The sequence below is a fragment of the Paenibacillus terreus genome (assembly GCF_042138595.1).
Lineage (GTDB): Bacteria > Bacillota > Bacilli > Paenibacillales > Paenibacillaceae > Paenibacillus > Paenibacillus terreus.
In genome coordinates, this window is the sequence record NZ_JBHIRX010000010.1 from 1 (window position 1) to 56,320 (window position 56,320).

Here is a 56,320-nt window from a genome sequence, read left to right on the forward strand (position 1 = left end):
AAGGCTTGTGCGAAGCGCAAGCACTGTCTACGAAGTAGGCAGAGACAAGCTCGTGACTTGAGTCATGAGTTGTTGACCATAAGGTGTTCTATTGAGAAAATAAGTCTGCCCAAGTCCTCACTGAATGTTATGGAGCACAAAAAAAGCTATGCCCACAAATCTTAATGAGGGGCATAGCTTTTTTCAGGCTTTCTTGTTCCTTATATTCAACTTATATCCAACTTCATCATGGTTTAGTTTATCCCATTCTCCGCTTCCCATTGCGCTACTTCTTCCCGCACTCGCGGCGCCACCTCGGTTCCGAGCAGCTCAATCGCGCGCATTACGTCCTCATGGGGCATGGTGCCAAGCGGGACATGCAGCATGAAGCGGGTAATGCCCACGTTCTTGCGCAGATCAATGATCTTGCGGGCCACCGTGTCCGGGTCTCCTACATACAGCGCTCCTTCGGGGCTGCGTGCGGCATCATAAGTAGCTCTGGTATATGGGCCCCAGCCCCGTTCCTTTCCAAGCTGGCTCATGACCGCCTGGGTGGGCGGGAAAAATTTCTCCACAGCCGTCTCCAGATCATCCGCAATGAATCCGTGCGAGTGCGATGCCACCGACAGCAGGGAAGCATCATGTCCGGCATGGGCAGCCGCTTTTTTATACAGCTCCACGAGCGGCGCAAACTGAACCGGTCTGCCGCCGATGATCGCCAGCACGAGCGGCAGGCCGAGCAGGCCTGCGCGGATAACGGATTCCGTATTGCCCCCGCTGCCAATCCACACCGGCAACGGATTCTGTACCGGGCGCGGATACACACCGAGATTGTTGATGGCCGGGCGGTGCCCGCCTTTCCAGGTGACTTTCTCGGACTCCCGCAATTTCAGAAGCAGCTCCAGCTTCTCGTCGAACAGCTCGTCATAATCGTTCAGATCATAGCCAAAAAGCGGGAACGATTCGATAAATGAGCCGCGGCCCGCCATAATCTCCGCCCGTCCGTTGGAGATGCCGTCCAGTGTGGCGAAATCCTGAAACACCCGCACCGGATCGGCGGAGGACAGCACTGTAACCGCGCTGGTCAATCTTATGCGTGTCGTCTGCGACGCAGCCGCAGCCAGCACCACGGCGGGGGAGGATGCTGCATAATCCTGACGGTGATGCTCACCCACCCCATATACATCCAGTCCTACTTTATCTGCAAGGACTATTTCCTCAACCACCTCACGAATACGCTGCGCATGGCTTATCAACTCACCGGTTACAACATCCGGCGTTGTTTCTACAAATGTACTGATTCCTATTTCCATTGCATGATCCCTCCTGGCCCATATCCTGTTGTATCACAAAAGGTTGGCCTGTAGATGACATTAAATCGAATATCTTTATATTGAACTATTTTTGCAATCATTTCAAGTCCTACGAAAAATAAAAAAGGGACTTCAGATTGTTTTCTGAATCCCTCGTTTTTACTATGTTGGAGAGCAGCAGTCGACGTTAAGACAAGCTGACCCATTGATCCTTGCGGTACTGCTTGGCGAGATAAACGATTTGGCCGGTATGGTATGCGTTATGGTACAAGCTTTTCTCAATGGCCTCGATGACGGTTACGGACTGTCCCTTGATCTTGATTTCCGTCAATAGCTGCTCTTCCCGGAGCGCGGCGAGTTGTCCCAGGAACAGGCTCCAGGCATATTCCCAGCGATCCAGCAGGGCTGCGCGGTCAAGCTCTTCATGAATGAACTCCGCATCGCGGTTTCGGTCCGGCTTCTCTCCGTCGGTGGTAAACATATCGGTCCATCGGGAAATCATATTCCCGCTCATGTGCTTGACGATCACGGTGATGCTGTTGGAGCCGGGTTCAGGCGTCCAAGAAAGGGCGGCATCCTCGAGCTGCCCGATGGCAGCTTCGGCGGTGCGTTTCATGTCTTCCAGGCGGACTTTTACCGTGCTTTGGTATGCTGTGAACAGTGTTGATGTCATAAGTTGTGCCTCCTTTGGGATATCGGTCTGAAACACAAAAAATCTCATCTATGCCTCCTCTGCATCGGTTTCAAGACCGTGCTGTACTTTCAGCATAATGAGATTCAGTGTATAAATCCAATATATATATTAAGCAGTAACATCAATATTTTTGATGATTGATGATCCGACCTGGGATAGCGGAGGAGCAATCATGGCCATAAAGTTAGCCGCTGGTGCCAAAGGCTCTTCGCCAATCCGGGTGTACAGCCGGATTGGGTCCTTGACGCGTACCCCGGGAACGCGCACCTCCGCAAGCTCGCCGGATTTGAGCTCCCGGGCTACCGCAAGCGAGGGCACAAAAGAAACGCCATATCCCGATTTGACGGCTTCAATGGTTTCATGCATCCCTTCAATGCAGATCCCCGTTCGCGGCTTAGGCACTTCGTAGGCGTCACAGAGGGAGAGGAGCTTTCTGCGGCTATAGCTGCCTTCTTCCCGGAGAATAAAGGTAGTTTTCATCAGCTCCTGGAGCGTAGTGGCGGCGCCCGCCAAGGGGTGGTCCCGGTGGGCGATGAAGATCAGCTCATCCTCCAGCAGCGTGACGTATTCCAAGCCGGAATCCTTCGGGCCTTCGCCGCAGATGAGCGCAATGTCTACCGAGTGATCCAGCAGCCGCTCCATCGCGGTGCGGGAACTGCCTCGAGTCAACTGAACATGCACCTTCGGATACTGCTCCTTGAAGCGGACGATCCAGGCGGGAATCACCGTCCGGCCGGGAAGATCCGTGGCGCAGATCCGGAGACTGCCTTCCAGCCCGATTTTGAGTGCGTTCATTTCCTGCTCCATCTCGTATTCCAGCGAAAACAGCTGCCGTGCCCGGGCGGCCAGCCGCTCGCCAGCTGGCGTCAATTGGATGGAGCGCCCCTTGGAGGCAACCAGCTTCATCCCGAGCTCCTGCTCCAGATTCCGCAGCTGGGCGGTAGCTGCGGGCTGGCTGAGCTGCAGATTGCCGGCGGCCCGGGTCACACTCCCCTTACTGGCCACCTCCGCGAAAACACGCAATGCGTGCAGATTCATTTTTCTCCCACCTTTATCGTTGGATTGTATTCAAATCGTCTTATATTTGTAGTTGTATACCTGCCTGTGACCTAATCATCAATTTTATGAATGCATCGAGATATTGCATCCATCAGATCGATGAGTTGTTTTTATTGTACTTTGCTGGATGCTGGCCGTAAAGGTCGCAGGAGAAGAGGCTTATGCATATGCATTAATGAATTTATGAAAAAAAGGGCCTCCGACATGGGAGGCCCCTGAAAAAGTTAGCTAGTTACTCCTTTTGTTACGCTTATAATTATGCACGCTGTTATCAGGATTCTTAACTGTTCAATTTTTCGAATCCCTGCTGCATAGTAGAGATGACATCATCACACCATTGATCAAACTCCGGATCTTCCCTCTGGAGTTCGGGATGAGCCAGGATGTACTGAACTGTCCGCTTGATCCCCTGATCGAGACGGGTCGTTGCTGCAAAGCCGGGAACGAGCCTTTTCAGCTTAGAATTATCGAAGACAACGGAGTTCGCCTTGTCTCCCAGCAAAGAGCCCCTGAGATCCTGCTTGCTGCAGGCAGCCAGGAATACGGATGGAACATGCACTGCGTTCAGCTTGACACCAAGCGCATCGGCTATGATTTCATAGATCTGATTCCAGGTCACCGTCTCATCCGAAGTGATATGAACGGATTCTCCAATCGCATGAATATTACCCATCAGCCCAATAAAACCTTTGGCAAAATCGCTGTTGTGCGTCATGGTCCAGAGCGAGGTTCCATCACCGTGAATAATAACGGGTTTATTCTCCAGCATGCGTTTGGCCACCTGCCATGAGCCATTGCTTCCATGAACTCCAAGCGGGATGGAACGCTCGTCATAGGTATGGCTGGGTCTTACAATCGTTACCGGGAAGCCGTTGTCTCGGTACTGCTTCATCAAATAATCTTCGCAGGCAATCTTGTTTCTGGAATACTCCCAGTACGGATTGGACAAAGGTGTTCCCTCCGTAATTCGGTAATCAGACAAAGGGGTCTGATAAGCGGAAGCCGAGCTGATGAACATAAACTGCTTCGTTTTCCCTTGGAACAGACGATAATCACGCTCGACATGAGCGGGCTCAAAGGCGATAAAATCAGCTACAACATCAAATTCCTGTCCTTCAATCAGTTGAGCCACATAGTACTCATCATTGATATCCGCCTGAAGAATATGCGCTCCTTCCAGCAGAAACTCATTACGATTGCCCCTGTTCAGCAAATAAAGCTCACAGCCCTGCTCCAGCAGCTTCCTGGTGATCGCCGAGCTGATCGTTCCCGTCCCTCCGATAAACAACGCTTTCATAAACTGCACCTCCCGGAATCGAATGAAATGAGTCAGATGAAAACTTATAACGTTATGCAGCTTTACCCTCCTTACGATATCATGCGTGCCCAGCAATAACAATTTCTAAAAACTTTAGATCAACCTACCATATAAAATAGCCTCTCTTCTATATATCCCTGTTTAGAAAGTTGTGAATTGCATTAAGTGATCATCTTTAATTTCTGCGCCGATATCTTCTATAATCAGAGCTCTTACAAATGCTGGGTACTTCGCCGCAAACTGATAGGCATTAACTCCTCCAAGTGAGTGTCCCAATATCACTACCGGATTGCCACCCAACTCTTCTTCAATTAAAATATGAAGATCCTGAAGGTATTTATTCCGACTATAATCCTTCTGATGAACATGCCCGCTCCATCCGACTTTTTGCTAAATCGATTATCGATCAGCATAAAGGGAAAACCTACGCCAAAAGCGTGGTTGGAGAATCCACCACCTTCTATGTCCAGCTTTCTTATACGTGAAAAAAAATCCATCCCGCATCATGGGGATGGATTTCTTCATCCTGTGGCCGATGGATCATACTCGCTCAGCCTGCCCTCGTAAACCAGCCGCAGCCGCTCGCTTTGCCGGAAATCATCCGGCGTCACGAGCGCAGGCAGCTTGTTCCAGATATGGATGCCGGACCGCTGCAAAATTTCTGCGACAAACTGTGAGCAAAAATAGGAATTGCTGAACTCGACCGGCTCCTTCAGGGCGACACCGATCACGCCCAGCAAGTTGTACATATATTTCTGACGGCTGCGGATAAAGATATGCAGGACCCGTCTCATTTTCTCGACTTCGCGCTCGGTGACCCGCAGTTCATAGATAATACAGGTTGTGTTCGGGTACTTGCTGAACGTGCCTGTATTGATATCCTCCTTCACGAACCCCCCGTTGAGGGGATTGCTGGGATGCTTTCTGCCGAAGCTGTACAGCTCCGAGAGCTCGCGGTCGAAGGAAATCGAAGCATGGTTATAAGGCGCCTTCGTATAGGTTTGAATGACCCTCGTGAATAGCGTTCCGGTATTCGTAAGCAGTATAAAAACCGATCTCTCCGCTTCCATTTTACAAAATTTCCCCTTACCAACTTTGAACTGTTCCTTCATAATAACATAAGATTCTGTAAATTAATCTCATTTTGCGACAAGTTGGTGATTCGCCTTTGAAAGGTTCGTATTATACGTTAGCCCTTATATTTGCTGCCCTGCTCGCTATCCAGTTGATTTATTATATTGTGAGCAAATTGCAGTCTGACAAAGATTACAGTGCCATCGGCTACCGGATCAAAACCTGGTGGGGCATGTTCTTCATCTTCTGCCTGGCTACCCTGTTCAACTCGGTGGTGTCGCTGCTTTCGCTCATGCTGCTTACCTTCTTCGCGCTGAAGGAGTATTTCTCCATGATCAAGACGAGAAAGGCCGACCGGCGGCTGTTCCTGTGGGCCTACCTATCGATACCCGTGCAGTTTTACTGGATTTATATCGGCTGGTACGGCATGTTTATCGTTTTTATTCCAATCTATGTGTTTTTGTTCCTTCCGCTCCCCCGCCTGATTAACAAGGGCACAGTCGGATTTCTGCGCAGTGTCAGCTCGACCCAGTGGGGGCTCATGCTGATGGTGTTCGGACTCAGCCATCTGGCCTATTTCCAATTCGCGACGCCGGAGTACGGCGCAGGGCTTGTTCTTTATCTGGTTGTGCTCACACAGCTGAACGATGTGGCGCACTACCTGGCCTCGATCTACTTCGGCAAGCGCAAGGTGGTGCCGACGGCCAACCCGCATTTAACCTGGGAAGGCTTTGCGAGCGCATTTGTCATGACAACTGCGGCTTCTTATTTGATCTATCCTTATCTGACGCCGCTTGACTCCACCTTTGCACTCATTTTCGGCATGCTGATCAGCCTGAGCGGATTCTTCGGCAGCCTGACGGTGTCCGTGCTGAAGCGGGACCTGTTAATCGCGGATGATGATAAGTTTGATGCGCTGAAGCAAAGCTACTTAAGCAGGGTCGACAGCTTGACCTACACCTCGCCGATCTTTTTTCATGCTCTCCGCTATTTCGTTGATTTTATGTGATACAAATGACCAAGGAAAAAAGGTGCTCTCCGGTTTTATCACCAGGGAACACCTTTCTTTAATTCCTTTTACACTTCGTCCGGTATTTTGACCAGCACCTGATACTCGGTATCCGGCTTCAAATCTTTAAGAATGCCGTCGGCAACGGGAGCTCCGTCGGCATACACCTCTATGGCGTTAAGCCCCGGTTCCTTCTTCATGACGATATGAAGATTGGCGCCTCTGAAATCCCGTTTGACCGTAACTTCCTTCCACCCGGCAGGAAGCTGCGGCTTGATCTGCAGCCCCTCCGCACAACCCTGCAGCCCGAACAGGCCGTCGATCAGACAGCGGTACACCCAAGGAACCGTCCCCGTGTTAAAGAGATGGCTGGAACGGCCCGCAGTGCGCGGGAACTGGCGGTAAGCTCCGCGATAATAGTTCGGGATAAATACGGGCAGCTGACCGCGCTGCACAATATCCTCCAGGTCCGGTCCGGGAATCATTTTGCGCAGCAGCCGGTAGGCATCCTCCTTCTCTCCGACGGCATAAAGAGCATAAATGTAGAAGGCCGCAGCATGATTGTAAACCGCGCCGTTCTCGGCAGAACCCGGATGCTTCTGCGTGACCCTGCCTACATCCTCCCGCATCGAGGTGAAGGACGGGGCCAGCTTTTCCACACCATATGGCGTCTCCAGCTGCTCCGCGACCGCCCGCATCAGCTTGCTCTGCTTCTCCTGGTCGGCAGCGCCGCTCAGCATGGACCATCCCTGCGGATTGATGAAAATTCGTCCCTCGCGGTCTGTGCTGATCCCGAATTTGACGTTGTCATCGGTGATGCCGCGCGCGTACCATTCGCCGTCCCACAGATACTGGTTGACAACCTCATTGGTCTTCTTCGCTTCCTCCCGAAACTCCCGGGCCTTATCCGAATGGCCGCTGCTCTCGCAGATCCCTGCCCATACGTTGAACGCATAGGCCGTCGCGATCGTCAGCCAGCCGGAAACCCCTTTGCCCTTGTAACCGACCATATTCATCGGGTCGCACCAGTCGCCCTGGTTAATATAATTCAATCCCCGTTCATCACGGTCGTTCATCAGCCAGTACATGGCCTTGTGGATATGTTCGAATACGGATTCCGTTTCCGTGCTGTCGGCATAAGGAAGCTTTTCCTCCAATATGGAGTAATCGTTCGTCTCATCCAGATAGGTGCTTAAGCAAATGGGCAGCCAGACGCAATGGTCCGTATGCGGAACCTGATTAATGTACTTCAGCTCCGCATCCTCATGCAAAATGATGCCATCCGGCATGGCACCGCTTGCATTTTGCTGCCTTAATGCGATCAGGAAGGCCTCTCTTGCCGTCTGCGGCTTGATGTAGCTCATCCCCATATGGTCCTGCAGGAAATTGCGCGTCTGCGGATCGGTTGTGAGGCGGTTCGTTTGCCCGTGATAATACATCTGCCGCGGCAGCCAGTGATTGACGAAGTTGTCCAGATCCGGGTCCGGCGTTGTAATCTCGATGCGGCCTCTGCCTTCCCGTATGTAGCGGTCATATTCCCGTTCAGCCGCCGTGAAGCCGTCTTCGCCGTCCGCATTGGTATTCAGCAGGTAGCTGCTGCGGATTTGGGCAACCTGTTCTTCATCCTTGGCCGGTCCAAAAATGAATCTGTAAGCTTCCTCATCACCTGGCGCCAGCTCGAACCGATACTGCAGGACAGCTGCGGGCGTTTCGTATCTTGCATCCCCTTTGGACAGAAGCTCCTGATCCCGGACCGCTGTTGGCATGGCAATGCCGCCCTCTCCTTCAAAGGCCTCCTGGTTCACTTCCCAGGCCGCAGGCTTCCGCTCCGCGATGAGGAAGGTTTTGTCGCTGAATTCCTTGATTTTATAATAATCCTGATATTTCTGGTATGGGGTGATCGAAGTACATACAATGGCTTGCAAATCCTCGTGATATTGTCCGGATTGATTCATCCATGACATATAACCGACGGTGAAATATGGGTAAATGCTTAACTTCCTTGGCGCTCCCGACAGGTTCTTCACCTTCACACGCCACAGCTCCATAGCGTCTTCCCGCGGCAGACTCAAGCTCATCTCGACATGAATCCCCTTACATTCCACCCTCCATACAATTCTGCTCTTCCCGATTGCAAAAGTGTACTGATCCGCCGGTACGCGCACAGGCTCATACGGAGCGGAGAACACTTCGCCGCTTTCCTCGTCCTTTATGTACAGAAAACGTCCGGGATGATGCGCATAATACGGCTGCTCCGGCTGCATGAACGTCTTCGCCTCCAGATTGGGCGCGTGAGAGTACTTGGCAGGCTCCGGCTGCATAAATTGGGCCACGGCATATCCGCGGCAGTTCATATGAATCATCATCTTCTCATTCCAGAGGAACCCTGAAGCCTTGGGGAGGGCGGTGGGACTCGCCAGCTCGTAATACTCTTGATCTTCCGATGCTCTAATCATTTTTTCATACCTCACTTCCATTGGTTTCAACAACGATTCAGCAGATTGGAGGCGATATGTGTCGGCAGGTTCTATCAATCTACCACGGGTTTCCTGTTCATTATATTACACTGGCCCGGACAAAAGATAATCCCGAGAAAAATAGATGCACTGGGGGATATGCCCACTGCTGTTTGTTTTTCTTATTCTGTCATGTTGTTGTTCTCTGGCTGCAGCTTTCGGATCAGAACGATTTGCCCAATATGATATGAATTATGGATTGCAGCATTACTAATTACTTCCCACCAGGCTGCAGACACCGGGAACCCAAGCGCCGGTGCCTCAAGGCTTTCTTTACTCAGCAGATCCTGCCATCGCAGCAGCGCTTGAAGAAGACGCTCTCTCAAATTACTGAATGCAGTATGCTCCGGTAAGATAAAGCTATCGTTGTTGTCTTTTACCGCTATTTCTGCATCCGCACGGCCTTGCTCAAATCTGGTCAGCCATATCTCATTCCAATACAGCAGGTGCTGCGTGATTTCGGCTATGCTGTGACATTGCGGAGCAGGCTTCCAAAAAGCTTCTTCCTCGGTAATCCCTTCAACCGCCTGTTTAAAAGGCAGATGCCAGCTCGGGTCATCCGCATTAGCCAACAACTGATTTGCAAGAACATCCTTCGCGTGCACCATCCGTACCCGCCTCCTTCTATTCATGTTTCAAGGCATCAAATTCTGATTATACCTGCTGTTTGAAATTAAGTGACCCTGGAATTTGAATAATGAACTGCCAATGGATATGATAGCTTTATCATTGTTTGGGGGAGGCTTCGTAACGTGGCAGTCTTAATCAACGAGCAAATTAGAGCTTCCGAGGTGATGCTCACCGGAGTTAACGGGGAAAATCTCGGTGTCGTCTCCAGAGAAGAGGCGCTTGCCATGGCCCGCTCTCAAGGGCTGGACCTGGTCTGCACCTCGCTCATGAGCAGCCCGCCGCCCTGCAATCTGGTCGCCAAGGGCAAAGGAAAGGCGCTCGCTCAGAAGAAAGCAGGAAAAACAGACAGCGGCACACCTGCAGGGAAGAACGCAAAGGGAAAGAGCACCATGGAGAAGGTCAAGGAGCTGCGGTTCACCGCCCATATAGAGGAGCATGACTATGACACCAAGCTGCGGCAGGCGGACAAGCATCTGCGTTCCGGCAAGCCGGTGCAGCTGGTCGTCAAAGCGACGGGCGCCAAAGAAGCCGCTGCCGCCAAGGCAGTGCTGGAGCGGCTGCTGGCTGATCTGAAAGAGGCAGGAGTGAAGGAAACGGGCATCCAGACAAGCGGCAAGGGCTCACAGGTGAAGGTCAATCCGCGTTGAACGGCAAAAGCCGCAGCATGGCATTCATACCCATGCTGCGGCTTTTATGTTATACCCGCTCCCCCGGCTCCGCTTGCACGGAGCCGCCATGATCATGACTACTCATCCTTTTCGATGCTGGATGAAATTTTGCGGGACAGCTTCACCAGCAGCTTCTTTTCCTGCTCCGTGAGATCAGCGGTCGTCACGCTCTCCATCTTGCTCCATATCTCCATCACGTTGCTCTCCAGATCGCGGCCAGCCTGGGTAAGGGATACAATCGTGACACGGCCGTCCTCGGCCGAGCGGCTGCGGGACACCAGACCGGCTTCCTCCAGCCGCCGTACCGATTTGGCTACCGTGGAATGATCGAGCCGCAGCGTACGGCCAAGGCTCTGCTGGGATTGATGATCCTGATCCCACAGCTGCATAAGCATCAGCTCCTGTCCGACGAACAGGCCTATTTCCCGCAGCAGCTGAGCCGCTAATGCCCGGTGCGAACGGGCCAGCGCAAATATTGAAAAACTGACCGGAAAACGCTCCTTTGCGCTTAATTCAGGGTAAACTTCTTTTTTTGCATCGGCTTCGCGGTTCTGTTCCTTGCTCATAAGCAACCTCAACTTTCATCATTTGTTCCGAACACACGTGAATGGATGCCCCAAGACTATCATTTTGAGCGGATTGAGGCAAGCGCGGAAATGTTATGGTTTATGACGGATTGGGACAGGCCGTGCCTCATTCACTTTTATTTATTCGATTATACTGTTATTCTGATTACAATGCTTGTCTAACCGGGCCAGAAAAAATATTGAGGTGAATTTTAAATGAGCAGTATCGGAAGGAATGAACCCTGCCCTTGCGGGAGCGGAAAAAAATACAAAAAATGCTGTTTGGAGCAGGACCGTGCTTTGGCGCAAATGAAGCAGGCTGCCCCTCCCGCCAGCATGAAGGAAGAAGAAATCAACAGAGAGCTTGTTTCGTTTGCCAAGTCCCCCGCCAAGCTGCGTGAATTCGTGGGTCAGTTTGATTGGCCAAATCAGGCGCAGCGGCAATTGGCGGAAGAACTGGCACTGGAGTTGTATGCAGAATATAAGCCCAGCTCTGAAGAAACGCGGGAGACCCTCGCCGGAACGATTGTGCTGTGGAACAGCTTTTGCAAGGATATAAACCCCGGCTTCCGTAAACCAGGCGGTTATAAAGGAGCTTTAGAGTTCTTTTTTCTGATCGATTCCACAGGTGAGTTGCCAAACCAAAGCAAGCTGGCTGCCAAACACAATGTTTCTGTCTCCACACTGACCAATTGTCTGAACAGGACGAAGGATTATTTTGAAGAAAAAGGACTGATACTGAATGAACCCGAGAATGACCCAATTCAGCAATCTCCCGCTTTTTCAACTGTGTAGCATGAAACAAAGATAGCGATTTGGATGACGTGGATCGGCTGCTTAAATCTCACGAGGATGAGGCTGCCTGTTTCTAATTCGTTTGTATTGAATAACTCTTCGATTGCTCCTCCAGATTAAAGTTGCCTGATGAACAGGAGTTTCCCGGGTAACGCAAAAATAAGCCTCTAAACCACAGCGTTGTCGTGGTATTAGAGGCTTATATAGCTTATACAACCCCAAACAAATATTTTTTCAAAGGATCGCGGGGCGCTTTTTAATCGCTTTGCTTCTTGAGCTTGTTCATTTCCTCCAGAGCCATTTCGTTGCACTGCCTGATAAAGCCAAGCAGCAGCTGCATTTCCTGTTCATTGTATTGTGAGAGAATCCGGAGCGTAGACTGCATTACCGAGTGGAACAAAGGCGATATACTGGCCGAGCCACTTGGTACGGGCTTAACAACCACCCTTCTGCGGTCGTTGGGATCCCTGTCCCTGATGACATAACCAGCCTGCTCCAGCCGATCAATGACACTCGTAACAGCTCCGGTTGTCAAGCCGGTTAATCGGGCCAGCTGCCCGGCCGTGACCGGCCCGGCTTGATTCAAGTAATCCAGGCATTTATGATCGGTGGCATTCAAGCCCAATTTTTCAGAGATTGCCTGATGAAGCATGACAGCCCGCGCGCTATTTTGCCTCAGCTCTGAGAGCAGTGCTTGCTGTGATGGCGTAAGTTCAGGAAGATCGGCGGAAAAATGCTCTGTTGACATTACGAAACCTCCGGTATACAATTTAAATATCTTAATCAATCAAGATAATCAATTAATCGAGATTCTTTATAAATCAATATTCTTTGGGTGTTAAGTATATCACAGGGCACTTGACATCACCAAAACTCTTATCCCGGAGAGGATGGGTCTATATGACAAATCAAGAAGATCTGAAAGCTATCAGCAGTCTGTTCGCAAGATTGCGCGATGCCTGGAACACAGGTGATGGGGCGGCCTATGGCCAATGCTTTACGGAGGATGCCGACTATGTAACCTTTATGGGGCAGCATCTGAAAGGAAGGAAGCAGATTGCCGAGGTCCATCAAATGCTGTTCGACGGACCTCTCAAGGGTTCGGTCATGGATTCCAGCACTTCCTCCGAGCTGCAACCCCGCTTTATCGCCCCTAACGTAGCCATCGTTCATGCAACAGGGGAGGTAAAGCTCACAGATGCTGCTCAGGATCCTAACGATAGAGGATCGATCAATACGAATATGCTGCTGAAGCAAGATGGGGAGTGGAAATTAACGGCTTTTCACAACTGCCGTGTCCAAGAAATGCCGCAAGGCAGACGATAACTATTCGGGCTATTGAAAAAAGCAGTCATAGAAAAATCAAACGGCACTTTGATGGAGAACCAAGGTGCCGTTTGCCCAACTACCGCAGCCGCTTGATATCTTCAATTAGCTTTTCAACATTTTCTCTCTTTGTCGCCCAGCTGGTGCAGAAGCGGACCGCGCTGTGCGTCTCGTCTGCTTTTTCCCAAAAAGAAAAAGAATAGTTCTCCTTTAGCTCTTCAAGCAACCTGTCCGGCAATATTGGAAACTGCTGATTCGTGGTGGAATGGTATTGGAAAGGAATCCCCTGCTCAGTCAGGACATCCCGGAGCAGTACGGCCATATCTACCGCGTGTTTGGAAATTTCAAAGTATAAGCCATCCTCAAACAAGGTTTCAAACTGAATGCCAAGCATTCTGCCTTTGGCCAGCAGTCCGCCCTTTTGCTTGATATGGTAGCGGAAGTCTTTCTTCAACGCTTCGTTAACGATGACCACGGCCTCGCCCATCATGGCGCCAATTTTGGTTCCGCCAATATAGAACACATCGCACAGTCTGGCGATATCGGCCAAGGACAGATCGTTATCCTCCGCAGCCAGAGCATACCCCAACCGCGCTCCGTCTATGAACAAAGGCAATCCGCTCTCCCGGCAAACCCGGCTCAACGCCTCCAGTTCAGATTTGCTGTAGATTGTTCCGTTCTCGGTAGGCTGGGAGATATACACCATGCCAGGCTGAACCATATGCTCATGGGTGGCGTCGCTCCAATGGACCTCCACCAATTCTTTTACCTGCTCTGCCCGAATTTTCCCATCATCGCTCGTCAAGGTTAATACCTTGTGGCCGGTGGCTTCGATGGCTCCGGTCTCATGTACGGCAATATGCCCCGAGATTGCGGCAATCACGCCTTGATGCGGACGCAAAATGGATGCTATAACGGTCGTATTGGTCTGCGTGCCTCCAACGAGAAAGTGCACGTCCGCAGGCTCTGCATCACATGCTTTTTTAATATAAGCCCTCGCCAGCTCACAGTGCGGGTCCGTGCCATATCCGCTGGTCTGTTCGTCATTCGTTTCCAGCAGCCGCTTCAAGATGCGCTCGTGGGCGCCCTCGGTATAGTCGCATTCAAATCGGATCATCCGGTTTTCTCTCCATTCTCTCCAGCTTATCCAGCTTTTTCTGTATCGACATGATTGAAGCATGCAGCTCTTTCATTTCTTTGGCGGTTAATCCGCGAAATAATCTTATAATCTGTTCGTCAGATCTTTCGTTGAGCTGGTTATAAAATTCCGTTCCCTTTGGTGTTAAACGCAGCAGGCTGATTCTCTGATCCGTGTTGGAGCTTTCCTTGACCAGCAGCCCTTCTTTACAAAGCTTGTTTACGATTCGGCTCATATAGCTGCGGTCGATATTGAGCGCATCCACCAGTGTGTTGGCAATGCAGGCCCCATTTAAGCCGATCTCAATCACCACACGCGCTTCTGTAAAAGTATAACCCGTATCCAGCACATGCCTGTTTAACACACCAAGAATATTCGTATACCGCCTGTTAAACCGCCGGATATCCGCGATCACGTCAGCATCGATATGGATGGGGACCCCTCCTTTTTTGTGGACTCAGTCAACATGATCATAGTTAATTTTAGTGGACTGTGTCAACATTATTAAAATCAAACTCAAAATAAACGCTTTGGTTAGCGTGTCGATAAAGATACTTTCTTTAGCATAAAAAAAGCGCCATAGGCGCTTTTAAGTAAAATATATTCTTTCTGCTCGTGTTGTTATTTCATTTTTCGTCTTTCCGTCGTTCTCATCCCGAGTTTTTTCAACCAATCCCATTTCTTGAAGTTTACTTGTCCTCTTCCCAACCATTTGGTGGGTACTGTCAATGAGTGGGGAAATCTCTCCGGCTCTCATTTTTCGCTTTTCAGTCTGTAAAACGGTTAAGATTTCTAATTCAATAGGATCAAGCATTATATCTTGGTCTAACTCTATAACCTCTTCTTTAAAATTGTCTGAGATATAAACGATACTGCACAGACCAACAGAACATTCAGGGCATTTCCAGTGAAACATTTCGAAGCTATCTTGTTTCTCCAATGGATAACATGACCCACAATTGTTACACTTGATGGTTTGATTACTTGAAAGGTAGTCATGAACAGCCCTCGTATATTCAAAACAACGTTGAACAAAATAATTACGATATTTACGTCCTTGTGGGTACCCCCAGCTCATTCTTTCACTTTCAACCAAGCCATAATACAGAGCGTATACTATTACTTGTTGGCCGTCCTTATCCCGAGTATTCTTATATTTCGATAGTAAAAAATTTGATTCAAGAGAAGCAAAGAAATCACCCAACTTTGGCATAACAATAAAATGACTTGTTGGAGGATTTGTAATATCGGAAAAGTAATTCCCCCCAATATCCCCACTTGAAATTCTTTTTTTCGTCTCACGTGCTTCTTTAATTATTGTATCCAAGAGGGCTTTTTGGTTGTATCGATCCAATTTATTTTCAAAAGGTTCCAAGGCAAAACGATTTAATTTATCAAAATACAAGTTAACCGTCTGCTCATAGTACTTTCTAGATGCAAGTCTAATAGCCTGAAGGTTTATTCTTTGTCCTTTTGAGACCCTGTCCAAATAGCAATAGTGTAATAGATGACCAATAATTCTTGGAACATTAAATGACGCTTGGAATAATAGCCTGTAATATTCATCCATAGTCGTTGAGGAGCAATCGAAAAAATCTTCTGATACTAAATTAAATGATTTAAATCGTGTTTCTAATAATCTTGTTGTATAGTCTATTGCAGAACGCTCCATCTCTTGAACTTCAGTAGCCTCGTACAATTCAGAAAAATCCAAACTAAGTGTGTCCACTTTATTGGGATCGATCTTCCCAAAGTAAACTCTTCCGGGATATCCCGCAATTTTTAACTTAATCGCTTCATTGCTTGAATTATTTAGAGGAGATAATATAACATCAACAAAAAGACGTTGATCAACAAAAGTCAACTCTGAGAAGTCATCAAGAAAGATAACCAATTTAGATAAACCACATTCACTTAACAAAACTTGAATTTCTGAAATAATCTCACTAAATGGAAATGATTTATACACAATATCTGAATACTCATTATAAATTTCATTATCGTCTAGAGATTTATCAAAGTCAGAAAGAGTGGCCTCACCGGAAATCCCACCCGCTGGCAATCCATTAGAATTGATTTGGAACTGACTTGCCCCTTTTGTACTTGCTGTTAGGGAACTCTCTGTTTGTTTCTTCGCTCTTATTTGTGTAGTGATTTTTTGCAATATCGGTAATTCATGAGTTTCAAGTTTTGTGTTTTTAACTCGTGCCTGAATTTTTTCCAAACTTGATCTTAATTCATCGTACTGCTTCTTTTTGCCCATCCATCGTTCCACAAGAGATAAATTTTCGCAAGTTATCCCAATCTCCCTAAGAAGTTCTGAGATGACTTGTCCAAGCAAAGATTTCCTTAAAATATGAGCCCTAAAAGCAGCCTCACTTATATTTTCTTTTACAGCAACCTCTTCGGATGTATGTAATGTGGGGATAATATCATAAAGTGATTTAACATCTAAATATACTGTGATTACTTTTCGCTTTTCTCTCATGGAAAGCTGTGCCTTTGTAAAGACAGTACTTTTTCCTGTCCCCTTTCTTCCAAGAAGAAATGTCGTATTACTTGATAAAACTGAATTTAAAACAGCGTCACCCGGAAGAGGATCTACATAAATTTTATCGACTGGATTAATTCCAATCTCATCCTCAAAATCCCTTAACTCAGCTCGCCTGTATTGTCTTAGTGATTCGGCAACTTCTTTAAATTTAATTTGCTCCATTACTGTCCTCCCTAATTAGCCTCCCTGTTATTTTATACTATATCATTTTAAAAATCTCGTCTTTTATCCCCCTCCTTTTGCTAATTCTATTTATCATCAGCTAATAAAGAAAAGTACACTCAGGTTATCCCTAGTGTACCTCTCCAAGTTCCGTTCGCTATTCATTAAAAACTGTCTTATCAAGCCGCGCCGAACAGCTTCATAAAGCCCATAATGATAATACCGACTACACCGAAATCCGTATCGCCAAATGTCGTACCGCTGAAGCCTACACTGGACATGAACACGAGCATGATTGCAGGCAGGAAGCTGATCAACAGACCATTGGCGAACGCGCCCAGCATCGCTCCGCGCCGTCCTCCGGTAGCATTGCCGAATACGCCGGCAGTGGCGCCGGTGAAGAAGTGCGGCACCAGACCCGGAATGATCACCTTCAGGCCGACAAGCGGCAGGATGAACATGGACAGCAGACCGGCAATGAAGCTGAAAATAAAACCGATAATAACTGCGTTAGGCGCAAACGGGAATACCGTCGGGCAGTCCAGCGCCGGTTTGGTGTTAGGCACCAGCTTTTCGGCAATGCCTTTGAACGCTGGCACGATCTCGGCGATCAGCATACGCACGCCTGCCAGAATGATGTATACCCCGGCGGCAAACGTAATCGCCTGCATCAATGAGAATACGATAAAGTTCGAGCCGTTGGACAGTTCGGTTTCGATATATTCACGTCCGGCGAACAGGGCGACCACGATGAAGAACAGCGTCATCGTCAAGGAAACCGCTACCGAAGTATCGCGCAGGAAGCCAAGCTGCTGCGGCACTTTGATCTGCTCGGTTGTCTTTTCCTTATTGCCGAACCATTTGCCGATGGTAGCGGCAGTAAAGTAGCCGACGGAACCGAAGTGACCTACTGCAAAGTCATCACTGCCGGTGATCTGGCGCACATACGGCTGCAGCAGCGCCGGGAAAATCACCATACAGAGACCGAGAATGATGGAGCCGACCACAACGAGCGGGAATCCGCTCAATCCGCCGATGGTCAGCGATACCGCGATCAGACATGCCATGAACAAGGTATGATGGCCTGTCAGAAAGATATATTTCAGTGGCGTGAAGCGTGCCAGAATGATGTTGACGATCATGCCGAACACCATAATCAGGGCGGTCATGGCGCCAAAATCACTTTGGGCGGCCGCGACAATCGCTTCATTCGTAGGCACGATGCCTTCCACCTGGAACGCATGGTTGAACATCTGGCTGAAGATATCCAGCGAGCCCGTCAGCACCGTTGCGCCGGCGCTGATGATCACGAAGCCCATAATGGTCTTCAGTGTACCGGACACCACTGCGGCTACGGGCTTGCGCTGAAGCAGCAGGCCCACCAGGGCGAACAGTCCGACCAGGATGGCCGGAGTGCCCAGGATGTCATTCATAATTAAGTTCATCATATCGGCTGGACCTTCTTTCAGTAATTATTAAGACAAATGAGGATCAAGCTTGGATTTGATTTCCGGGATGCTCATCATGTTTTCGAGCGACACCACCGTGCGGCTGCCGTCGTTCAGCTGTGCCATAATGTCGGCCGCACCGATGAAGATATCCGCCTGCTCTGTTTTGGCTGAAGACAGATCCGTATGATCCACATCCGCTGTTTTGCCCATCTCGCCCAGCGCTTTCTTGATATTCATCTCCATAATGAAGCTGCTTCCCAATCCGTTACCGCATACGACCATAATTTTCATAGTTGTTGTTCCTCCTTGGAATATTGTTGGATATACTTCATAACTACCGATTTATCGGTGCTGTTCAAAATGTCCTCGATGTTTGACGGCTCGCCCAGCAGCTGCGTCAGCTGCACGAGCGCTTTCAAATGCGAGGAACGGTCTGCCGCTGCCAGAATGATGACCAGTCTGACCGGCTTGCCTGGCCCAAACTCCACGGCCTCGTCCAGCCGCATGAAGCTCATGGACAGCGAGCGTACCCCCTGATCGGGACGAGCATGGGGAATGGCGACGCCTGGCGTAATCACCACATACGGACCATTTTCTTCAATCGATTGAATCATGGCCTCGACATAACGAGGCTCAATAGTCCCCATCTCCAGCAAAGGCCGTGATGCCAACCGAATAGCCTCTTTCCAGTCGGAGACCCGGGTTTGAAATATGATATTCTGCTCTGTGATTAATTCATCCAGCACTGGTTTCTCCGCTCCCTCCAAGGAATGCTTGTTTGTTTTGTGTGCCTGCGCATAAATATGCTGCTGGAGCGCCTTTTCCAGCTCCTCCTCATCAGAGATGACCGCATACTGCGCTATGATTTTCATTAAAGAAGACGTGTCCATGTTCTCCACCGTATAACCGTACAGCTCGTTCATTACCTGCTGGCGCAGCTTCTGCTTATCCTGCAGTTCGAGAATCGGCGGCACCACGAACAGCGTTTTATCCGTTCGCAGGTGCACGGTGGAGAAGACCATGTCATATTCCAGACTGCTTTCGGCCGCATCGCGGACGGAGAGCGCATCCAGAAAGAGAATATCCGGGAACAGCTCGCGCAGCGTATAGATCAGGATATTACTCATCCCGATGCCATTGGCGCAGACGACGATCGCACGCTTGCGGTCATCCAGCATCGTGCCCTGCCTGCGCAGCCAGCCGCCGAAATGAATCGTGAAATAGGCGGCCTCGCTCTCCGGCACCGGATGACCAAGCACCCTCTCCAGCGGCTGCAAAGCCTTCCGGGTCAAATGATACAGATCCGGGTACACCTTGCGGATGCGGGCAGCCATCGTGTTCACGACGTGAATGCCATACAGCATCCGGTAATAGGCCGGGCGAAGATGGATGTACAGCTGCCGGTAAAAGGTCTCACGGTCGTGCAGGCTGACGCAGGCCCAACGCTCGAATTCGTCGGTGATCTCCGTCATCAGCCGCCGGATCTCATGGTCTTCCTGCAGCGGCGAAATATCCCGGGTCCGATTCATGCCGAGCAGATGCAGGGTGGCATACAGACACTCGGTCCGGCTCCACCTAGCATGAAAGGCGGCGCTGGAGGTCATCTCTTCCACCAGCTTGTACTCGTCGGATGCCGTTAGCTCTTCCCAGCTCTTGTTGTCGTCCAGCACTTCTCCTTTGCCGATAAGCTGATCCGTACAGAGCATCAGGTAGGTCAACTCCTGCAGCCGCTCATCCGCAAAGGTCATGCCAAGCTGCCGCTCGATCTGCTCCAGCTGCTGCTGGATGGCCGCAATCTGCTCTTGCCGGTCGGGCCAGAGGCTGTGAATGATCAGCTCCCGGCTGGCGCTGTGCAGAATATCCGGCACCCACTCCTCAACCAGCCTTCTTTTCGCCCTGCTGCTCCCCTTGAAGGAATAGCCGTCTATCTTCGAATATTGCACCTGCAGCTTGCGCTCCTGCATGTTCCGCTTGAGCCGCTGCAGATCTTTGAGTACCGTATTGCGGGAGACCGAGGCAATGGACTGAAAATGAAACACCGATAAGGGCTCTTCCCCGAGCAGAATCATCAGGCCGAACATCTTCTCCCGGTCCACCTCGGAAAAGGTATACGAACGCCGGGTCAGCTTCTCCGGCAGATCCTCCTCCCGAATGCGGTCCGTTAAAAAATAGCCCACCTGCCGCTCATAACCAACGGGTTGATATCCATGGTATATCAGCCAATCGTTGATTTTACCGATGCTGTACTGCAGCTGTCTTCTGCTGAGCTCCGTCCTTTCCTGAAGCTCATCCATCCTGAGAGAGGAAGACTGCTGCAGGAGCTGCAACACGTCAGCACTTCGTTCGTCCAGGTTCATCTTGATGCCTCCCTTGATTCAAGCGTACAACAGAACCCGCGAAATCCCCACTGTTTTTGAGTCCCATTCTTGTTGTCATGTTTGCACACAATTATATACTTCAAAATTTTAGGAATAGGTTAGGGTTTGCAGGTGAGAAGGAGGCTATGCTGGGATTTGTTTTGATGAAGAAGGTCCTTCCCTTCTAGATTATCTACAATTTGTCTTCTACTAAAGCTAGAACTTGCTCGTTATCTATCTTCTTCATATCTGTAACTATTCTTTGTGGCTTTAACGTTAAAAAGACACGGATCTAAGTTCCGCGTCTTCAAAAAAAAAACCATATGAAATTATTTCAATCGCCTTTTATTTAAGTAGAATCATACAGTGTATGTATTTACTATCCAGGTTTTTTATGACAAAATTATCAGTGAAAGCCCCTATCTTGCTATAACAAGAGATTCTTTAAAAAGAATATGACTAATCAACAGGGATTACACATTCCCTAACCTTGACCTGATTTAATTCAGGTAATAATCGTAACCCCGATTAGGGGCTTTCAATTCTAGAACACTTAAGGAAGTGTATAAATGGCAGACGAGAACCTTCTTTTATCAAGAATTGAAAGCTTATTAAATAAAATTTATATTACGAGAAAAGCAAGAATCAAGTCAGAAGCAAGATTAGAGAGATTTGATTTCCTAACTCAACTTCTCATCAATTATTATACTCTGGTTATTGTTGGGTTAAGTATTTGGATACTTTATGATACTAGGAATGCACAATTAATATCTGTAGTTACAGTTATTGCATCAGTATTACTTTTTGGTCTTTCAATTTTTGTAACTTCAAGGAATTTTAAAGGGAGATCATTGAATTTTAAAAATTGTTATATAAAACTAGACGAAATTTACAATCAAGGCGAATTGTTAAAAGGTACACCAGGTGGCTTAACTCAAAAAAGTATTGCTGAACTACAAAAAGAATATAATGAGGTCATATACAGCGTTGAAAACCACTCTACCATAGATTACATAAGTGTTCTCCATGATATGAAAAAAACAAGCCATTCACAATACCTTTATCTTCTATTGAAGAAGTTTATATTTATTTTAGTAGTATGTTTAATTGTTTTCTTTCCAATAGTGCTTGTATATTTTGTAACAAGGACGTGATAACATGGCTTCCTCTGCCTCAAGGTTACTCCAACAGAAATTTAAAGTTGAATATATAAAAACAAAATACTTCGAGAAAATTGCACATAGAACCACCCCTGGTATAGATAGAATAAATAGAGCATCCTTTGAAAAACGTTTTGATGAGTATGTAAATGTTATTTCTAATAAAACGCTTAATGGCACATATAAACTGATACCATACAAAGAAAAGCTTATTTCTAAGGGCTCAGGTAAAATTCCTAGGCAAATATCAATCCCTACTATAAGGGACAAAATTACTTTATATTTGTTGAACGAGATCTTGTCAGATATTTTTGAAAACCATGTAAATAAAAAAATTATTCAAACTATGATTTATGAATTGAAACAATCAATTTCTTCAAAAAAGTTCGATTACTTCATAAAAATTGATATTAAAGAATTCTTCCCTTCAATATCTCATGATTATCTTATGAAACTTGTGCGTAAGCGAATTAGAAAAAAAGAAATACTTAGTTTAATCGAAATGTCACTCAAAACCCCGACTATCTCTTATCCGACAAAAGTTCAAGAACCGAATAGTAAAGGGGTTCCTCAAGGAATTTCAATCGCCAGTATTCTCGCCAATATTTACATAAGTGAGATTGACAATAAGTACGCATCTGAATCCAACGAATTTAAATATTTTCGCTATGTTGATGATATCCTTGTTCTTTGTAAAAGCACAAACTACATGACTATAAAAGAAGATATAATAAAATTATTAAAAAATTTAAATTTAGAAACAAGCCCCACTAAAAACAAAACAGGACCTATCTCAGAAGGTTTTTCATATCTGGGATACCATTATAAAAATCTTGGACATTGTTATGGTTTTTCTGTTCGTGAAGAGTCAATAAGAAAGTTTGAAGATTCGATAATAAAAATCTTTTCCGAGTATAAATTTAATAAACAACAAGATACCGAGAAGTTTATTTGGAGGCTTAACAAAAAAATCACTGGGTGTATTTTTGAGAAAAAGAAATACGGATGGATATTCTTTTATTCACAAATAGACGACTTGAAATTACTATATCATTTTGATTGGTTTATAGAAAAATTATCTGATCAAATAGAAGTTGATAGCAATGTTAGAAAAAGAATCAAGCGATTTGTAAGAAGTTATCACGAAATAATATATAACTTGAAGGGATCAAAATATATACCTAACTTCGATGATTATAATATAAATGAACAACGTTCACTTCTTAGGGAAGTATTCAATATCAAAGGCATAAACAATCTTACTGACTTAGAAGTTTCGAAAAAATTCAAAAAGAATGTGTTTAGATATATTAAAGAACTTGAAAAAGATGTGCAAAACTTCTCATAAACAAGCTGATGATTAAGAAGGCAAAAGAGGATCTTGAGAACTTATCTTGAGTTCCACTATTTAATTGCTCTTTTCTTCATTCTAAACCGAATTACGGCGACTCCTTGGACAGCTTAAGAGTATTGTATACAAATGGGCTGAGATTATATCATGATATGCTATTAGATGCTCAATTAACCATTAACCAACATAGTACAAGTATGTTATTTTTTAAGTGAAATTTTATTTTCATTCGCTGTTGTTGAATCGGCAATTATGGGGGAATATCCTAAGAAACTAGCTTTTATGCATTGGCTTGTTGAGCCGTGGGAATATGACATAATAGAAGCTTATGACAACAAAGAAGGGGCCGTCCTAAAAGTCAATTTGTGGTTTTTTGTCCTCCACTTTAAACCGAATTTCTTCGAATAAAAGGACCTCAATATCAACTATACAGTGAATTTGAGGTCCTTTTTTGTGTTGTAATTGGGATGTTCCCATCTCATGCGAATAGTTTTAGGACAACCCCCTTCTTTATTTGAGCTGTATTACAAAACTCATTCACCCTGATCCTCCATCAGCGCTTGAATCTTCTCGGCTGTGCCGTCCGGAAGCGGCACATGGACCGATATTTCAAGCTCCGGGGATTCTAAAGGCTGCAGCGTGAGATGGTCAAATTTCAATATGCCTGCTTCCGGATGATACATGATTTTATGAGCATCATAGGCGTCCAATATGTCATAGCTCTGCCAATACTCTTTGAACTCGGGGCTTGCCTCGCTTAACAATCCAACCTGTTCAGCCCACCAAGGATCATCCACATATTTGGCATATTCCGCCCGGAATCTGGCAATGGTCCGCTTGGCGTGAGCTTCCCACTGATCCCCTTTCAATGCACGAAAATATTCCGATGTGAACGTGATCCAAAGAAAGTTCCGCTCTCTTTCCGACTTGCCCGCCAGATCCACAAAATCGCCCTTCAGCGCACGGAATGCATCATTCCAGGCAAGAATGTTCATTCTGACATCCATAACCGTAGCGGGAGATGTCCCCAGGCTGTCCAGATGCCGCTGAATCACCGGGCTGACCTGCCCATTCAGAGAACGGGGGCGTTCTGGAGGAAGCTGACGGTGAGCCAGCAGAAACATATGCTTGCGTTCCGTTTCATCCAGCTGCAGCACTCTCGCCAAGCTTTCAAGCACTTCAATGGATACATGGATTTCCCGCCCCTGCTCCAGATAGGTATACCATTCAAGACTGATGCCTGCCAGCGTCGCTACTTCAGCCCGCCGAAGACCCGGAGTACGACGCCGCCCTTCAGGCAGACCGAGCTGCTTGGGAGATATACGCGCCCGACGATTGCGTAAGAATTGAGCCAATTCACTGTAGCGGTTCGGTTGCAAGTCCGGCATGTTCATCCCCCTCCTTATGTTCATCCTACTAACTTGGTAGTGACAGTACTAGAATAAATGCACCTCTGAATATCCAATTAACTTGATTATACAATGGGTGTCGAACAGATACAGTACGAACCAATAAGGAGCGATCCTCAATGACAATGAACTTGCAAAATAACACCATCCTGATCACTGGCGGTGCTACCGGTATCGGATTTGCGCTTGCCACCAGATTCCTGAACAATGGCAATAAAGTGATCATCGCCGGCAGAAGAGCCGATAAGCTGCAGGAGGCCCAAGCCATCCATCCTGAACTGATTACGTATGTAAGTGATGTATCGAAAGAGGAGGAGCGTGTTGCACTTTTTGAAAAAGTAACCCGCGATTTCCCTCAATTGAATGTTGTACTCAACAATGCCGGAATCATGCATTATCTGAATTATAATGGTGTGGAGCCATGGCCGCAAATTGAGCTGGAGATCAAAACAAACCTGGCCGCACCCATTCATTTCACCCGGTTATTCACATCTCATCTGCTTAAGCAGAAAAATGCGGTGATTTTAAATGTGACTTCCGGGCTGGCACATGTACCGCTTGCTGCAACGCCCGTGTACAGCGCCACAAAGGCAGCCCTGCATTCCTATAGCCAGTCGATGAGACACCAGTTCAATGACCAAATCAGAGTCATCGAGATTTCCCCGCCGCATACAAACACCGATTTGGGCATTCCCGGGGCAAATACTGCCGGGATTTCTGTGGACCTCTTTGCAGACGAAGTCATGGCCGGATTGGCACGCGGAGAGGAGGAAATCACTTACGGCTTTTCCCAAGTTTCCGCCAATGCTTCCCGCCAGGAGCGGGACGAGCTTTTTAACCAGCTGAATGCCCATAACCTTGCCTAAGAAGAGTGATATGCTTTATTTTCCTCAACAGCGTTTCCTGTTAACCCATTTGAATCGCCTCGTCCATCATAAAGTGGTCGGGGCAATTCCTCTTTCAAATACTGATACAGCCTCTGGCCCGATAATTGGAACGGATACGCCGATTCCTTGCACAGCATCCCAATGGTCATATGGATGAGACTTCCGCCGACTCTCCTGAATGTGATCCTCTTCGCTTCCGGCTCCACCATAATTTTTGGAACCAGGGCCACCCCTAACCCGTTCTCCACATAAAACTTCAACGCCGTCATGCTGCCGATCTCCATGGTGTCGAGCATCATGTTTCCTTTTTCCTGCAGCACCATCTCCAGCTTTCTCCGATACGGACAAGTCGCTGATGTAATAAGCAGCCGATATCCTTGGAAATCCTCCGGTACAATCACCTCTTTTTCAGCAAGCGGGTGTCCCTCAGGCATTAATGCCACAAATTCTTCCTGAAACAAAGGCTCATAAAATAAACCCGATCCCAGCTCCGGTGCAGTACAAAGCGCAAAGTCGATTTCCCCGTTAAGGATTCGCTCGCTAAGAGTCGGGGTGTTCGAGATGTCCATGGAAATCCGGATATTCGGATACATGGACATAAACTTACTCAGGATAGCGGGCAAACGATAACTGGCCGTTGGCTCCGTCACGCCCAGCCGGATATGCCCTGATTCCCCTGATTTCAAATCCGACAGACTGGTCTGAAGGTGCTCCATATTTTTTATAATTTGCAAGCTCTGATCGTAAAACAGCCTGCCTGCTTCCGTCAGGCCGATTTCTTTGCCGCGTTCGATAAGCTGAACGCCCAGCTCTGCTTCGAGCTTTTGCATCTGCATGGTGACAGTGGATTGTGCGTAGTTCATTTCCTGCGCGGCGCGTATGAAGCTGCCGTGCTTCACGATCATCTGAAAGGTTTGCAATGCTTTAAGGTCCATGGCCCATCTCCCATAATACAGTTCAAAAAAATTGAATTCATCCTTCAAATAGTTCAATTATACAAATCACAGTAGGCAAATTACAATGAAATCATCTTAAGACAAACGAAGGAGTGAGATCATATGGAACTGAAAAACAAAGTGGCACTGGTTACGGGCGGCGGTACCGGGATCGGCAGAGCAACCAGCCTCGAACTGGCAAAACGGGGTGCGGCAGTGATCGTAAACTATTCACGCTCCCAATCCGAGGCGGGTGAAACCGTGCGGCAGATTAACAACGAAGGCGGACAGGCTATTGCCCTGCAAGCGGATGTTGCCAAAGACGAGGAAGTACGGTCTATGATCCAGGCTGCCGTCAAGCATTTCGGCACGGTCGATTTGCTGGTGAATAACGCAAGTATCACTCGGCATATTCAGATGCATGATTTGGAGGCTGCAACGGAGGAAGTATGGGATGATCTGTTCGCTGTGAATGTGAAGGGCATGTTTTACTGCGCACGGGCTGCTGCTCCTTTTATGAAAAAGAAGCAAAAAGGCGCCATCGTCAATGTTGGCAGCATCGCCGGACTGACCGGACTCGGCTCCTCGCTCCCCTACGCCGTGTCCAAAGCGGCCGTTCACGGCCTTACGAAATCGCTGGCACGGGCCCTTGCACCCGACATCATAGTGAACTGTATCGTACCCGGAGCCGTAGCGACAAGATGGTGGGAAGGCCGGGAAGCGCAAATGAGCCGCCTCGCTCCCCATCTTCCTTTGCAGCGCATCTCGACACCTGAAGACATTGCCTCCATGATCTGCACCGCCCTGGAGCAGGAGGCCATGACCGGTCAGATTATCACCGTGGATAGCGGTCAGACGTTGTAAGCTCTGTATCTAGCCAATGGTGGAAGTCCGGCGGGAAGTGGCAGCCATCCGGTTCATGGTCTGAATCCGCTGAATAGCTTGGTATATAAACTCAGACAAGGCGGTGGATCTATTTGAACCGAAAACGATGGAAGGGCACTGCACCTTTCAAGCCGGCTTCCTCTAAAAGACACGTCAAACCAAGTATTCGTCCGGGATGGAACGCGAATAACTGGTCAGGATATGCGATCAAGAAAACGAAAAGAAATTCGTACACCAGCATTTCCGGATACTGGGTTGTCCCCGGAGTAAAACCCAGCAGAAAAAACAGTTACTCTTCAGCCTGGCTTGGCATCGATGGCTTCAGCAATCCTTCGCTGATTCAGACAGGAACCGAGCATGATTATGTAAACGGCAAAGCTGTTTATTATCCATGGTGGGAAATCCTGCCCGCCCCCGAAACGAAAATCAACTACCCTGTATCCCCCAGGGATCTCATGTATGCCAAGATCGAAAAGCTGCGTAACGGGAAATGGTTAATCGTGCTTGCCAACAAAACAAAGGGCTGGGTCTTCAAAAAGGTCACACCATACACCGGACCGGCTACTGATGCGGAATGGATTATGGAGGCCCCATCTGTAAACAACAAAATAACGAGGCTGGCCAACTATGGGAAAATAAACTTTAAACAGTGCCGGGCCAATCGTAAGAATCCGCTGCTGAAGCCTCGTGATCGGGGGGTTATGCTGCAAAACGGCCGGGTCGTGTCCACCCCTTCCTTGCCTGGTCAAGCTAAAGACAGCTTCTCCGCCGCATACGGCTCCAAAATACCGCAGACGCCCAAATAAGGCTTTTGTGGTAAACCATAGACCTGATCGTCCTAAGCAAAAAGAAAAGAGCAGTTCTCTCACGGCGATGTGCCGCTGAAGAACTGCTCTCTCTTATATTCAAGTAAGTTGAAGTCATCCTCTACATGAATTTTTTCATATAGTCAGCGTATTCCTTATACCACTTTTCCCATTCCGGTTTTCGCGGGCCGAAGTCTCGTTCATCCAGCAATGCCTTGATCACATCCAGGCATACATGCCAACCTGCCAGGTCCCTTGGCGTATGATCCGTGATCTTATGGATCTTCTCGATCAGCACCAGCCTGCAGCCCTCCGGCTCGGGATACAGCTCAAACCGCACCTGGTCCTCTCCCCACGTGTACTCCAGCACCGAATGCATTTTCAGTTCGAGAATCCGCATCTCTTCATAAGTGTCATCCTGCATGTCGAACTTGATGACTCCTCCTTCGCGGAGATCGGCAACTTCAAGCTCGGAGAACCATTTCTTCAGCTTGTCGTTCTCCGTGAGCGAGGCCCAAACTTTCTCAACGGGATGCTTCAGATGACGCTCGAAACGGGCGACATAACCGTCCCCGTTCTGCTCTATTACCGCTAACATACGTCTCCTCCTCGTTTTAGAACGATTTTAATCCTCCTGATCCAGATGCCTTTCCAAATCATCCAGCCTGTCGGACCAGAATTGACGATACGGCTCGAACCAATGATGCGCCTCCTGCAAAGGCTGAGGATTCAAGCGATACATGTGATGCTTGGCATCCTTGCGCAGACTGACAAGGCCAGCTTCTCTTAATATGCGCAAATGCTTGGAAATACCCGGCTGGCTCAATGTGATGAATTCCAAGGCAACAAAAAAAGAAACCTGAGCGCATTGAGTTCCATATACGCGACTCGGTTTCTTCCTGTTCAATTTGTGACTTTCTGGTGCAAGTTAATGCTGTTGAATCTTTCCTTCGGCGGACCTGCCGGTTCTCTGGACGCTCCCTCTGTACATTTCCTGTCTGGCAGTAAGCCTTCCTCCATCTTGGCATCGATAAAATCGAGCACCGTCTGCAGGTCCTGCATCTGTTTTTGAATCCGTTCCCGGTGGCTCATCATCAAATCGTACAGCTCCGGAAGCTCCTCCATTGTGGCGTCGGGGGGCATATCCAAATAAGGCTTCATATCCTCCAGCGGCATGCCTGTTTTCTTCAGGCAGTTGATGAGCTGCAGCTTGTACAAGTCCTCCTGGCTGTATATCCGGCGTCCGTTGTCCATTCGCTGCACGCGCGGCAGCAGGCCGATCTTTTCGTAGTATCGAAGGGTATCCTCTGACAATCCGGTCAACTGTGAAGCCTTTTTGATTGTAACCATATCAAGCCCCTCCTATCTGCTCATGTATGTATTCTAAACCCTGGAGTCAACTCCAAGTCAACGGAAAATACCGGATAAAAGCTGGAAATGCCGGATAAAATAGTTTGGCTCAACCTGCTTGACCTGGAGCCGACTCCAATATATATACTAACCCCAGCAACTGATTTTACACGTTTTCATAATGAGGAGGAATTCATAATGAGTGAAAATAGATCAACCAAAATTGCACTGATTACAGGAGCAGGGGCGGGAATTGGCCTGCAACTGACACGCCGCCTGCTGGGTGAGGGCTGGGAGGTCGCGGCTCTCATCCGGTCCGGATTTTCCGAAGAAGACAGCATGATCCGCGAAGCCATCAGCGAAGGCAAACTGCGGGTATACAAAGCAGATCTGACGGACTTCAGCCAGCTGCGGCGGGTGCTTAACGAGGTCAATGGCAAAGAAGATCATATCGACGTTCTCTTCAACAATGCCGGGGGAAGCCTGCCCGAGCTGCGCTTCTCTCCACAAGGACGGGAGATGCATTATGAGCTGCAAACGGTCGTTCCGTATATCGTATTCATGGAGCTGAAAGAGCTGCTGCAAAAAGGGGCCTTAAAGACGGTGGTGAACACCTCCTCTGTAGCTCTCCGTTACGCCAAACGCTTCAAGCCTGATGAATTGCCGCGCCCGGCAGGATTTAAAAAGCTGACCGGTCCCTATGCTACTACCAAGCTGGCTCTGTCCCTTTGGACCCGGGAGCTCGCCGCGCCGATGGCGGCAGAGGGCTTGCGCCTGATCAGCGTAGACCCTGGTTCCAATAACACCTTGAGAAAGACGAAAGACTCCGGACTCCCGCCTGTTGTGAAGCTGTTGATGGGGCTGTTCTTTTCCCATCCGAGCCAAGGGGCCAACCTGTTGTGGGAGGCGGCGTTTAAGGGAGCCGACTACCCGCCGGGCTCGTTTGTGGTGAAAGGACGGGCAGCGGATCTGCCATACACAGAGACCGGCTCCAAGATTCTGAGCATGATGCAAATGATTTATGAGCAGGAATTTATAGCTGTCCGGAATTGAGGAGTATTATTCGCTGGTCGTTCTGTGGGAAAATCAAATACCCGGTTAGCTCTGATTGCAGACTAACCGGGCATTCACTTTAACGATTCTTGAACTGAAAGATAGGCACTGTGACAGAGCGGATCAGTTGACCGGATCGGCTGGTGCTGTCGGTGCTGCTGTATCCGATGGCGATGACGGATTTTTTTCAGCGGAAACCACTTCGCCGGTTTTGGAATTCACAAATGCGATATAGACATCCACGTTATCGTTCTTAACTGCAACAGAGATTGCGGCTTTTTTAGCCGCTACAGCCTGCTGAGCATCTACAATCTGGACATCTGCGAAAGATACAAAATAAAATGTTCCTTCCATATCCTCTCTCGTGCAGAAGATCGGGAAAGACTTCATGCCGTCCAGAGATACATCAAATTTCTCCTCAAGCGCTTGTTTTGCAATATTCACCGCTTTGTCTTCGCTCATATCCTCGCTTGTTTTCTCGAGGGTGTCTGAGAGGCCTGGAGCAATTGTTGCAGGGCTCGTAGGGCCAAATTCGCCCACGAACTCCGTCAGCTGATGCTGACCGGTAACCTTTACATTCGGGGCAGTGTCATTTGCGAAAGCGAAAGCGGAAAATGCCCCGTTGCCTGCGATTAATGCGGCTGCTGCTCCTACCGTAAGTGCTGTGGCGTAAAGCTTTTTTTTCATTTTTTCATACCTCCGTCATAAAAGGATTGGGATTTCGTAGCTACAAGGCCATTATGAGGGGGGCGTATTATAGACTAGTGTTCGAGTTGTAACGAAGCTGTAAAAAGAACGGACACCTTCGTATACTCATGTTCTTTGGATTCAATGTGCAGCCGAGCATGATGGAGCCGGGCAATTTCGCTGCAGATAGACAGTCCCAGCCCGATGCCTCCCAGCGCCCTGGAACGGGATTTGTCCACGACATAGAAGGCTTCGGTAATTTTTTCGATGTCCTTGTCCGGGATGCCCTTTCCATAGTCCATGACCTCAATGAGGATACCCTGCTGCCGCGAATAGCTTTTTAGGTGGATTTCCCCTCCGTTGTCAGAAGCCTTAATACTGTTTTCAACCAAATTCATCAGCAGGGTCTGCAGCAGGATGGGATCTCCGTATATCCTCTCTGCCGCGCACTCCTTCACAAATGTGATCTGTTTTGCCTCCAAGTAATGCCGTTCCATCTGTTCCACATAAGCAAACAAGGGTTTAATCTCCACAGGCTGCAAGGTAATCTCCTCGTTCTTCAAATACAGCAGCTCCATCAATTTTCCCGACAGCAGATCCAGCCGGGCCACATGCTCATGAATGTAATCAACCGCCATCCTGCGGTCTTCCTCCGTGCTGTTGGCATGATTTAAAAACTCGCTGTACCCCTTGATCGCCGTAATCGGCGTCTTCAGCTCATGGGTCAGGTTATTGATGAAGGTTTCCTTCTCTTCGTTCGCTTTTTGAATCGTTTCAATATTCGTGGATACCGCATCCACCATTTTGTTGAAATCCCCGGCCAATTCGGCAATTTCGTCGCTTCCGCTGACCTTAACTCTTTGGTGATAAGCTCCGGCAGCGATGTCCCTTACCCCTTTGTTAAGATTTCGAATCGGTACGGTCAGCCGGAACAGCAGCAGAATGAGCACGACGGATAAAACCACGGAAATGACCACACTCAAGGCAATAAAATAACTGATCATGGTATTGTAATAATCCTGCAAATAAGCGGAGCTTCTTGATATGACCAGCTTAAGCCCGTTGAACTCCATGCTGCCGCCCACGAAAATCCACAGTTTCCCGTCTAGCTTCCTGTATACAGCTTCCCGCTGTTCCCCCTGCAGCTCTTCCCGCATGCCCGCAAATTGATAGGCATTGGAAAAGACCAGCCGATCCCCGTCATACACCTCAGTCAGGATGCCCTCTTCATAATAATTTTGGGCGATCCCGGGAATAACGATCTCATAGTCCATACTGCCGGTGTTGCTGGCAAAAGCCCGCAGGATGTAGCTTAGCGTTTGCTCAATGCTCTCATATTCGCTTACGCCTCTGGACATATCCATCTGCTTGTTTAATTGGTAGCTTTTTTGCAGCAAGGCATAGGCCCCGATATCAAAAGCGATCAAGAAAACCAGCAGCACACACAAATACGTTTTCTGCCAAAATTTCACCCTTACACCTCTAGCCTGTAGCCGTATTTGTACACCGTCTTGATGTGGTGCTCCCAGTTCAGCTTTTTTCGCAGCCGCTGAATATGCACGTCCACGGTTCTCGTTTCCCCATAAAAATCAAAACCCCAGGTCTGCTCGATGATCTTTTCACGTGAAAGCGCGATATTTTTGTTTTGAATGAGAAAGTCGAGCAGTTGAAACTCTTTATTGGTCATTTCCACGACCTGCCCGTTCACCGTGACGATATGCTTGTCCAGATCCACCGTCGTCCCGTCCAGACTGAATTCACTTGTGTTCTTCTGGTTTCGGCGCAGCACCACATGAATCCGGGCGATCAGCTCCACCGCCTCAAACGGTTTGACGAGATAATCCTCCGCCCCGATTTCCAGGCCGTGCACTTTATCTGAAACGGCACTTCGCGCTGTCAGGAAAATCACCGGAATGCCCCGCTTCACAAACTGATCGATAAGCCCAAACCCGTCAAGTCCCGGCAGCATTACATCCAGAATGACCAGATCGATGCGGGTTCCATTTAAAGTCTCTGAAATTTTCTCTCCGCTATATAATTGAATGTATTCATGCCCCACCATTTTCAGATTTAGAGCAATCAAGTCGTTGATTGCCTTCTCATCGTCGACGATCAAAATTTTGGCCATCTTATCACACTCCACCGCCATGATATCAAATCAGCGTTTGAAAGTTATTATAGAGTTGTAAATTTTTTGGGCATACATTCCAAGGAAAGCCGCATAAAGCAAAAAAAGAGCCTGAAGAGAGCCAGACTCTTGAATGTATGAGTTTATTCTTTCACCAGCCCACGAATAAAGGCCTCAAAGCTTGGCGCAAGCCGTGTGATTGCATAATTATTCGCCTTATCGACATGGACTACCTCCGGTTCACCATCATTACCGGATTCGCGGTAATCCAGCATGACTACCTCGGATTCGGAAGGGCAGTCACAGATGATCACGCCGAATTCAGGATATCCCTCCTGCTCAATTCTGAAGCGGCTGCCTGCTTCTCCGCACAGCGAATGCCTTTTCTCCCGTCCGATGCCCAGAATGCCGGAAATGATAATATGCTCATTCTCGCCTGAGCCCGGATCAGCCACAGGGAAGCTGCGGCTGTGTGGGATGCCCCCGTTATGCTGCTTCATCATCTGAACGTAGAAGGTCGGCAGCCTGAAGACGAGCTCTTCTTCCACAGAGGCTATCAGTTCATCGGTCGGCGGGGCCATCACGTATTGTCTAATCGCCAGATCACTGTCCTCCCAGAGGTCCGTAAAATCAACATCCGATTCCAACGCAGCTTCGGGTGTGCCATCGGCATAGGCACGTGCATGAACATCGGCAGGGTCTGGGGCAGCTTCTTCCTCCGGCCCCGGCAGCTTGTCCCTGATCAATTCCAGAAACTCCTGGATTTCCTCATCCCCTGGCTCCAACCGGTCAGCCGCTTCGAATGCGCGCAGAGCCTCTTCATACCGATCCAGATAGTAGTAGGCAAAGCCTATACGGTACTGCCACAGGGGGTCTACCTTCCCCTCCTCCGCCACGGACTGGAACTGCTCCACCGCTTCTTCGTAACGCTCCAGATTGTTCAACGCCCGCCCCAAATGGTTGACCAGCTCATAATCCCGTTCCTCCGCAGGAATCTCCACCACGGCGTTTACGATTTCCTCGAACTCATCCTCTTCATGCCACGCTTCCAGCTGTGGCAGCAGCTTGTCCCGCATCCACTCGGCCTCCTAGTTTCGTCCTTTTTTGAAATTGTAACATTTCCAGCAGTCTCTTCTCCAGCCTGAAAAGAATGTATATCCAGTTATTTATCTATATCCTGCTCTGATACCAAGCAAATTTGCATTGAAGCACCAGCAGCAGTTGAAAGAAATTAATGGTTCAATATCATACCGGAAGGCGTTATAATCTGCGGTGAGTGACAAAATTCTGAAAACAACGATGGGATCATGTGAACCACTCAAATTATTATAAACTGGGGAAAAACGATATGGCCTTCACCATTAGCCATTTAAAAGAAAACAGAAATGTTGTGATCAAGGAACAGCTTGGCGGTTTTCTAATGTGCCGTCCTCATCCGGAGCCCGCTGACTGGATATGCTAAGGGAAAAGTCCCCCGAATGTTCGAGTACGAACCTGTTAATTTTTCCGAGGTGGTGACATTTTTGAAAACAACTCGATCCTCATCCGCATTGGGAGAGTTCATCAAATCACGCAGGGAACGGCTGCAGCCTGAGGAAGCGGGGGTTGACCCGCTGCCGGGGCGGAGGCGCACCCCCGGGCTGCGCAGGGAGGAAGTGGCCTATCTCGCCAATATCAGTGTTACTTATTTTACATGGCTGGAGCAGGGCCGGGAAACAAACCCGTCACCAGAAGTGCTGCTCAATATCGGCAATGCGCTGCAGCTGGACGAGGATGAGCTGAAGCATTTGTTTGATCTGGCAAATGTCGACCCGGCGAGCGCAGGCGCTGAGTTGAATTGCGGAGATCCGGATACCGGATTTTTGCAAAATATTGTAGATCAGCTGCATTATCCTTCTTTCATCACGGATGCAGGCACAGATGTGATCGTCTGGAATCGGGCGGCAGAGCTGATAATAGCGGATTTCGGCAGTATGCCGGAGAGCGAGCGGTATATGATAAACATTACGTTTCTGCATCCGGAATACCGTGAACGACTGGTGAATTGGGAGGGCTTTGCCCGTTACACCGCAGCCGTGATGCGGGCTGGCTTCGACCGTTATAAAGAAAACAAGCTCTATATGGAACGGTTCGAACGCTTGAGACGGGAAAGTGAAGAGTTTAATTATTACTGGGACCTCTATGAAATCAAGCAAAAACGTGTCGCGACTTCATTATTCCGCCTTCCTGACGGGCAGGAGATGGAGTTCGCGATCCATTCCGCAGGTGTGATTGATAACAATCCGGACTTGCATTGGTGCTTCTTTGCTCCGGTACCCGGCACGGACACAGAAGAGAGGCTGCTGCGTCTGCTGGAAGAAGACTCACTGATCCAATAAGCAGTTCCTGTTGTCGGCTCCCTTTCGATTGCTTTTCTTTTCAGAAATCGTATGCTTAATATAGAAATAAATTTCCGAAAGGGGGCTTGGAGCGTGAAGGAGGACAGCCGGATTTTGGAGGGAGTTCCGCCGGAGCTAATCATGGATAAAAAAATTGCACCTGACCCTCGTCACATAGAGGATTGCGATATCAGCATCGGGGAAGCGATCCGCGTCCTTTCCGGGAAATGGAAGCTCTCGTTATTACATGAATTGGGTGGCCAGACCCGGCGGTTCAACGAGCTGCGGCGGGCACTTCCCGATATATCACAAAAAATGCTGACACAACAGCTCCGCGAGCTGGAAGAAGAGGGGCTGGTCAAACGGAATGTCATTCCGGATAACCCTCCTAAGGTGGAGTATTCCCTATCGGCATACGGGCAGACACTGAGGCCGCTGTTTGCCGTCATGCTTGACTGGGGTGCCAACCATCGCAGCCGTAAGGCCCAATCCGAAAAGCTCTCAGGAAAATCATCCTGAGAGCTTTTCGGATTGCTGCTTTATTTTTTCATCCACTACAGGCCCTTAGCCAGGCAGGCGAATGCCGGCTTAATACAGCTTCGCCTTTACCTCTTCCGTAAATGCGATCAATTCGTCTATTCGTCCATCGCGAATTTTATTTGCCCAGGCAGGATCGGCCAATAACGCCCTCCCAACAGCGACCAGGTCGAATTCTTCATCTTCCAGCCGTTCTACCAAGCCGGCGACCTGAGTCTTTTCTGTTCCATCGTCTTCCAGACCAACTGATCCGACGGCGATCACCGGTTTGCCTGTCAGTTTTTTGGTCCATCCGGCCAGATTCAGATCGGAGCCTTCGAACTCGGGCTGCCAGAAACGGCGGGTGGAGGCGTGGAACATATCGACTCCGGCTGCGGCCAAAGGAGTCAGGAATTGTTCCAGCTGTTCCGGCGTCTCAGCCAGCTTCGCTGTGTAGTCGCTCATCTTCCATTGCGAGATGCGCAGCACAATTGGGAATTCCGGCCCGACAGCAAGGCGGGAAGCTTCGATCACTTCCACCGCAAAGCGGGTCCGTCCACTCCAGTCGCCGCCGTAGCGGTCCGTGCGCGGATTGGTTTTTTCCCAGAAAAACTGATCGAGCAAAAAGCCGTGTGCGCCGTGGATCTCAATGCCGTCGAACCCGATCCGCTTGGCATCGGATGCCGCCCTGGCGAAGGCCTGGATGATGTCTGCGATATCCGCTTCCGAATAATCACCGACATGCCCCCTCGCTCCTATATGAGCAATCTGAGCTATGATTCGCCCGCCCGCTTCGTGTACCGCGGTCACCACATTGGCCCAGCTGCTTAATGCGGCTTCGCCGTAAATATGTGGTATGTTCTCCAAATTGGACGTATCCGGATGATCGATCAGCGTGCCCCCGGTCACGATCAGTCCGACGCCATTTTCCGCCCTGCGGCGATAATAGGCGGCCATATCCGGGACCGGCACACCATTCGGAGCAAACTCGCGGGTCATCGGCGCCATGACAATTCGGTTAGGCAATGTCAAATTTCCGATGGTGAACGGTTGGAACAGGGCTTGAACAGATGGGGAATAATTCATAAAAAAGCCTCCAGAAAAATGTATTTGATCCCGGAGGTTGACAACTCTACGTTGCTATTTCCAAGTTTGCGTATATGCATCCTTTTGCCTCCAAGTTTATGATTGATTCTAATCGCGAATAGTTCAACCCGGGTATGGTCCCAGTATAAAACCCGCATCAGACTCCCTCAAGGAGGCACTATTTCTTCATCTGGTAACACTCAGGTGACTTACTGCAGATTCTTTAGCAAGTAAACACAAACAAAAGTAATGCCCCAGGTACGCGAAAGGAGCTGACCATTGTCACTTGGCCAGCTCCTTGTCCTGTTTTTTAGGATTAATTAAACGGATAGTCTGCTACGACAACACCTTCAACCCAAGGACCGATGCTCTGCAGCAGCTGCAGATGAAGCGGATGCTGCCCATAATCCCGGCAGGCCTGCTGATCCTCGAACGTTACCCGAATGGCCAGGGAATAACCGTGCGTATTCTCTGTCTCTTCCGATACATTGATGCCGGCGCTAAGATCAACGATGCCCGGAATGGATGCTTTGAAGGAATTTACGGTTTTCAGAGCATCTTCATGGTTGAGGACCGTGCCGTTGTGCTCCTTGAATTTCAATAGAACGATATGTTCATACATGGTTTGCAGCCTCCCTGTCTATATTAGAAAAAAGTGAATCTTGATTTCATGCCTGCAGATCACATAACCTATTCTATATAGATTAAATATGATCAGGAAGAGATCCGATGATCCTGGGATTGCGAATCCCACTCTTCCTGTTGGGACAGGAGGCATGCCAGCATGGCCAATATTCCGCTGGACAGACACCAGGAATTAGCCCGTTTTTTGCGAATACGGCGGGAACGGATTACGCCCGGTCAGGTTGGGCTGCCGGACAACGGCCGCAGGCGTACTCCCGGACTTCGCCGGAGCGAAGTCGCCACGCTGGCCGACGTAGGGCTGGATTGGTATACCTACCTGGAGCAAGGCCGCCATATCAACGTCTCCGATGAAATTCTCGGGCGAATAGCCAAAGTGCTCATGCTGGATGCTCCGGAACGAAACTATCTGTTTTATCTGGCCCGCAAGCGTCCTCCTATAGAGGAAACAATACCGGCTTCCCAAGTTACTCCGGCCCTGCAGGGCTTTCTGGACAGCCTCGGAACTTCCCCGGCGAACGTCATGGACTCCCGCATGAACATCATTGCCTGGAACTCGGCCTACTGTGCCATCAACGGCGACCTTGCGGCCTTATCCGACCAAGAGCGGAACTTTGTATGGATGACCTTTGCATCCGATCGCTTCCGCTATATCAAAGGAGACGAATGGGAGCAGCATGCACGGCGAATTGCCGCTCAATTCCACGCCGGGTTTGCCCGGCACGTTGATGATCCGTGGTGGTCCGAACAATTTAATGCTTTATCCCAAATCAGTCCGGAGTTCCGTGAGTATTGGGAAGCTCATGATGTGCTGGATGCCATTGATGCGCCCAAGACGCTTCGGTGTCCCAACGCCGGCATGTTAAACTTTGATCTTGTGTCCTTTCAGTATCTTGAGGATCCAAGTTTGACGGTGTCCATACATGTTCCTCATCAGGATGGCACTATCGAAAAAATGCAGCGGCTGGTGAGCGACTATGAACTAAAGAGCAAGGAGCGGCATGCCCTCTCTACCTGATTAGCACCCGCTCCTGTTATAAATTCCCCATGTTTACGAAAATAACTCGATTATGATGTCATGATTACCGCTTCGGCCATCACATTAAATAACGGCAAGTTTACGGTTTACCATGGAAGCTGATCATCCATGTAAAAGAATCCGCCTGTCGGGCCGTCCTCAGGCAGTGTCGCCAGGCGAACCGCCGTTTTCGCTCCATCCTCCACGGACAGCTCTGCCTTTTCTCCGCCCATGCGGGTTTTGACAAGACCTGGGTGCACGGAATTGACCTTCAGGTTTGTGTCTTTCGTTTGTTGCGCCCAGTAGGCGGTCAGCATGTTCAATGCCGCCTTCGAAGCCGAATAAGCCGGGGTGCCGATCCGCTGCACAAGCTCATTGGAGAGCATGAACTGGATGGACCCCAAGGCGCTGCTTTGGTTGACGATTCTGCCCGCCTCACTCTTCAATAACAGCGGCAGCAATGCCTCTGTAATATAGAATGGCGCAAACGTGTTCACCTCAAACGTATCCCTGAACGCATCCCCGTTGTATTCCATTTTTTCCGCATGGATGCCCGCATTATTGACCAAAACATCCAATCGGCCGTAGGTATCTTCAATATATCGGGCCATCTCCGCGATATGGGCGGCATTCGTAACCTCAAGCTCTAAGCCAACCGCTTGCAGGCCTTCCTGTTTCAGCTCCGCCGCCGCCTCATCTGCTGCCGCTTTCGTGCGTGCGGTGACCAACACGGTCATGCCCTGTTGGCCCAACTGTCTTGCAACTTCCAATCCCAGCCCTTTGCTTGCACCAGTGATCAATGCGATTTTATTTGCCATGATTCCATTCCTCCTATTTTCGATTAAAAGCCTTCAAGAACCACTTTGCCGACCGTCCGGCCCGTTTCCAGCATGGCATGTGCCTTGCGCAAATTTTCCGCATTAATCGGCGCAAGCTTCTGAGCTGCGGTCGTCCGGATGACACCCTGATCCACAAGCCGTGCCACTTCATTCAGCAGCTTGTGCTGCTCGATCATGTCCGGAGTTTGAAACATGGAGCGGGTAAACATGAACTCCCATACAAATGTTGCGCTCTTGTTCATCAGCAGCGTCAGATTTAGCGCTTCATCGGTCTCCACGATGGAACAAATTTTACCCTGCGGCGCAATCGCTTCAGCCATGTTCTGCCAATGCTTCTCTGTGCTGTGGAGACAGAATATATAGTCCGCCTGATCGATCCCTAGCTCTTTAAGCTGCGGAACGAAGGGCTCGAAATGGTTGATGACGTAATCCGCGCCCAGCCCCTTCACCCACTCGGCGGATTCCGGACGGGAGGCCGTGCCGATCACCGTCAGCCCGGCGTATTTGGCCAGCTGAACAGCAATCGATCCGACACCTCCGCTGGCGCCGACAATCAGAACTTTCTTGCCGGCATTCCGGGATGGATCCATCGACACACCCAGCCGGTCAAACAGTCCCTCCCAGGCCGTAATGGAGGTCAGCGGCAGTGCCGCTGCCTGTGCAAAATCGACGCTGGATGGCTTCGTACCCACGATCCGCTCATCAATGAGGTGAAACTCGCTGTTTCCTCCAGGACGCACAATACTTCCGGCGTAAAAGACCTCATCGCCCGGTTTAAACAAGGTGCTGTCCGGTCCGACCTGCTCGACTACCCCCGCGACGTCCCAGCCGAGTACTTTAAGTTCGCTCTCGACCCGATCCTTCGGGGACCGCACTTTGTAATCTACCGGGTTTACAGAGATGGCCTTTACCTTCACCAGCAAATCCTTACCCGTAGGAACCGGCTTTTCCACCTCGGCGTCAATGAGACTCTCCGGATGATCTACCGGCAAATACTTGAACAGTCCTACTGCTTTCATGGTTTCTTTTGTCATGGGGAATCTCTCCTTTGTATTCATGCTTTTTTTGAGAATGATCATTCTAATAAGTATAAGAAAAACGTCTATCGACGTTAATTCACAGAAGACAGACCGCGTTAAGCGGTAGTTTTTCTTGCAATATCAGGAATCTTATTCCAGGAAGCTTATACTCCCTGATATCTAAAAAAGAATAAGTTAGCCGTCTTGTGGCTCCAAAATATGCATTGTGAATTCGGCAATCCGCCAAAGCTTCTCTTTCGGAACCGACGTCCGCGCCATGACTCTAATCCCCGTCACAGCATTATGAAGATACTCTGCCAATTCCGTGGCTTCGTATTTTTTTGTAAATTCGCCTGATTGCTGTCCCCAGGATACGATTCCCGCAAACAACCGTTCTGTATCTGTAAATGCTTTTATAGCCTTTGCGTCAACGTCCGCATCCCGCATCGCCATTTCGACAGCCGAATTTACACACATGCAGCCTGGCGGCGAATCCTCCTCACCGTTAATGATGAAGCTGAACACGAACCGGAGTGCTTCCCTTGCCGACTCGGACTGCTTAACCCCCGCCACCAATCTGGTATCGATTCGCTCTCTGAACCGATCCATCGCCTTGAGGAACAAGGTGTGCTTGTCGGTAAAGGTATCGTAGAGGCTTCTGCGATGAATTCCCATACGCTCAACAAGATCATTCATCGAAGTCTTCTCGTATCCTTGCTCCCAGAACAGCTTCATGGCCTTTTCCAAAACTTCATTCTCTTCAAATTCTTTACTTCTGGCCATTTCATTTCCCTCCTGAAGGGATCATAGCATACTTGAGAACAATCAGTAAAGAATTATTTTTACCGATCGTTCTCAAATGAGTGAAGACATATCTTGATTGATTCCAAGCAGCTCGTACGATCCAGTAAAAAAGGCAGGACTCTCATCAATGAGCGCCCTGCCTCTGGGTTGTGGTAGAACATGTTCGTTTCACCAACGATTCTCGTTGTTAGAAGGCCCAGGGGCTCTAGCGTCCGGAATCTCAAACGACATGGTTGTCCCTTCGCCGCGTTGACTTACGATAGATAATCCCCGCCCGTATAACTGTTTTAATCTCCGATTCGTATTGACGATGCCGATGCCGCCTTTTTCACTAACCGCGGCGCTTAGCAGCCTATTCACCTGCTCCTGCTCCATCCCTTTTCCGTTATCGATGACTTCAACAAGAGTACTGTCGTTCCGACGTGTAATGGAAATACGAACTGTCCCGCCTGCCTGCTGGCTCAAGAGGCCGTGGTTTACGGCATTTTCCACCAAGGGCTGAATCGTAAGCGGAGGGAGATACAAGCGGATGTCCGGCTCCACCTCCCATTCAATGGACAGCCGATCACCAAACCGCACTTTTTCGATATACAGATAGGCTTTGACTAGCTCCAGCTCATGGGATAGCTCAACCAGTCTGCCCGTATTGAGAGAATTAAAGCTGATCCGCAAATAGGAAGCAAAGGCCTCGCCCAGTTTGATCATCCTGTCCGTATCGATCTCACCTAACGCCATTAGCGAATTGAGCGTGTTAAACAGAAAATGCGGCTGGATCTGCGCCTGTAAATAAGCCGCTTCCATACGCAGCCGCTCATGAACGGATTGCCTTAATGTGACCAAGGCTCGAATTCGGTATCTCAGCTCCAACGCATCTACAGGCTTGGTGACATAATCACTCGCTCCCACCGAGAAGCCTGTGTAAATGTCGGCCTGCTGGCTGCGGGCAGTAAGCAGCAGAATGGGAAGCTCCGACACGGGGAACTGCTCCCTTACTTTCAGGGTCAATTCATATCCGGACATGTTCGGCATCATCACATCGGCGATGAGCAGATCCCACTGCTGCGTGCCCAGCAGTTCCAACGCTTCCTGACCGGATTGCGCCGTCACGACGGCATAAGGCTCTGTCGACAGAATGCTGATCAGCACTTTCAGGTTGATCGGATCATCGTCAACAGCAAGGATACGTGCCCTGCTCTCTTCCAGGAGCGGCGGGGACATCGCTGCGGAGGCCTCCTTGTCCCCAACGGTCACATCGGACAATAGAAAACCTGCAGTCGTCTCATCTCCTCTTGCCATCTCCTGCTCTGCAGAAATAGACGTTTGCTGCATGGAAAGAGCAGGCTCATTCGCCACAGGCAGATCAAAGCTGAAAACAGACCCTCGGCCTGGCTCGGAGTGAACCGTCAAAGCGCCGTCGTGCAGCTCAATGAGCTGCTTGCTGATGCTTAGCCCCAATCCGATTCCCTGACCGTCATTGACGCCATAGGCACCACGCTCATAGGGAAGGAAGACACGTGCACGGGTTGCTTCATCCATGCCTATCCCGGTATCGGCGACATGTACATGTACCCGGCCCTCCTTTATATCGGCCGACACGGAGACCGTCCCCTCTTCCGTATATTTCAGCGCGTTGTGCAGCAAATTATAAAACACCTGCACCAGCCTCTTTTCATCGGCCAGAACGGGAGGTATTTCGTCCGGTATGTCCATATGCAGGCTGACGGGCTTGGTTTCCGCCATATACTGCAGCATGGAGATGATGCCTGGTACGATGGACTGTATTTTCAGGGATTCCTTCTGCAGCACAAGCCGATGCTCTTTAAGCCGGACCACATCGAGCAGATCACCAAGCAAATGGGACATCCGCCTGCTGATCGTAATAAGCAGCTGCATATCATCAAGACTGTTTTTCTCCAGCCTGTCTTTTTCTTTGGTAACCACATGATGGGCGATATTCATAATGCCGTGCAGCGGAGTCCGCAGCTCATGCGAGGTATTGGCCAAAAATTGGTCCTTGATCCTGTCGGCCTCTTTCAGCTTCTCGTTCAGTTCCATATTTTCCCTGGATTGCCGGAAGTATTGCTTGAACCAATACGAGGCAAAACCGATAATCGCGATAGCCAGGTCAACCGGATAATAAACGGTGGTTACGTCACTGACTGCCTCGGCCGTACTCCAGATAAAATTGGAAATGATACCTGCCGATGTCAGCAGCAGGAAGATCATGTCCTGATCCGTCTGCTGCTTGAAGACCATCATTCCTATAATATAAAGGAACCAGGCAAACGCCGTGAAGTAGAGAACGTAAAACAAGCCGGAAAGCACAATGCCATCCACGTAAGCGAACGGTATGATCAGCAGCAGAACCGTGAAGCCTATGTTTGCCGCCAAAAATATACGCAGCCATCCATTATGGAAATAGACTGGCATGAATTTTTTGAACAGCAGAAGAGTCAATGGCATTTGCCATAGCATGCTGATCCATTTGATTTTGATCGCCCATGTGTAATGGATCATCGGAAACCACGTCAGCAGCACGGTATCGTAGTTGCTTAGCACCACAAAGCTGGTGATCAGGAGCAGCAGCCCTGTAATCAGCAATGTCTTCTCTTTCGGATTGAACGCATAAATAATGAAAGCATATACTTCATGAAGCAGCAGCACCAAAAAAATAAACAGCTGTAACCCGATGGAGTTCCAGCGGACAATGTCAATGGAGGCTTGGGAGCCAAAGCGCACAGGGTTGATGATTCCACCCTTGTTGGGATTGTCGAAGTTGGCCACACGGACCTGTACATCGATCTCGGTAGTTCCCTTTATATCATAGGTTGTCGTATATGAGACACTTTTGGGGGCATATTCCTGCTTGGAGGCTGCCACCCTACCGATACTTCCCGCCATTTCTTCGTTGATTTCAACTTCAGATGCCGTCGTAACCCCTCTGAACCAGAGACCGATGGGCTCCTGCAGCGGATCCATCAAAATTCGCAGCCGGTACGTTCCGTATCCGATGGAGCTCCCGGTATCCGGGTGAAGCGCATCTCCCCAATCTCCCGGAACGGTGATATTAACAGGGTCCGGCCCTTGCTCGGGCGGTTCTTTTCCGGTGTTAAGTGCTCCAGGGTAGAACTTCCACGCTCCATTCAAATAGAAGGGGGGAGACTTATCCAGATCCGTTCCGCGGAGGTCAAGTACACCGTCAATGGCACGAGGGTGATTCATAACAGGGAATATCTCGGACCACAGCCACCGCATTCCCGTCAGAGCGCCCAAGATCAGAAGCAGGATCAATATATATTGGGTTCGGGTCTTTTTTTCTGTTCGCATATAAACAAAATTCGACACGAACGAGAGAGACTCCTTTATGGCAAAGAAAGGAGCATGCCGCAGTAGCCCCTTTCCTCGTTGCTTATTATACGTTTTTAACTAAAGACCGTTTTTTTCTCGCTCAGACCAAGCGCCTGTGCCGTTGCCGTATGAATTTCATGGAAAAGTTCAGGGTTTTCCGTCAGTGACACGCCATAAGATGGAATCATTTCTTTTATTTTCGGCTCCCACTGTTTCATATGCTGCGGGAAGCATCTTTCCATTACCTCAAGCATCACGTTCACGGCAGTAGAAGCCCCCGGTGAAGCACCCAGCAGTGCAGCCACTGAACCGTCTGCGGCAGTAACCACTTCCGTACCAAATTGCAGGGTCCCTCTGCCGGTGGCTGTGTCCTTGATCACCTGCACACGCTGACCTGCTACTACGATGCTCCAATCCTCGCTTTTGGCCGTCGGGATAAACTCGCGCAATTCCTCCATCCGCTGTTCATTCGATAACATAACCTGCTGGATCAGGTATTTGGTTAATGCCATCTCTTTAACACCGGCCGCCAGCATCGTGAGGAGATTATCCGGTTTTACAGAGAGGATCAAATCCAAATTGGAGCCTGTTTTCAAGAACTTGGGTGAGAAGCCGGCAAACGGTCCGAACAGCAATGCCTTTTTATTGCCGATATATCTTGTATCCAGATGCGGTACAGACATTGGAGGGGCGCCCAGCTTGGCTTTGCCGTATACCTTGGCATGATGCCGCGCCACCACCTCCGGATTATTACAGACCATAAACAGCCCGCTTACCGGGAATCCTCCAATATGCTTTGACTCGGGAATCCCGGTTTTTTGCAATAAAGGCAGACTTCCGCCCCCGCCGCCGATAAAGACGAATCTGGCCGTATGGTATTCGGTTTTCCCGCTGTCAATATCATGCACCTTCACTTTCCACAGACCGTCATCGGTACGCTTGATATCCTTGACACTATGCTTGTAGTTGACTTCGACGTTTTTGCTCTTTAAGTGATCGAACAATATGCGTGTCAAAGCGCCAAAATTGACATCCGTTCCGGAGTCGATTTTGGTGGCCGCTATCGGTTCATTGGATGTACGGTCTTCCATGATCAACGGAATCCATTCCTTCAGCTTGTCAGGATCTTCGGAAAATTCCATACCCTGGAACAGGGGATTTTTTGATAGCGCTTTAAATCTTTTCTTCAAAAAATTTACATCTTTTTCACCTTGCACCATACTCATATGAGGGATGGGCATGATAAATTCCTGCGGATTAGGAATTACACTGCTTTTAACAAGATAAGACCAGAACTGTCTGGAAAGCTGAAACTGTTCATTAATGCTTACAGCTTTGCTGATATCTATAGATCCGTCAGATTTCTCGGACGTATAGTTAAGCTCGCACAGGGCGGCATGGCCCGTACCTGCATTATTCCATTCGTTAGAGCTTTCTTCTCCTGCGCCTGCCAGTTTCTCAAACACTTTGATTTCCCACGCGGGCGCCAACTCTTTCAGTATGGATCCCAAAGTTGCGCTCATGACTCCTGCACCAATTAAGATAACGTCTGTTTTTATCTGTATGCTGCTCATTACAACCCTTCCTTATCGCCTATATTTGGAAAAAAGGGTAGACGCTCCGGCTTAACTGTTACAAAAAGCAAGGCGCCACCTAGGAACACACTAAATCTTTCTTAATTATAAACTATTTAAATGTGGTTAAAAAGTGACAATTCCGATCCAATCCCTCGGAGCATGCAAAAATCATGCCAAAATGCAAAAAGGCCCCAGCCGGAAATGACCGTCTAAGACCTGACAAACTGCCTGAAGCGAAAAAGTTACTGGTTGATTTGACCGCCATCCACGGTATAGATGGACTGAGACACGTATGAAGCGTCATCGGAGAGCAGGAAGACAGCCACATTCGCCACTTCCTCAGCTTCACCGTACCGCCCCATCGGAACTGCAGCACCAAATGCCTTTCTTGCGCCTTCCGCATCCTCAGGAACCGTATTTTTCTCAATTTGACGCATCATGCGGGTATTAATGACCCCGGGCGCAACGGCATTCACTCTTACACCATGAGGGGCGGCTTCCAGTGCCACGACCTTGGTCATTCCGATGACCGCATGCTTGGAGCTGTTATAGGCCACAAATCCGGGTGAACCGATTAACCCTGCACCAGAGGAGGTATTCACAATGCTTCCGTATCCTTGCTTTTTCATCACAGGAACGACGTATTTCAGTCCAAGGAAAGCTCCCTTAACATTGACGCTCATGACGAGATCAAAGGTTTCTTTCGGATAATCCTCTACATTTGCAGTCGTTCCTTCAACGCCCGCATTGTTAAAGAAACCGTCGATTTTGCCAAACTTTTCAACCGCTGCATCTACATATGCTTTGACCTCTTCTTCTTTTGCGACATTGGCCTGGAGAGCCAGGGCTCTGGAATCATCAAGGCCCAACTCGGAGATGACCTGCTTGACAGCATCCAAATTCAAGTCGACCAAAGCGAGGCTGGCCCCCTGCTCTGCCAGCTTTTTCGCCGTTGCTTTTCCGATTCCGCCAGCCGCGCCGGTAATGATAACTACTTTTCCGTCAAATTTGCTCATTTGTAACACCCTCGCTTATATGGATTTTTAGTTTGGATTATTGGGCTGTATATCCGCCGTCAACGATCAGACTGCTTCCTGTCATATAAGAGGAATCATCACTTGCCAGGAACAGCACGGCTGTTGCCATTTCATCGGCTTGTCCAAGACGTTTCATGGGCGTGATTGCGGCCAATTCCTGTTTGCTCTCCTCCGGAATAATCGGCGTATCGATGAAGCCTGGGCATAATGCGTTGATGCGGATATTTTGTCCCGCATATTCAAGCGCAAGTGAACGCGTCAGGTTCACGACACCGCCTTTGGCCGCATTATAAGCAGCCGAGCCCGGCGAACCAACCCAACCGTACATGGAGGCGGTATTCACAATCGTGCCTCCGCCCGTTCTCAGCATTTCACGGATCGCTTCACGGGCCACCAGGAATACACCATCCAGGTCAACGTTTACGGTATTGCGCCATTCGGCGTAATCCAGATCATGCGAAGAATGAACGCGCCCGATCCCCGCATTGTTGAACACGATATCCACCTTACCGAATGCTTCAACGGCTTGTTTGAAGATATGAGCAACTTCTTCTTCACTGGTTATGTTTGCTTTTATAAACAGGGCGTCTGCATTGAGCGCTTTCAATTCCGCTTCAAACGCCTTTCCTTTGTCTTCATTCAAGTCTACAAGAACGACTTTGGCTCCTTCCGCAACGAACAAACGTGCTGTTGCCGCACCGATACCGGAAGCTCCACCCGTAATCAAAGCGACCTTGTCTTGCAGTTTTCCCATAACGGATTCCTCCAGTATAATAGCTAAATGGAACTACTTTTCAACCAAGAAAATCTCAGGGTTGAAAATTGTCCTTTTTTGTTCACAATTTAATTTTACTACTCTGTCTGTCGTTAACAATCATTAAGATACCGCTAAATGTCTAATTAATAGACACTTGGGGCACAAATGTCTTTTCGGAGGAGCTTTTCTCATGCATGATGAACATAACGTGACAACTCAACGCCGAAACCGGACAAAAGAACATTTCAAGCTGGCTTTCATCAAGCTCATCAAAGAGAAGGGCTACCATTCCGTGACGGTAAAAGATATCGTCGATGCCGCCGCTTATAACCGCAGTACCTTCTATGTACAGTACCAGGACAAAATGGAACTTGCTGAGGATCTGCTTGCCTCCATGCTCGAAGGGCTGGAAGAAGCGGTCGGCAAACCCTACGTCCCCGGGGACAAAGTATATACGTCAAAGCTGGATGTGCCCTCTTTTAATATCGTGTCGTACATCTACGGACACCGGGATTTCTTCGAGCTGATCAAGTATGAGGACACTTTACCGGGTCTGCATACAGGATTCCCGCAAACGATCCTGAAAATTTACAAGGAACAATTTAAATTCGAAACGATCAATGACATCCCCGTCAATATGGAATATTTCAAACGCTACACAGCCTACGGCTTTTACGGGCTTATCTTGAACTGGATCCAAAGTGATTTCAAACCGTCTCAGGAGGAATTTATCAGGGAAGTCATTGATTTGACGAAAACGCATATTTACTCGTTTGAGTTTATCGGGAAATAGCTGTTCAAGGCTGTTCCATGAAAAGTTCAGGCGAGGCTGAAAACAAGTGAAGGGCCACCCGCTTCGGGGCAGCCCTTTCTGACAGTAAAAAAGAAAAGTTCTCTATTGAATAACCTGTTCAATGTATTCTTTAAATTCCTGCATGGTTGTGAACAGCTGATCGGGCTGAAGTGACCTCAGCAGTTCCGGATCGGCCGTCTCCGCCCATGCGGCGGATACAATGGGAACTCCCGCTTCTCTCGATGCTTCAATATCGCTTGGAACATCTCCTACGTACACACTTTCTGCTGGCTTGATACCTAGCTGCTCCAACACGTTTCGGATCCCCTGCACCTTTCTAGGCCCTTCCGGAGACCCGGTTTCAATCACGTCGAAATAGGAGCGAATACCGAAAATGTCCAGCGTAACCTCTGCGCTTCGCGCTCCCTTCCCTGTAACCATGGCCAGCCTTATATTTCGGCTTTTGGCGTGATCGAGCACCTCGGTGATACCCTCAAACGGAGCACCGCACATCCCATGCAAATCACGGTAATGGTGCAAATAATCCTCAATCCCCTGATCATAGTGGGCCGGAATCAAAGCCCGGATCGTTCCCTCTTCCGAAGGGCCAAACGTATCGATAATTTCCTGGTCGCTCAGCACTCTGCCGGCCAGTGGTTCAATCGCTTTCTTGAAAGCGGCGATGCACAAAGGCAGTGTATTTCCAAGTGTCCCGTCAAGGTCAAAAATAATGCATTTCAGCATGTTTATTCTCCCCTCTCTTTTTATTCAGGCTGATTCAGTCTCTTCAAACAAACGTCTGTCCTCTTTATGATAAGTCAGCACTGTTAACGCAAGACCAATTTAATTTATGAAATGCATTTCATGTCAAGGCCTTTCATTTTGATATACTAATAGCAACTTGATTGGGATCGGGGAAAGGGAGAGAGGGTTATGGCGAATATCAAAGACATCGCAAAGCTGGCAGGAGTGTCGGTCACGACGGTATCACGTGTAATCAACGGCCACCCTTACGTAAGCGAAGAAAAAAGAGAAGCTGTTATGCGTGTTATGGGGGAAACGAACTATGAGCGGAACATCAATGCCGTTCATTTAATCAAGGGAAAAACCAATCTTGTAGGCGTCATGGTTCCGTCTATCAAAAGACCCTATTTCGGCCTTGTCGTCGAAGGAATCGCCGAGGAAGCCTTGAAGGGCAACTATAAACTGGTGCTCATCCAGACCAATTATGAAGAAGAACGGGAGCTGGAAGCTTTAATGATGCTGAGGCTCAAACAAATAGATGCCCTCATTATTTGCTCGAAAATCAGTGATTGGGACATTGTGGAGGAGTTTGCCGCTTATGGTCCGATCATCGCATTCGAGGATGCAAGGGGCCACAACGTGTCTTCCATTTTTATCGATCATTACAAAGGTTTTATAGAGGCGCTCACGTACTTGAGCGGTAAGGGTCACCGTAAAATCGGCTACTGCCTCGCCAGAAAATCCGGTACAAGCAGCAAGCAAAGAGAAGCGGCGTACAGAGATTTTTTGAAAAGCTTGGCCGAGCCCTTTGATCCCGATTGCGCATTTTATGACGCCATTCATTTCGAAGATGGTGAATGGATTGTGGAACGGTTGATGACAATGCAGGACCCGCCAACCGCGCTGCTCGTGACAAGCGACCAGGTCGCGGCCGGCATTCTGGCATGCTGCAACGAACGAAATCTTGAGGTACCCTCCAAGCTTGCCATCGTCAGCTTTGATAACCAACCGATAGCCAAAGTGCTGAATATCACAACCTTTGCCATTCCTTTAACGGAAATCGGGAGAGATTTGTTCCGCAAAATAATGACCGGGGAATTCGATCAGCAGGAGATACCGGTGAAGCTGATTGAGCGGTTGACGGTTTGAGCAACCTAAAAATCCACCTCAATCCCCAATCCATACCCATCCGATAACGTAATATGCGGCCCGTCGGAGGTAAATCCACCCTTGACCTGATCATTCTCTTTAAAATGCAGAAAACTGTCCAAATCCCCGTAAATAAAATTGGATCTGGAGGCCACTAGGGCTGCTCCTGCGGCAATGCCGAGTCGGCTCTCCATCATACAGCCGAGCATGCAGCGGATGCCGCTGGCTTCTGCGATGGCGTTGATTTGTAAAGCTCTGTAAAGACCGCCGCATTTCATCAATTTAATATTGATGAGATCAACCGCGTCTTTCTTGATCAGTTTTATCGCATCCTGGGGAGTAAAGCAGCTTTCATCTGCCATGATGCTCACAGGTGATTTGGAGCGGATAAAGCTGAGCCCATCCATGTCCCAATGGGGAACCGGCTGTTCTACCGCCTCCACGCCATATTCGGCAAAACGTTGCATCACCCGAATCGCGTCTCCGACAGACCAGCCTTGATTGGCATCCACTTTCAAGTGAATCGATTTTCCGACCGCTTCCCTGATTTGCCGGACCGCCTCAATATCATCGTCCGGGTTCATTCCCGCTTTGACTTTAATATGCAGAAAGCCCTGTTTTACAATTTTAACGGCTTCCTTGGCCATCTCTTCCGGAGTGCCAATCCCTATCGTCATATCCGTTTCCATTTGCTTGGCTATGCCGCCAAGCAGGCGATATAGGGGCAATTTTGCATATTTCCCCATAATATCGTAAAGGGCAAGATCAATGGCCGCCTTGGCGGAAGCATTATGAACAAGTGTCTTGTCCATCACCCTATGGATAGTATCAATGCTGAATGCGTCCAATCCGAGTAATTCTTTTTTCAATATGCCGATCGCTTGGATGATCGTGTCGACCGATTCACCGGTCACAAAGGTTACCCCGGTTCCTTCACCGTAGCCTATAAGACCTTCATCTGTCTCAATCTTCACGATGACCGTTTCACAATAATCAATCGTGCCTATGGCAATGACGACCAGCTGATATAATTCCAGCTTTACTTTTTTCGCTGTAATATCTTTGATTTTCACCTTATCCTCCTCTCTTATCCGTTTTGCAAATGTGGATGAATATTTCCCAATACGGCAAGTAACTTTGCTTCTTGTGTTCCGGGGTTATATAGCAAATGGGGCACGTTTTTCTTAATATAAATGCTGTCCCCTTCCTCAAGACGATAGGTTCGTTTGTCCGTTCGATATTCGATGCACCCTTCGAGAACATGGCAGAATTCCTCAAAATCATGGGTGACCATTTCATCATAGTCCGTCTTGTGTGCATCGATCTTCACGAGCACGACTGACATATCCGGTTTGTCCCCATTCTTTAACCGAACAGGCGTCAGCAGCTGATATTTGGCATGTGCCTGTGCAAACGTCTGCTCTACCGCATCGTTCACAGTTGTAATCAGAACATCCGACGGCGTGTCATATTCCAATAGAAAGAGCAGTTCAACATCCAATGCCTGGGCGAGCTTTCTAAGCACAGATAGTGAAGGCTCCGCCAAGTTACGCTCAATTTGCGAAATATAGGCAGGGGTTACACCAGTCAAATCCGCCAATGCAGTGGAAGAAAGCTGTTTTTCCCGTCTTAAATCTCTGATTTTTCTCCCATTTAGCTTAAATGAAACTTCCTTGCTGCTAATCGCGTTAACCTCCTATGACAGATCTGACAACCCATAGAATAACAGCCGGAGCTTCGCCCGGATTAACAAGATGATGTCCCGTTTTTCTCGGGATAAATATGCTGCCGCCTTGTTCAATCCGTACACTGTCATTTCCGTGCCGATATTCAAGCTGCCCTTCCATGACATAGATGCATTCGTCCGTATTCGTAGATAAATCCTCTGTAGAGATACGTTCACGGGGAGGGATCTCCAAACGGATTACCTCCATTTCCGGAGGCTCGCTGCTTCTCCATGCCATAGGGGTTAAAACCTCACATTGCCCGGCAAGGTTCATGAATTTGATTTTAGGTCTCTCATTCTTGCGAAGTACGATCACATCTTCAGTTGAATCCTCCATAAAAAGCATCGGTGCCGGAATACCCAGCTTGTCCGAAAGATCCCTGAGCACTGCAAGAGAAGGCTCCTGCCTGTTCTTTTCCAGGTTGGAAAGATAACCTGTCGTGACCCCAGTCTGCGCTGCCAGCTCAGCCAACGTAAGTTTTTTGTTTTTTCTCGCTTCCCGCAGTATATCTCCCAGCATCATGTGTGTCCTTTATTGTGATTTTAGGTTATTTTTTTCTTGTAAAAAGTATGGGTTCAACCGACGGTTCAAATGGTATGCTTAACGAGGCAATGCTGCCGTCGATCCCCGTAGCAAAAGAAACGGGATTCGGACCGACGAACAGTTCAAAGGTAAAAATGTCGTAATGCAGATGCTTCAGCTCCAGTGAATTATTATGGTACTGCATATGCAGCGCATCGCCTTTTACTGTAATTCGGATATCCCCATATCCGGCATTCGTATATTCCCCTGCATATTCCTCCAAGGTATGGCTGTAAGGCTTGCCTTCTATTTTCGTATCGTAGATCGCATGAAGCTGTCCTTTCATAGCGGCTAACAAAGAATTCATACCCTCCTGATATGCAGAAAACCAATTTTTCTGGCCCGCATAGCCTAAATATCTGTCATACACTTCCATAGCCACTGCGTTAACAAACAAATTGCCATTTGCATTGGTAAGAATGGCGCAGCCAATATGGTCATCCGACATGAAGGAAATTAAGGATGAGCCCCCGCTCACGTTGCCGCCGTGATCCACTACTTTATGCCCCCGGAAAGAATCGACCGTCCACCCGAGTGCATAACCTATCGAGACAAGCTCGGGAAATTCAAACGGCAGGATCTGATACGGAATCAGGGGTTTATGAAGCTCTTTAAAAAGGGCTTCATCGATCAACGGATTTTCTGCGTCTTTCCCGCCATTCAGATTGAAGGCAACCCATTTTGCCAGTTCATCAATGGTTGTATTGATAGAACCAGCCGGTCCCATGGCATCGATCACCAACGGCACATTTTCTTCGTTGACACCTTTTTCGTTCGGCGTATACAGTCTGGCGTATTTTCCGCTCTCATCTGGATATGGGATGCGGAAGCTGGTTTCTTTCATTCCCAGAGGCGCGAAAATTCGCTCTTCCACGAATTGTTCCCATGTCTTGCCGCTGATTTTTTCAATCAAGTATCCGACGACGGCATACATATGATTTTGATACTGAAAGCCGCTTCTGAACGGGATGCTGTTTTTCAAATGACGGATACGGTTTACTGCCAGGTCGCGGCGCTGCAGATCATCCCAATTGAGCCACATTAAATCATGTCTCGGGATGCCGGTTCTGTGACAAAGCAAATCCCGCGTTGTGGCTTGCACGGAGGCTATCGGGTCGGAAAGTTCGAATTCCGGCATATAAGTCCGTACCGGTGCATCCAAATTTAATTTCCCTTCACTGGCCAGTATCATTGCGGCAGCGGCCGTGAACGACTTGCTGGAAGAACCTATGGGCAGAATGTGTTCTCTTGTCATCGGGATTTTTTCATCCAGATTGGCATACCCGAATGCCTCGGAAAAAATGACTTTTCCATCCTTGATGATGGCAACCTGTGCGCCGGGAACATTCATGTCAGCCATCGCCTTGAGTATGGTCTCATTCAGACCGTCTAATATGGGATTGTTCATTGTATGCCTCCTCTTCCACAAACACATGGATATGACGTTCCTTGAAGCTTGTATATCATTTTAAAAGAATATTTTTAATTGTAAATATAAACTTATCAATTTTTATTTTTATAATAACATTTCGAGTTTTGTGACGGGAAAAAGATCGTCCTCTGCGAGGCGCCCCTTCAACTCAATTAAACAGTCATCTTTTGGGGAAACTGATAAAGACGCACGAATCCAAAGGAGGGAAATCGATGAACGAGAGCGAGAAAAGAAAAAAGCAGCTCGAACAAGCACAAGCCAAAGATTCGACTGATGAAGGACGGAGAGGCGCCTTCATGATGCTCGACGCATGGAACCAGGACGGCAATCCCGGCGCTGTAGACGACGAGTTCGGTCCGGAAATGAAACAAGAGGACCCGCCGACGCTCAATGGTAAGCCGACGTAGTACATGAGGCTTCGTTTTATCCAGAGGCACGAAGAGGGGCGGAAACGTCCCCTTGCTTTTATCCTAATATCATCTCCAAGGCATACATTGTTGCGCAATAAAAGCTCTCCGTATGATTCCCCCTCTTTGGACGCAAATTCCAACTTTTTGTTCAGTTTTTGTCGATTCCCTTCGTTTATAATGGGATTGATTGATATTTTTTAGGAGGTAGTTATGAATTCTTCGTTCAAAAAGTATGCAGCCGAGTTCATTGGAACATTCGTGCTTGTTCTGTTCGGCTGCGGCAGTGCCGCTACGGCGGGAGGGGATCTCGGAAATTTGGGAATCGCCTTGGCATTCGGGCTGTCCATTGTAGCCATGGCCTACGTGATTGGTCCAATTTCGGGTTGCCATATTAATCCGGCGGTTTCGCTCGCCATGCTTATTAACCGTAAGCTCACCGGTGCCGACTTCATCGGCTACGTTGTTGCGCAAATCGTCGGTGCTATTGCAGGCTCTGCCATTCTGTACGCCATCTTTGTCTCAGCGGGCATGCCCACAACGGGGCTCGGCCAAAATGGCTTCGGCCCTGGCTACGGGATCGGGATTTCAGCGCTGATGGCCGTCATCGTCGAAATTGTATTAACCTTCGTTTTTATTTATACAATCCTTGGTGTGACATCCAATGAGAGCAATGGAAACATAACCGGCCTGGTGATCGGGCTGACGCTTGCTTTTGTACATATTTTGGGCATTGGCTTAACGGGAACGTCCGTCAATCCCGCAAGAAGTCTGGCACCGGCGCTGCTGGTTGGCGGGACAGCTTTATCCCAAGTATGGGTGTTTCTTATCGCACCGCTTGTCGGCTCCGTGCTGGCCACCGGTGTATACCAATGGCTGAACATCAGCCGTAAGGGGAGCCGGGCGTAAAAAAGAGGGGCAGTCCCATAAGTCATTGAAAATGGCTTAGGGACTGCCCCCTTGCTATATATAAATCGGATTCACTGGCTAACCTTTTCCACTTCTTCACCCGTCTCGTTCCTATCTTCCTTCAGGTATGCACCGTGCTCCTGAGTCCACGTCCACATGGCCTCAAATATCGGCTGCAAGCCCTGCCCGGACTCGGTAAGCTCATATTCAACATGCAGCGGTACGCCAGGATACAGAGTACGCGTGACAATCCCCTTCTCCTCCAGCATCCGCAATCGGTCTGTCAAAGTCTTCGG

Annotated in this window: 58 protein-coding genes (1 of these 58 cut by a window edge); 18 read left to right on the forward strand and 40 right to left on the reverse strand. The window is 48.7% G+C overall.

Features of this window, described 5'->3' with window-relative positions; translation table 11 throughout:
• Positions 1–233: 233 nt before the first annotated feature.
• From ACE5KN_RS17870 to ACE5KN_RS17890, 5 genes are all read right to left on the reverse strand, one after another.
• Positions 234–1,292: an LLM class flavin-dependent oxidoreductase gene (locus ACE5KN_RS17870; protein WP_375526099.1), complete on the reverse strand. Its 1,059-nt coding sequence runs from the start codon at positions 1,290–1,292 to the stop codon at positions 234–236.
• Between the two features lie 187 nt (positions 1,293–1,479).
• Positions 1,480–1,965: a DinB family protein gene (locus tag ACE5KN_RS17875; RefSeq protein WP_375526098.1), complete on the reverse strand. Its 486-nt coding sequence runs from the start codon at positions 1,963–1,965 to the stop codon at positions 1,480–1,482.
• A 129-nt stretch (positions 1,966–2,094) separates the two neighbouring features.
• The gene (locus ACE5KN_RS17880) at positions 2,095–3,024 is read right to left on the reverse strand and encodes a LysR family transcriptional regulator (RefSeq protein WP_375526097.1); all 930 of its coding nucleotides are present in this window, start codon (positions 3,022–3,024) and stop codon (positions 2,095–2,097) included.
• Positions 3,025–3,325: 301 nt separating this feature from the next.
• A complete protein-coding gene (locus ACE5KN_RS17885; RefSeq protein ID WP_375526096.1) occupies positions 3,326–4,342 on the reverse strand; it encodes an SDR family oxidoreductase in 1,017 nt (338 codons plus the stop codon).
• Between the two features lie 162 nt (positions 4,343–4,504).
• Positions 4,505–4,663, reverse strand: coding sequence for an alpha/beta fold hydrolase (locus ACE5KN_RS17890; protein ID WP_375526095.1), 159 nt, complete (start codon positions 4,661–4,663; stop codon positions 4,505–4,507).
• On the opposite strand from ACE5KN_RS17890, the gene ACE5KN_RS17895 reads away from it, so the two are divergent.
• Positions 4,627–4,848, forward strand: a complete 222-nt coding sequence (locus tag ACE5KN_RS17895) for a hypothetical protein (protein ID WP_375526109.1) — start codon at positions 4,627–4,629, stop codon at positions 4,846–4,848. The two genes, ACE5KN_RS17890 and ACE5KN_RS17895, sit on opposite strands and share 37 nt — an antisense overlap.
• A gap of 36 nt (positions 4,849–4,884) precedes the next feature.
• Here ACE5KN_RS17895 and ACE5KN_RS17900 read toward each other — a convergent pair whose 3' ends face one another.
• Positions 4,885–5,433: a hypothetical protein gene (locus tag ACE5KN_RS17900; RefSeq protein ID WP_375526094.1), complete on the reverse strand. Its 549-nt coding sequence runs from the start codon at positions 5,431–5,433 to the stop codon at positions 4,885–4,887.
• A gap of 98 nt (positions 5,434–5,531) precedes the next feature.
• Here ACE5KN_RS17900 and ACE5KN_RS17905 point away from each other — a divergent pair, with 98 nt between their 5' ends.
• Positions 5,532–6,446, forward strand: coding sequence for a phosphatidate cytidylyltransferase (locus ACE5KN_RS17905; RefSeq protein WP_375526093.1), 915 nt, complete (start codon positions 5,532–5,534; stop codon positions 6,444–6,446).
• Between the two features lie 68 nt (positions 6,447–6,514).
• Here ACE5KN_RS17905 and ACE5KN_RS17910 read toward each other — a convergent pair whose 3' ends face one another.
• Together ACE5KN_RS17910 and ACE5KN_RS17915 are read right to left on the reverse strand one after the other, a co-directional pair.
• The gene (locus ACE5KN_RS17910) at positions 6,515–8,902 is read right to left on the reverse strand and encodes a GH36-type glycosyl hydrolase domain-containing protein (RefSeq protein ID WP_375526092.1); all 2,388 of its coding nucleotides are present in this window, start codon (positions 8,900–8,902) and stop codon (positions 6,515–6,517) included.
• 182 nt (positions 8,903–9,084) lie between these two features.
• Positions 9,085–9,570, reverse strand: coding sequence for a DinB family protein (locus tag ACE5KN_RS17915; protein ID WP_375526091.1), 486 nt, complete (start codon positions 9,568–9,570; stop codon positions 9,085–9,087).
• A gap of 144 nt (positions 9,571–9,714) precedes the next feature.
• Between ACE5KN_RS17915 and infC the strand changes: the two genes are divergently transcribed.
• Positions 9,715–10,239, forward strand: coding sequence for a translation initiation factor IF-3 (gene infC / locus ACE5KN_RS17920; RefSeq protein ID WP_375526090.1), 525 nt, complete (start codon positions 9,715–9,717; stop codon positions 10,237–10,239).
• A 98-nt stretch (positions 10,240–10,337) separates the two neighbouring features.
• Here the strand turns inward: infC and ACE5KN_RS17925 are convergent, their stop codons facing one another.
• Entirely contained in the window at positions 10,338–10,826 is a 489-nt protein-coding gene (locus ACE5KN_RS17925; RefSeq protein ID WP_375526089.1) for a MarR family winged helix-turn-helix transcriptional regulator, read from the reverse strand.
• Positions 10,827–11,042: 216 nt separating this feature from the next.
• On the opposite strand from ACE5KN_RS17925, the gene ACE5KN_RS17930 reads away from it, so the two are divergent.
• Entirely contained in the window at positions 11,043–11,621 is a 579-nt protein-coding gene (locus tag ACE5KN_RS17930) for an SEC-C metal-binding domain-containing protein (protein ID WP_375526088.1), read from the forward strand.
• Positions 11,622–11,877: 256 nt separating this feature from the next.
• On the opposite strand, the gene ACE5KN_RS17935 is transcribed toward ACE5KN_RS17930, so the two are convergent.
• Positions 11,878–12,369 (reverse strand): MarR family transcriptional regulator, encoded by a 492-nt coding sequence (locus ACE5KN_RS17935; protein ID WP_375526087.1) that lies wholly within the window; start codon positions 12,367–12,369, stop codon positions 11,878–11,880.
• Positions 12,370–12,521: 152 nt separating this feature from the next.
• On the opposite strand from ACE5KN_RS17935, the gene ACE5KN_RS17940 reads away from it, so the two are divergent.
• Complete coding sequence (locus tag ACE5KN_RS17940; RefSeq protein WP_375526086.1) at positions 12,522–12,947, forward strand: SgcJ/EcaC family oxidoreductase; 426 nt, start codon at positions 12,522–12,524, stop codon at positions 12,945–12,947.
• A 79-nt stretch (positions 12,948–13,026) separates the two neighbouring features.
• Here the strand turns inward: ACE5KN_RS17940 and ACE5KN_RS17945 are convergent, their stop codons facing one another.
• The 6 genes from ACE5KN_RS17945 to ACE5KN_RS17970 form a co-directional block, all read right to left on the reverse strand.
• Entirely contained in the window at positions 13,027–14,064 is a 1,038-nt protein-coding gene (locus tag ACE5KN_RS17945; protein WP_375526085.1) for a threonine aldolase family protein, read from the reverse strand.
• Positions 14,051–14,500, reverse strand: a complete 450-nt coding sequence (locus ACE5KN_RS17950) for a MarR family winged helix-turn-helix transcriptional regulator (protein WP_375526084.1) — start codon at positions 14,498–14,500, stop codon at positions 14,051–14,053. Before ACE5KN_RS17950 ends, ACE5KN_RS17945 begins: the two co-directional genes overlap by 14 nt.
• A 174-nt stretch (positions 14,501–14,674) precedes the next feature.
• Complete coding sequence (locus ACE5KN_RS17955) at positions 14,675–16,801, reverse strand: hypothetical protein (protein ID WP_375526083.1); 2,127 nt, start codon at positions 16,799–16,801, stop codon at positions 14,675–14,677.
• A 179-nt stretch (positions 16,802–16,980) separates the two neighbouring features.
• The gene (gene ulaA, locus ACE5KN_RS17960) at positions 16,981–18,249 is read right to left on the reverse strand and encodes a PTS ascorbate transporter subunit IIC (protein WP_375526082.1); all 1,269 of its coding nucleotides are present in this window, start codon (positions 18,247–18,249) and stop codon (positions 16,981–16,983) included.
• A 27-nt stretch (positions 18,250–18,276) separates the two neighbouring features.
• On the reverse strand, positions 18,277–18,543 hold the full coding sequence (locus ACE5KN_RS17965; RefSeq protein WP_375526081.1) for a PTS sugar transporter subunit IIB: 267 nt from the start codon (positions 18,541–18,543) through the stop codon (positions 18,277–18,279).
• Positions 18,540–20,609 (reverse strand): BglG family transcription antiterminator, encoded by a 2,070-nt coding sequence (locus ACE5KN_RS17970; RefSeq protein ID WP_375526080.1) that lies wholly within the window; start codon positions 20,607–20,609, stop codon positions 18,540–18,542. The genes ACE5KN_RS17965 and ACE5KN_RS17970 overlap by 4 nt, the downstream gene beginning before the upstream one ends.
• Before the next feature lie 569 nt (positions 20,610–21,178).
• On the opposite strand from ACE5KN_RS17970, the gene ACE5KN_RS17975 reads away from it, so the two are divergent.
• Positions 21,179–21,763 carry an SLATT domain-containing protein gene (locus ACE5KN_RS17975; RefSeq protein WP_375526079.1) on the forward strand — a complete coding sequence of 195 codons (585 nt, stop codon included), beginning with the start codon at positions 21,179–21,181 and terminating at the stop codon, positions 21,761–21,763.
• Between the two features lie 4 nt (positions 21,764–21,767).
• Positions 21,768–23,117, forward strand: a complete 1,350-nt coding sequence (locus ACE5KN_RS17980; protein WP_375526078.1) for a reverse transcriptase domain-containing protein — start codon at positions 21,768–21,770, stop codon at positions 23,115–23,117.
• A gap of 536 nt (positions 23,118–23,653) precedes the next feature.
• Here ACE5KN_RS17980 and ACE5KN_RS17985 read toward each other — a convergent pair.
• The gene (locus tag ACE5KN_RS17985; RefSeq protein WP_375526077.1) at positions 23,654–24,508 is read right to left on the reverse strand and encodes a helix-turn-helix transcriptional regulator; all 855 of its coding nucleotides are present in this window, start codon (positions 24,506–24,508) and stop codon (positions 23,654–23,656) included.
• Between the two features lie 146 nt (positions 24,509–24,654).
• Between ACE5KN_RS17985 and ACE5KN_RS17990 the strand changes: the two genes are divergently transcribed.
• Positions 24,655–25,395, forward strand: coding sequence for an SDR family oxidoreductase (locus tag ACE5KN_RS17990; RefSeq protein ID WP_375526108.1), 741 nt, complete (start codon positions 24,655–24,657; stop codon positions 25,393–25,395).
• Here the strand turns inward: ACE5KN_RS17990 and ACE5KN_RS17995 are convergent.
• Positions 25,392–26,351, reverse strand: a complete 960-nt coding sequence (locus ACE5KN_RS17995) for a LysR family transcriptional regulator (protein ID WP_375526076.1) — start codon at positions 26,349–26,351, stop codon at positions 25,392–25,394. The genes ACE5KN_RS17990 and ACE5KN_RS17995 overlap by 4 nt on opposite strands.
• A 123-nt stretch (positions 26,352–26,474) precedes the next feature.
• On the opposite strand from ACE5KN_RS17995, the gene ACE5KN_RS18000 reads away from it, so the two are divergent.
• Positions 26,475–27,215: an SDR family NAD(P)-dependent oxidoreductase gene (locus ACE5KN_RS18000; RefSeq protein WP_375526075.1), complete on the forward strand. Its 741-nt coding sequence runs from the start codon at positions 26,475–26,477 to the stop codon at positions 27,213–27,215.
• A 113-nt stretch (positions 27,216–27,328) separates the two neighbouring features.
• Positions 27,329–28,042: a G1 family glutamic endopeptidase gene (locus ACE5KN_RS18005; protein WP_375526074.1), complete on the forward strand. Its 714-nt coding sequence runs from the start codon at positions 27,329–27,331 to the stop codon at positions 28,040–28,042.
• Positions 28,043–28,163: 121 nt separating this feature from the next.
• Here ACE5KN_RS18005 and ACE5KN_RS18010 read toward each other — a convergent pair whose 3' ends face one another.
• The 3 genes from ACE5KN_RS18010 to ACE5KN_RS18020 all read right to left on the reverse strand — a co-directional run bounded on the left by ACE5KN_RS18010 (position 28,164) and on the right by ACE5KN_RS18020 (position 29,392).
• Positions 28,164–28,640, reverse strand: a complete 477-nt coding sequence (locus ACE5KN_RS18010) for an SRPBCC family protein (protein WP_375526073.1) — start codon at positions 28,638–28,640, stop codon at positions 28,164–28,166.
• A 27-nt stretch (positions 28,641–28,667) separates the two neighbouring features.
• Positions 28,668–28,883: an ArsR/SmtB family transcription factor gene (locus tag ACE5KN_RS18015; RefSeq protein WP_375526072.1), complete on the reverse strand. Its 216-nt coding sequence runs from the start codon at positions 28,881–28,883 to the stop codon at positions 28,668–28,670.
• A 62-nt stretch (positions 28,884–28,945) separates the two neighbouring features.
• Positions 28,946–29,392 (reverse strand): MerR family transcriptional regulator, encoded by a 447-nt coding sequence (locus tag ACE5KN_RS18020; protein ID WP_375526071.1) that lies wholly within the window; start codon positions 29,390–29,392, stop codon positions 28,946–28,948.
• 198 nt (positions 29,393–29,590) lie between these two features.
• Between ACE5KN_RS18020 and ACE5KN_RS18025 the strand changes: the two genes are divergently transcribed.
• Positions 29,591–30,445, forward strand: a complete 855-nt coding sequence (locus ACE5KN_RS18025) for an SDR family oxidoreductase (RefSeq protein ID WP_375526070.1) — start codon at positions 29,591–29,593, stop codon at positions 30,443–30,445.
• Between the two features lie 123 nt (positions 30,446–30,568).
• Here ACE5KN_RS18025 and ACE5KN_RS18030 read toward each other — a convergent pair whose 3' ends face one another.
• The 4 genes from ACE5KN_RS18030 to ACE5KN_RS18045 all read right to left on the reverse strand — a co-directional run bounded on the left by ACE5KN_RS18030 (position 30,569) and on the right by ACE5KN_RS18045 (position 34,336).
• Complete coding sequence (locus tag ACE5KN_RS18030) at positions 30,569–31,132, reverse strand: hypothetical protein (protein ID WP_375526069.1); 564 nt, start codon at positions 31,130–31,132, stop codon at positions 30,569–30,571.
• 74 nt (positions 31,133–31,206) lie between these two features.
• Positions 31,207–32,604 carry a sensor histidine kinase gene (locus ACE5KN_RS18035; protein ID WP_375526068.1) on the reverse strand — a complete coding sequence of 466 codons (1,398 nt, stop codon included), beginning with the start codon at positions 32,602–32,604 and terminating at the stop codon, positions 31,207–31,209.
• 2 nt (positions 32,605–32,606) lie between these two features.
• The gene (locus ACE5KN_RS18040; RefSeq protein ID WP_375526067.1) at positions 32,607–33,260 is read right to left on the reverse strand and encodes a response regulator transcription factor; all 654 of its coding nucleotides are present in this window, start codon (positions 33,258–33,260) and stop codon (positions 32,607–32,609) included.
• 143 nt (positions 33,261–33,403) lie between these two features.
• Entirely contained in the window at positions 33,404–34,336 is a 933-nt protein-coding gene (locus ACE5KN_RS18045) for an SMI1/KNR4 family protein (RefSeq protein WP_375526066.1), read from the reverse strand.
• 447 nt (positions 34,337–34,783) lie between these two features.
• On the opposite strand from ACE5KN_RS18045, the gene ACE5KN_RS18050 reads away from it, so the two are divergent.
• The gene (locus ACE5KN_RS18050; RefSeq protein ID WP_375526065.1) at positions 34,784–35,638 is read left to right on the forward strand and encodes a helix-turn-helix transcriptional regulator; all 855 of its coding nucleotides are present in this window, start codon (positions 34,784–34,786) and stop codon (positions 35,636–35,638) included.
• A gap of 93 nt (positions 35,639–35,731) precedes the next feature.
• A complete protein-coding gene (locus tag ACE5KN_RS18055) occupies positions 35,732–36,157 on the forward strand; it encodes a winged helix-turn-helix transcriptional regulator (protein WP_375526064.1) in 426 nt (141 codons plus the stop codon).
• A 69-nt stretch (positions 36,158–36,226) separates the two neighbouring features.
• Here ACE5KN_RS18055 and ACE5KN_RS18060 read toward each other — a convergent pair whose 3' ends face one another.
• Together ACE5KN_RS18060 and ACE5KN_RS18065 are read right to left on the reverse strand one after the other, a co-directional pair.
• Positions 36,227–37,240, reverse strand: coding sequence for an NADH:flavin oxidoreductase (locus ACE5KN_RS18060; RefSeq protein ID WP_375526063.1), 1,014 nt, complete (start codon positions 37,238–37,240; stop codon positions 36,227–36,229).
• Between the two features lie 316 nt (positions 37,241–37,556).
• A complete protein-coding gene (locus tag ACE5KN_RS18065; protein WP_375526062.1) occupies positions 37,557–37,862 on the reverse strand; it encodes a Dabb family protein in 306 nt (101 codons plus the stop codon).
• A 162-nt stretch (positions 37,863–38,024) separates the two neighbouring features.
• Here ACE5KN_RS18065 and ACE5KN_RS18070 point away from each other — a divergent pair, with 162 nt between their 5' ends.
• Positions 38,025–38,900, forward strand: a complete 876-nt coding sequence (locus ACE5KN_RS18070; protein ID WP_375526061.1) for a helix-turn-helix transcriptional regulator — start codon at positions 38,025–38,027, stop codon at positions 38,898–38,900.
• Positions 38,901–39,007: 107 nt separating this feature from the next.
• Here the strand turns inward: ACE5KN_RS18070 and ACE5KN_RS18075 are convergent, their stop codons facing one another.
• The 7 genes from ACE5KN_RS18075 to ACE5KN_RS18105 form a co-directional block, all read right to left on the reverse strand.
• Positions 39,008–39,718 (reverse strand): SDR family oxidoreductase, encoded by a 711-nt coding sequence (locus ACE5KN_RS18075; protein WP_375526060.1) that lies wholly within the window; start codon positions 39,716–39,718, stop codon positions 39,008–39,010.
• A 23-nt stretch (positions 39,719–39,741) separates the two neighbouring features.
• Entirely contained in the window at positions 39,742–40,773 is a 1,032-nt protein-coding gene (locus ACE5KN_RS18080; protein ID WP_375526059.1) for a zinc-binding alcohol dehydrogenase family protein, read from the reverse strand.
• Positions 40,774–40,953: 180 nt separating this feature from the next.
• Positions 40,954–41,541: a TetR/AcrR family transcriptional regulator gene (locus ACE5KN_RS18085; RefSeq protein ID WP_375526058.1), complete on the reverse strand. Its 588-nt coding sequence runs from the start codon at positions 41,539–41,541 to the stop codon at positions 40,954–40,956.
• Between the two features lie 189 nt (positions 41,542–41,730).
• Positions 41,731–44,784 carry a hybrid sensor histidine kinase/response regulator gene (locus tag ACE5KN_RS18090; protein WP_375526057.1) on the reverse strand — a complete coding sequence of 1,018 codons (3,054 nt, stop codon included), beginning with the start codon at positions 44,782–44,784 and terminating at the stop codon, positions 41,731–41,733.
• A gap of 200 nt (positions 44,785–44,984) precedes the next feature.
• Complete coding sequence (locus ACE5KN_RS18095; protein ID WP_375526056.1) at positions 44,985–46,484, reverse strand: malate:quinone oxidoreductase; 1,500 nt, start codon at positions 46,482–46,484, stop codon at positions 44,985–44,987.
• Positions 46,485–46,729: 245 nt separating this feature from the next.
• Complete coding sequence (locus tag ACE5KN_RS18100) at positions 46,730–47,503, reverse strand: SDR family NAD(P)-dependent oxidoreductase (protein ID WP_375526055.1); 774 nt, start codon at positions 47,501–47,503, stop codon at positions 46,730–46,732.
• A 37-nt stretch (positions 47,504–47,540) separates the two neighbouring features.
• Positions 47,541–48,278 (reverse strand): SDR family NAD(P)-dependent oxidoreductase, encoded by a 738-nt coding sequence (locus ACE5KN_RS18105; protein ID WP_375526054.1) that lies wholly within the window; start codon positions 48,276–48,278, stop codon positions 47,541–47,543.
• A 193-nt stretch (positions 48,279–48,471) separates the two neighbouring features.
• Here ACE5KN_RS18105 and ACE5KN_RS18110 point away from each other — a divergent pair, with 193 nt between their 5' ends.
• Complete coding sequence (locus tag ACE5KN_RS18110; RefSeq protein WP_375526053.1) at positions 48,472–49,074, forward strand: TetR/AcrR family transcriptional regulator; 603 nt, start codon at positions 48,472–48,474, stop codon at positions 49,072–49,074.
• 102 nt (positions 49,075–49,176) lie between these two features.
• On the opposite strand, the gene ACE5KN_RS18115 is transcribed toward ACE5KN_RS18110, so the two are convergent.
• On the reverse strand, positions 49,177–49,818 hold the full coding sequence (locus ACE5KN_RS18115) for an HAD family hydrolase (RefSeq protein ID WP_375526052.1): 642 nt from the start codon (positions 49,816–49,818) through the stop codon (positions 49,177–49,179).
• A gap of 189 nt (positions 49,819–50,007) precedes the next feature.
• On the opposite strand from ACE5KN_RS18115, the gene ACE5KN_RS18120 reads away from it, so the two are divergent.
• Positions 50,008–50,967 carry a LacI family DNA-binding transcriptional regulator gene (locus tag ACE5KN_RS18120; protein ID WP_375526051.1) on the forward strand — a complete coding sequence of 320 codons (960 nt, stop codon included), beginning with the start codon at positions 50,008–50,010 and terminating at the stop codon, positions 50,965–50,967.
• Between the two features lie 5 nt (positions 50,968–50,972).
• Here ACE5KN_RS18120 and ACE5KN_RS18125 read toward each other — a convergent pair whose 3' ends face one another.
• Genes ACE5KN_RS18125 through ACE5KN_RS18140 form a run of 4 tightly spaced genes read right to left on the reverse strand, consistent with a single transcriptional unit; the run spans position 50,973 to position 54,684 of the window.
• A complete protein-coding gene (locus ACE5KN_RS18125; RefSeq protein ID WP_375526050.1) occupies positions 50,973–52,040 on the reverse strand; it encodes a mandelate racemase/muconate lactonizing enzyme family protein in 1,068 nt (355 codons plus the stop codon).
• Positions 52,041–52,054: 14 nt separating this feature from the next.
• Positions 52,055–52,651: a helix-turn-helix domain-containing protein gene (locus ACE5KN_RS18130; RefSeq protein WP_375533126.1), complete on the reverse strand. Its 597-nt coding sequence runs from the start codon at positions 52,649–52,651 to the stop codon at positions 52,055–52,057.
• 4 nt (positions 52,652–52,655) lie between these two features.
• Positions 52,656–53,213 carry a helix-turn-helix domain-containing protein gene (locus ACE5KN_RS18135; RefSeq protein WP_375526106.1) on the reverse strand — a complete coding sequence of 186 codons (558 nt, stop codon included), beginning with the start codon at positions 53,211–53,213 and terminating at the stop codon, positions 52,656–52,658.
• A 28-nt stretch (positions 53,214–53,241) separates the two neighbouring features.
• Positions 53,242–54,684 (reverse strand): serine hydrolase, encoded by a 1,443-nt coding sequence (locus ACE5KN_RS18140; RefSeq protein ID WP_375526049.1) that lies wholly within the window; start codon positions 54,682–54,684, stop codon positions 53,242–53,244.
• A 236-nt stretch (positions 54,685–54,920) separates the two neighbouring features.
• Here ACE5KN_RS18140 and ACE5KN_RS18145 point away from each other — a divergent pair, with 236 nt between their 5' ends.
• Both ACE5KN_RS18145 and ACE5KN_RS18150 read left to right on the forward strand, forming a co-directional pair.
• On the forward strand, positions 54,921–55,115 hold the full coding sequence (locus ACE5KN_RS18145) for a hypothetical protein (RefSeq protein ID WP_375526048.1): 195 nt from the start codon (positions 54,921–54,923) through the stop codon (positions 55,113–55,115).
• A 213-nt stretch (positions 55,116–55,328) separates the two neighbouring features.
• On the forward strand, positions 55,329–56,024 hold the full coding sequence (locus ACE5KN_RS18150) for an MIP/aquaporin family protein (protein ID WP_375526047.1): 696 nt from the start codon (positions 55,329–55,331) through the stop codon (positions 56,022–56,024).
• 71 nt (positions 56,025–56,095) lie between these two features.
• Here the strand turns inward: ACE5KN_RS18150 and ACE5KN_RS18155 are convergent, their stop codons facing one another.
• Positions 56,096–56,320 carry the 3' portion of a winged helix-turn-helix transcriptional regulator gene (locus ACE5KN_RS18155; RefSeq protein WP_355319829.1) on the reverse strand. Its footprint extends 141 nt past the window's final position, so only the last 225 of its 366 coding nucleotides appear in the window; the start codon falls outside the window, past its right edge; its stop codon occupies positions 56,096–56,098.

Bases quoted from the DNA above. Each gene is read 5' to 3' on its own strand.
- ACE5KN_RS17870 (WP_375526099.1), bottom strand. From the start codon at position 1,292: ATGGAAATAGGAATCAGTACATTTGTAGAAACAACGCCGGATGTTGTA.
- ACE5KN_RS17875 (WP_375526098.1), bottom strand. From the start codon at position 1,965: ATGACATCAACACTGTTCACAGCATACCAAAGCACGGTAAAAGTCCGC.
- ACE5KN_RS17880 (WP_375526097.1), bottom strand. From the start codon at position 3,024: ATGAATCTGCACGCATTGCGTGTTTTCGCGGAGGTGGCCAGTAAGGGG.
- ACE5KN_RS17885 (WP_375526096.1), bottom strand. From the start codon at position 4,342: ATGAAAGCGTTGTTTATCGGAGGGACGGGAACGATCAGCTCGGCGATC.
- ACE5KN_RS17900 (WP_375526094.1), bottom strand. From the start codon at position 5,433: ATGGAAGCGGAGAGATCGGTTTTTATACTGCTTACGAATACCGGAACG.
- ACE5KN_RS17910 (WP_375526092.1), bottom strand. From the start codon at position 8,902: ATGATTAGAGCATCGGAAGATCAAGAGTATTACGAGCTGGCGAGTCCC.
- ACE5KN_RS17915 (WP_375526091.1), bottom strand. From the start codon at position 9,570: ATGGTGCACGCGAAGGATGTTCTTGCAAATCAGTTGTTGGCTAATGCG.
- ACE5KN_RS17925 (WP_375526089.1), bottom strand. From the start codon at position 10,826: ATGAGCAAGGAACAGAACCGCGAAGCCGATGCAAAAAAAGAAGTTTAC.
- ACE5KN_RS17930 (WP_375526088.1), top strand. From the start codon at position 11,043: ATGAGCAGTATCGGAAGGAATGAACCCTGCCCTTGCGGGAGCGGAAAA.
- ACE5KN_RS17935 (WP_375526087.1), bottom strand. From the start codon at position 12,369: ATGTCAACAGAGCATTTTTCCGCCGATCTTCCTGAACTTACGCCATCA.
- ACE5KN_RS17940 (WP_375526086.1), top strand. From the start codon at position 12,522: ATGACAAATCAAGAAGATCTGAAAGCTATCAGCAGTCTGTTCGCAAGA.
- ACE5KN_RS17945 (WP_375526085.1), bottom strand. From the start codon at position 14,064: ATGATCCGATTTGAATGCGACTATACCGAGGGCGCCCACGAGCGCATC.
- ACE5KN_RS17955 (WP_375526083.1), bottom strand. From the start codon at position 16,801: ATGGAGCAAATTAAATTTAAAGAAGTTGCCGAATCACTAAGACAATAC.
- ulaA (WP_375526082.1), bottom strand. From the start codon at position 18,249: ATGATGAACTTAATTATGAATGACATCCTGGGCACTCCGGCCATCCTG.
- ACE5KN_RS17965 (WP_375526081.1), bottom strand. From the start codon at position 18,543: ATGAAAATTATGGTCGTATGCGGTAACGGATTGGGAAGCAGCTTCATT.
- ACE5KN_RS17970 (WP_375526080.1), bottom strand. From the start codon at position 20,609: ATGAACCTGGACGAACGAAGTGCTGACGTGTTGCAGCTCCTGCAGCAG.
- ACE5KN_RS17975 (WP_375526079.1), top strand. From the start codon at position 21,179: ATGGCAGACGAGAACCTTCTTTTATCAAGAATTGAAAGCTTATTAAAT.
- ACE5KN_RS17980 (WP_375526078.1), top strand. From the start codon at position 21,768: ATGGCTTCCTCTGCCTCAAGGTTACTCCAACAGAAATTTAAAGTTGAA.
- ACE5KN_RS17985 (WP_375526077.1), bottom strand. From the start codon at position 24,508: ATGCCGGACTTGCAACCGAACCGCTACAGTGAATTGGCTCAATTCTTA.
- ACE5KN_RS17990 (WP_375526108.1), top strand. From the start codon at position 24,655: ATGAACTTGCAAAATAACACCATCCTGATCACTGGCGGTGCTACCGGT.
- ACE5KN_RS17995 (WP_375526076.1), bottom strand. From the start codon at position 26,351: ATGGACCTTAAAGCATTGCAAACCTTTCAGATGATCGTGAAGCACGGC.
- ACE5KN_RS18000 (WP_375526075.1), top strand. From the start codon at position 26,475: ATGGAACTGAAAAACAAAGTGGCACTGGTTACGGGCGGCGGTACCGGG.
- ACE5KN_RS18010 (WP_375526073.1), bottom strand. From the start codon at position 28,640: ATGTTAGCGGTAATAGAGCAGAACGGGGACGGTTATGTCGCCCGTTTC.
- ACE5KN_RS18020 (WP_375526071.1), bottom strand. From the start codon at position 29,392: ATGGTTACAATCAAAAAGGCTTCACAGTTGACCGGATTGTCAGAGGAT.
- ACE5KN_RS18025 (WP_375526070.1), top strand. From the start codon at position 29,591: ATGAGTGAAAATAGATCAACCAAAATTGCACTGATTACAGGAGCAGGG.
- ACE5KN_RS18030 (WP_375526069.1), bottom strand. From the start codon at position 31,132: ATGAAAAAAAAGCTTTACGCCACAGCACTTACGGTAGGAGCAGCAGCC.
- ACE5KN_RS18040 (WP_375526067.1), bottom strand. From the start codon at position 33,260: ATGGCCAAAATTTTGATCGTCGACGATGAGAAGGCAATCAACGACTTG.
- ACE5KN_RS18045 (WP_375526066.1), bottom strand. From the start codon at position 34,336: ATGCGGGACAAGCTGCTGCCACAGCTGGAAGCGTGGCATGAAGAGGAT.
- ACE5KN_RS18060 (WP_375526063.1), bottom strand. From the start codon at position 37,240: ATGAATTATTCCCCATCTGTTCAAGCCCTGTTCCAACCGTTCACCATC.
- ACE5KN_RS18065 (WP_375526062.1), bottom strand. From the start codon at position 37,862: ATGTATGAACATATCGTTCTATTGAAATTCAAGGAGCACAACGGCACG.
- ACE5KN_RS18070 (WP_375526061.1), top strand. From the start codon at position 38,025: ATGGCCAATATTCCGCTGGACAGACACCAGGAATTAGCCCGTTTTTTG.
- ACE5KN_RS18075 (WP_375526060.1), bottom strand. From the start codon at position 39,718: ATGGCAAATAAAATCGCATTGATCACTGGTGCAAGCAAAGGGCTGGGA.
- ACE5KN_RS18080 (WP_375526059.1), bottom strand. From the start codon at position 40,773: ATGACAAAAGAAACCATGAAAGCAGTAGGACTGTTCAAGTATTTGCCG.
- ACE5KN_RS18085 (WP_375526058.1), bottom strand. From the start codon at position 41,541: ATGGCCAGAAGTAAAGAATTTGAAGAGAATGAAGTTTTGGAAAAGGCC.
- ACE5KN_RS18090 (WP_375526057.1), bottom strand. From the start codon at position 44,784: ATGAATCACCCTCGTGCCATTGACGGTGTACTTGACCTCCGCGGAACG.
- ACE5KN_RS18095 (WP_375526056.1), bottom strand. From the start codon at position 46,484: ATGAGCAGCATACAGATAAAAACAGACGTTATCTTAATTGGTGCAGGA.
- ACE5KN_RS18100 (WP_375526055.1), bottom strand. From the start codon at position 47,503: ATGAGCAAATTTGACGGAAAAGTAGTTATCATTACCGGCGCGGCTGGC.
- ACE5KN_RS18105 (WP_375526054.1), bottom strand. From the start codon at position 48,278: ATGGGAAAACTGCAAGACAAGGTCGCTTTGATTACGGGTGGAGCTTCC.
- ACE5KN_RS18110 (WP_375526053.1), top strand. From the start codon at position 48,472: ATGCATGATGAACATAACGTGACAACTCAACGCCGAAACCGGACAAAA.
- ACE5KN_RS18115 (WP_375526052.1), bottom strand. From the start codon at position 49,818: ATGCTGAAATGCATTATTTTTGACCTTGACGGGACACTTGGAAATACA.
- ACE5KN_RS18120 (WP_375526051.1), top strand. From the start codon at position 50,008: ATGGCGAATATCAAAGACATCGCAAAGCTGGCAGGAGTGTCGGTCACG.
- ACE5KN_RS18135 (WP_375526106.1), bottom strand. From the start codon at position 53,213: ATGCTGGGAGATATACTGCGGGAAGCGAGAAAAAACAAAAAACTTACG.
- ACE5KN_RS18140 (WP_375526049.1), bottom strand. From the start codon at position 54,684: ATGAACAATCCCATATTAGACGGTCTGAATGAGACCATACTCAAGGCG.
- ACE5KN_RS18145 (WP_375526048.1), top strand. From the start codon at position 54,921: ATGAACGAGAGCGAGAAAAGAAAAAAGCAGCTCGAACAAGCACAAGCC.
- ACE5KN_RS18150 (WP_375526047.1), top strand. From the start codon at position 55,329: ATGAATTCTTCGTTCAAAAAGTATGCAGCCGAGTTCATTGGAACATTC.